The sequence below is a fragment of the Nonomuraea sp. CA-141351 genome (genome assembly GCF_050944675.1).
GTDB lineage: Bacteria > Actinomycetota > Actinomycetes > Streptosporangiales > Streptosporangiaceae > Nonomuraea.
The window spans coordinates 7511186-7567522 of record NZ_CP191982.1 but is presented as its reverse complement, the minus strand read 5'-3'; the positions used below and the strand labels follow the sequence as shown (position 1 = coordinate 7567522).

The following is a 56337-nucleotide window of genomic DNA, read 5'->3' as shown; positions in this document are numbered from 1 at the left end:
CACGACCCAGACCTCGCGCGAGGCCTGGATGGCGGGCAGCGTCAGCGAGATGCGGGTCGGCGGCGGCTTGGGCGCGCCGTGCACGGCCACCACCGAGCGGGTGTCGTACAGGGCGGGCATGCCCGGGAACAGCGACGCCACGTGGGCGTCCGGGCCCATGCCGAGCAGCATCACGTCGAAGCTCGGCACGGGGCCGTGGTCCTCCGGCCTGGCGGCCTTGCGCAGCTCGGCGGCGTAGGACTCGGCCGACTCCTCCGCCGTCATCCCCGAGTCGGGGCCCCGCATGACGTGGACCCGGTCCGGGTCCACGTCCACGTGGTCGAGCAGGGCCTCGCGGGCGCCGGTCTCGTTACGTTCTTTGTCGCCGGTGGGCAGGAAACGCTCGTCGCCCCACCAGATGTCCAGGTGGCGCCAGTCCACGGCGTCGCGGGCGGGCGTCGCGGCGACGGCCGCCAGCGTGGCGATGCCGACCGTGCCGCCCGTGAGCACGATCGACGCCGACCCCTTGGCCGACTGCACGTCGACCAGCCGCGTGATGATCCGCGCTGCCGCCGCCTTGGCCAGGACGTCGGCGTCGCGGTGGATCACTACGTTGGGAACGCTCACGGGCACTACTCTCTCAGCCACTGAGGTCACGGGTCATCCCTTGTACGTACGGGCGAACCGCTTGACCGCGGCCTCGTAGATCTCGTCGGTGTCGAGCCTGCGCAGCTCCTCGGCCAGTAGCTCCGAGGTCTGCCGCCTGGTCAGGGCCACGTTCCTGTCGGGCTGGCCGGGCCGCGACAGCGTGGCCAGGCGGGCGTCGTGCCTCGAGATGGTCAGCTCGCCGTCGTTCAGCTGCAGGCGCACGGCCGTCAGCCCGGGGCCGGAGGAGTCGGCGACCTTCATCGGGGCGCCGAGCCGCTCAGACAGCCAGGCGGCCAGCAGCGGCGCGCTCGGGTTGCCCGATGAGGCCTCCACGACGCCCTTGCGCACCTTGCCCACCGGCTGGTCGAACGCGGCCGCCAGCAGGCTGCGCCACGGCGTCAGCCTGGCCCAGGCCAGGTCGGTGTCGCCGCGGGCGTACCCCTTGGCCCTGGTCACCAGCGACTTGACGCCGCCGTGGTCGAAGCCCCTGGCATCGGTGATCCGGCGCTGGGCGAGGGCGCCGACCGCGTCCTGGGACGGGAAGTCGGGGGCCGCGCCCGGCCACCACACCACGACCGGCGTGTCGGGCAGCAGCAGCGGGCTGACCACGGAGTCGGCGTGCTGGGTCAGCTCGCCGTACAGCCGTAGCACCACGACCTCGCCGGGCGTGGACTCGCCGATGCGCAGCTCGGCGTCCAGCCTGTTGTGCTCCTCCGCCTCACGGTTGATCACGACGATGATGCGGGACGGGTGCTCGCGGGCCGCGTCGGTGGCGGCGCGGAGCGCGTCGTACTGGTGGCGCTCCTCGCAGACCACCACGAGCGTCAGCACCATGCCGATGGCCGGCGCGCCCATCTGGTGGCGCAGGTGCGTGAACTGCGCCGAGATCTTCCCGGCCGTCGTGTCCGCCAACATGAACGTGGTCATCAGAGCCTCCTCCACTTGCGGCCGTCGCGGGCCATCATCGCGTCGGCCGACGGCGGCCCCCACGAGCCCGACTCGTACGGCTCGGGCTGGCCCTGCGTCGTCCAGAACTCCTCGATCGGGTCGAGGATCGTCCACGACAGCTCGACCTCCCGCTGGTGCGGGAAGAGCGGCGGGTCGCCGATCATCACGTCGAGCAGCAGCCGCTCGTACGCCTCGGGAGACGACTCCAGGAACGACTCGCCGTAGGCGAAGTCCATGGAGACGTCCCTGACCTCCATGGCGGTCCCGGGGACCTTGCTGCCGAACCTGACGGTGATGCCCTCGTCCGGCTGCACCCTGATCACCAGCGCGTTCTGGCCCAGGATCTCGGTGTCGGTCTTGCTGAACGGCAGGTGCGGCGCCCGCTGGAACACCACCGCCACCTCGGTCACCCGGCGGCCCAGGCGCTTGCCGGTGCGCAGGTAGAACGGCACACCCGCCCACCGCCGGTTGGCGATCTCCAGCTTGATGGCCGCGTACGTCTCGGTCTTGGACTCGGGGGGGATGCCCTCCTCCTGCAGGTAGCCGGCCACCTTCTCGCCGCCCTGCCAGCCCGCGGAGTACTGGCCGCGCGCCGTGTTGAGCCCCAGGTTGCCCGGCAGCCGCACGGCCTTGAGCACCTTCTCCTTCTCCCGGCGCAGCGCCGAGGCGTCGAAGGAGGTCGGGTCCTCCATCGCGACCAGCGCGAGCAGCTGGAGCAGGTGGTTCTGGATCACGTCGCGGGCCGCGCCGATGCCGTCGTAGTATCCGGCCCGCCCGCCGATGCCGATGTCCTCGGCCATCGTGATCTGCACGTGGTCGACGAAGCTGCGGTTCCAGATGGGCTCGTAGAGGTTGTTGGCGAACCGCAGCGCCAAGATGTTCTGGACGGTCTCCTTGCCCAGGTAGTGGTCGATCCGGAAGATCGAGCTCTCCGGGAAGGCCGAGGTGGTGATCTCGTTCAGCTCGTGGGCCGACTTCAGGTCGTGGCCGAACGGCTTCTCGATGACCACCCGCCGCCACGACCCCTCGGGCGCGTCGGACAGCCCGGTCCGCTTGAGCTGCTCCACCACGACGGGGAAGAACTTCGGCGGCACCGACAGGTAGAAAGCGTAGTTTCCGCCCGTGCCCCGGGTCTCGTCGATCTCGGCAAGCGCCATGGCCAGCGCGTCGAACGCTCCGTCGTCCGAGAACTCGCCTGGCACGAAATGGATGCCCTCGCGGATCTGCTTCCAGACCTCCTCGCGGAAGGGCGTCCTGGCATGCGCCTTGACGGCGTCGTGCGTCAACTGGGCGAAATCCTGGTCCTTCCAATCCCGCCGGGCGAAGCCGACCAGCGAGAAGCCGGGCGGCAGCAGCCCCCGGTTCCCCAGGTCGTAAATCGCCGGCAGCAGCTTGCGCTTGGCCAGGTCACCCGTCACGCCGAACAACACCATCACGCACGGTCCCGCCACCCGGGGCAGCCGCTTGTCACGCGGATCGCGCAACGGGTTGGCGGCGACCACCTCCTCGGTGGTGGCGGTGCCCGCGGCTGAGGTAGCCACAGTGGCTGCCGTCGTGTTGTCGACAGCGACAGCCTCCTCCGCGGGTGCTGCCGGGTCAGTCATTTCAAGCCTCCTGTGCTGCTGCGAGCAAACGCGCGACACCCGCCGCGCGATCGGTCAAATGCAGGCGTACCGCGGGCCGCCCGCGGGTCTCGAGCGCCCCCAGGTCGCCGAGCGCCTGGGCGAGCTGGAGCCGCCCCAGCGTGTACGGCATGCCGGGGACCGTCACGTCCTCGGCCACCGCCCCGGTGATCTGCAGGAACACCCCGTTCTGGGGCCCGCCCTTGTGATATTGCCCGGTCGAGTGCAGGAACCGGGGCCCCCACCCGAACGTCACCGGCCGGTCGGTACGCAGTGCGAGCAGCGGCCGCAGCGTCGCCGGATCGGCCCACATCCACGCGTCGGTCATCTGCTCGAAGTCGGCCCCGTCGGGCACCGGGGCGTCGAACGCGGCCAGCCGGTCGAGATAAGCCATGATCGCCAGGTAGCCGCCGGCCGGAATCGCGCCCAGCAGTTCGGCGAACACCCCCGGCAGGTCCTTGGCCGTGGAGGACCCGTACACCTCGACGGGCCCGTCCACGAACGCCGGCGCGCCCGTCGGCAGGTCGGGCAGCGCCAGCAGGGCCGCCGTGTTCTCCTTCGACTCGGCCACGTTCGGCTGGTCGAAGGGGTCGATCTCCAGCAGCAGCCCCGCGACGGCGGTGGCGTACTCCCAGACCAGGAACTGCGCGCCCAGCGGCCCGTCCACGCGCACGTCCCCGAGGTCGGTCTCGATGGCGACGACCAGCTCGTCGCCGGCCTCGTTAGGGTCGGCGCCCACGACGGGCAGGATCCCCCTGCCCTGCTTGCCGGTGGACTCCGCGACGAGCTGCTCGATCCAGTCGGGCAGCCCGGTGGTGGCCGAGAGCTGGTCTTCGATCAGCAGCTTGTCGCGCCCGGCCAGCGCCGCGCCGCCGAGCGCGGCACCCAGGTCGAGCCCGGGGTTGCCGGTGTCGCGCGACAGCAGCGGCAGCACCTCCTCGGCGTCGTCGAGCAGCCGCTCCACGTCGGCCCCCGCCAGCGCGCTCGGCACCAGCCCGAACGCCGACAGCGCCGCGTAGCGCCCGCCCACGTCGGGCCGGGCGAGCACGAGCTCGAAGCCGCCGTCGGCGGCCCGCTTCTCCAGCGGCGAGCCAGGGTCGGTGACGACCACGATGCGGTCCGCGGGCGCGATGCCCGCGTCCGCGAACAGCCGCTCGTAGATCCGCAGGTGGCAGTCGGTCTCCACGGTCGAGCCGCTCTTGCCGGCCACGACCACGACCGTGGCCTCGAGCCGGTCGGCCAGCGCGCGGCGCACCTGCCCGGGGTCGGTCGTGTCCAGCACGGTGAGCGGCACGTCGGCGGTGGCGCAGATGACCTCGGCCGCCAGCGACGAGCCGCCCATCCCGGCCAGCACCACGTTCGTCAGACCTGCCGCGCGGGCCCGCTCGGCGAGCCCGCCCAGCCGGGGCAGCAGCTCGCGAGAGGAGCGGGGCAGCGTCAGCCAGCCGAGCCTGACAGCCGCCTCCGCCTCGGCGTCCTCACCCCACAGCGTGGGGTCGCCGCCGGCGAGCCGCGCGGGCACGCCGTCGGCGACGAGACGCCCCGCGACGGAGGAAGCGGCCGAGGCCACTCCCTCCTCGCGGTAGGTCACTTCCATCACGGAACCAGGTTCTTGGTGACGCTCTCGAGCAGCTCGTTCCAGGACGCCTCGAACTTCTCGACGCCCTCGTCCTCCAGCACCTTCACCACGTCGTCGTAGTCGATGCCGGCCTCCTTGAGCGCTGCCATGGTGTTCCAGGCCTGCTCGTAGAAGGGGCGGACGGTGTCGCCGGTGATGTTGGCGTGGTCGGCCGTCGCGTCGAGCGTCTTCTCCGGCATCGTGTTGACGGTGCCGGGGGCGACGAGCTGGTCGACGTACATGGTGTCGGAGTACTCGGGGTTCTTCACACCGGTCGAGGCCCACAGCGGCCGCTGCGGCCGGGCGCCCGCCGCGCGCAGGCGCTGCCAGCGCTCGGAGTTCATGACGTCCTCGTACGCCGCGTACGCCAGGCGGGCGTTGGCGATGCCCGCCTTGCCCTTCAGCTCCGGCTTGCCCACCTTGTCGAGCCGCTTGTCGATCTCGGTGTCGACCCGGCTGACGAAGAACGAGGCCACCGACTCGATCGAGCCCAGGTCGATCCCCTTGGCCTGGGCCGCTTCGAGGCCGGCGAGCCAGGCGTCCATGACCGCGCGGTAGCGCTCGAGGGAGAAGATCAGCGTGACGTTGACGCTGATGCCCTCCGACAGCGCCTGCGTGATCGCGGGCAGGCCCTCGACCGTCGCCGGGATCTTGATGAACAGGTTGGGCCGGTCGACCAGCCACCACAGCGCCCGAGCCTCGGCGACCGTCTTCTCGCTCTCGCGGGCCAGACGCGGGTCCACCTCCAGCGACACGCGGCCGTCCACGCCGCCGGTGGCGTCGTAGACCGGACGCAGCACGTCGGCGGCCCAGCGGATGTCGTAGGTGGTGATGGCGCGCACGGCCTCGCCCACGTCCACGCCGCGTACGGCGAGGTCGTGCAGCTGGGCGGCGTACGCGTCACCCTTGCTGAGCGCGTTGGCGAAGATCGTCGGGTTGGAGGTCACCCCGACGACGTTCTTCTCGCGGATCAGCTGCTCCAGGTTGCCGGTGCGCAGTCGCTCGCGGCTGATGTCGTCGAGCCAGATCGCAACGCCCTGGCCGGACAGCTTCTTGAGGTTCTCGCTCATCTTCCTTCAGTTTCCCGTCGTCTCGCCCTTTTCCTGCCCCAGCTTGGCCAGGCTCGCATGTGCCGCGGCCGCCACGCGCTCCGCCGTCAGCCCGAACAACTCATACAGAGTCTTGTACGGGGCCGAAGCACCGAAGTGTTCGAGGCCGACTACTTCGCCGCATTCGCCGACGAACTCGTGCCAGCCGAGCGCGATGCCCGCCTCGACCGCGATTCGAGCCCGGATCGACGACGGCAGGACCGTCTGCCTATATGCGATGTCCTGCCCCTTGAACCATTCGACACACGGCATCGACACGACCCGGGTCGGGATGCCCTTGCCCTCCAGCAGTTCGCGGCCCTCCAGCGCGATCTCCACCTCGCTGCCGGTGGCGATGAGGATGACCTTGGGCTGGCCGTCGGAGGCCTCGCGCAGCACGTAGCCGCCGCGGGCCACGCCCTCGGCGCTGGTGCCCTCGAAGACCGGCAGGTTCTGCCTGGTCAGCGCCAATGCGGCGGGCCGGTCGGTGTGCTTGAGCACGGTCTTCCACGCGTACGCCGTCTCGTTGGCGTCGGCCGGGCGGACCACGTCGAGGCCGGGGATCGCGCGCAGCGCCCACAGGTGCTCGATCGGCTGGTGGGTCGGGCCGTCCTCGCCGAGGCCGATGGAGTCGTGCGTCCACACGTAGGTGACCGGCAGCTTCATCAGCGCGGCCAGGCGCACCGAGGGGCGCATGTAGTCGGAGAAGACCAGGAACGTGCCGCCGTAGGGGCGGGTGCCGCCGTGCAGGGCGATGCCGTTGAGAATGGCGCCCATGGCGTGCTCGCGGATGCCGAAGTGCAGCGTGCGGCCGTAGCGGTTGCCCGGGAACTCCTTGGTCTGGAACTCCTCGGGGATGAAGGACGGCTCGCCCTTCATCGTGGTGTTGTTCGACTCCGCCAGGTCGGCCGAGCCGCCCCACAGCTCCGGCAGCACCGGCGCCAGCGCGCTCAGCACCTCGCCGGAGGCCTTGCGGGTCGAGATCGAGGAGCCGGTCTCGAACGACGGCAGCGCCCTCGCCCAGCCGTTGGGCAGCTCGCGCTCGGAGATGCGGTCGAGCTCGGCGGCCCGCTCGGGGTTGGCCAGCCGCCATTCGGCGTAGGACTTCTCCCACTCGGCGTGGTCGGTGCGGCCGCGCTGGGCGATGCCACGGGCGTGCTCGAGCAGGTCGGCCGGCACGTGGAAGGTCTTGGCCGGGTCCATGCCGAGGACCTCCTTGGTGGCGGCGACTTCCGCCTCACCCAGGGCCGAGCCGTGGATCTTGCCGGTGTTCTGCTTGTTGGGGGCCGGCCAGCCGATGATCGTGCGCAGCCGGATGAACGACGGCCGGTCGGTCTCGGCCTTGGCCGCCTCGAGCGCGTCGTAGAGGGCCTGGACGTCCTCGACGTACTCGCCGGTGGCGGTCCAGTCGACGCTCTGGGTGTGCCAGCCGTACGCCTCGTAGCGGGCGACGACGTCCTCCGACTTGGCGATGAGGGTGTCGTCCTCGATGGAGATGTGGTTGTCGTCCCAGAGGACGATGAGGTTGCCCAGCTTCTGGTGGCCGGCGAGCGAGCTGGCCTCGTGGCTGATGCCCTCCTCGATGTCGCCGTCGCTGACGAAGCACCAGATGTGGTGGTCGAACGGCGAGGCGCCGAGCTCGGCGTCCGGGTCGAACAGGCCGCGCTCGCGGCGGGCCGCCATCGCCATGCCGACGGCGTTGCCCAGGCCCTGGCCGAGCGGGCCGGTCGTGGTCTCGACGCCCGCCGTGTGGCCGTGCTCAGGGTGGCCGGGCGTCAGGCTGTCCCACTGGCGCAGCCGCCGCAGGTCGTCGAGCGTGAGGCCGTAGCCGGAAAGGTAGAGCTGGATGTAGAGCGTCAGGCTCGAGTGGCCGCACGACAGCACGAACCGGTCGCGCCCGATCCAGTTGGGATCGGTCGGGTCGTGACGCATCACGCGCTGGAACAGCAAGTATGCGGCGGGGGCCAGGCTCATGGCGGTGCCGGGGTGACCCGAGCCCGCCTTCTCCACTGCGTCCATCGCCAGTGCTCGAACGACGTCGACCGCCTGCTTGTCCAGGTCGGTCCATTCAAGGGCTGGCACGAGTTCGGTGCTCAAGTGCTCGATCTCCGGAATCTAGTTGTCATTGGTTGTGCCGGTTGGCTATCCCGCCCACACGGGACCCTAACCGAGTGGAGTTGGCGATCGATTCCCATTCCACCCGCGCGCGTCCATGTATGGCGCAAGCCCCCCATTGGCCGGACCGGCCGCCCCTGCGACTACAGTTTGTTTGTTCGCAGGGGCGTCACGGCGCCCACCCATGGATCCGCTCTATTCAGAGGTTACGCGTTGACTCCGCACAGGCTGGAAGCGCCTTGACGGTGCTGACCAACAGGCAGGCGACGGCCCGATCTCCGCAGGTGGAGGGGCCGCGCTCGATCGGCATGATCGTAAAGGCCTACATCGCGCTCACCAAGCCGCGGATCATCGAGCTGCTGCTGATCACGACACTGCCGGTGATGTTCCTGGCGGCGGGCGGCCTGCCCCCGCTGTGGAAGTCGATCTCGGTCATGGTGTTCGGCACCCTATCGGCGGGCAGCGCCAACGCGCTCAACTGCTACGTGGATCGCGACATCGACCAGAAGATGCGCCGCACCCGCCGCAGGCCGCTGGCCAGGCACCAGGTCTCGCCGCGCGGCGCGCTGATCTTCGGGATCGTGCTCGGCGTGCTGTCCACGGTCGGCCTGTGGGCGACCACCAACTGGCTGGCCGCGCTGCTGTCCACCGCGGCGATCATGTTCTACGTGCTGGTCTACTCGATGATCCTGAAGCGCCGCACGGCCCAGAACATCGTGTGGGGCGGCATCGCGGGCTGCATGCCGGTGATGATCGGCTGGGCGGGCATCACCGAGCGGCTCGACTGGGCGCCGCTGGTGCTGTTCGGGGTGGTGTTCTTCTGGACGCCGCCGCACACCTGGACGCTGGCCATGCGCTACAAGGAGGACTACGCGGCCGCCAAGGTCCCCATGCTGCCCGTGGTGGCCACCGAGCGCCGGGTGATCCTGGAGTCCATCGCCTACACGTGGGCGACCGTGCTGTGCTCGCTGGCGCTGTGGCCGGTGGCCGGCACCACGCTGTTCTACCCCGTCGTGGCCGCCGTGCTCGGCGCCATGTGCCTGTGGGAGGTCCACCGTCTGCTGGCCCGCCTCAACGCCGGCAAGAGCGGCGTCGACCTGCGCCCCATGCGCTTCTTCCACTGGTCCAACGCCTACCTGGCGCTGCTCTTCCTCGCCGTCGCGATCGACCCGCTGCTGGCCTGACTCGTGTCCGGATGGTGAGGCTGCCTTGGCCGCCACGGACCCCGGCACTCTGATCCGTTAAAGTCACCGTATGGCGACCCGTGATCCACGCTGGGTGTTGAAGGACCGCCCGTCATCCGCGTTGATCATCGGGCTGGTCCTCACCGGCATCTGCGCTCTGGTCTCGTTCTCCTTCGACGTGTTCAACGGCGCTCCGGTGCAGTTCTTCATCGCCCTCATGCTGGCGCTCGCGCCGGTGCCGCTGCTGCTCGCGGCGGTGCTCGCGCTCGACCGCATGGAGCCGGAGCCGCGCAGCAACCTGATCTTCGCCTTCGCCTGGGGCGCGGGCATCGCGGTGCTGGCCGCCGGCGTGATCAACTCGCTCAACCTGCACTACATCATCGACACCGCCAAGCTGTCGGAGGCCAGCGCCCGCAACATCGCGGCCACGTTCGGCGCGCCCGTGGTGGAGGAGACGATGAAGGGCCTGGTGCTGCTGGGGCTGCTGAGGTTCCGCAGGGCGGAGCTCGACGGGCCCACCGACGGCGTCATCTACGCCAGCATGGTCGGGCTCGGCTTCGCCATGAGCGAGAACGTCAGCTACTACATCGCCGCGCTGTCCAACTCCGGCGTCAAGGGGCTGGCGGTCACCGTGGTGCTGCGCGGCATCCTGTCGCCGCTCGCGCACCCGCTGTTCAGCTCCATGATCGGCGTCGCCGTCGCCTACGCCGCCCAGCGCAGCGGGCCGGAGCGGGTCTTCTACATCCTGGCCGGCTGGTCGGGCGCGATGATCCTGCACGGCCTGTGGAACGGCCTGGCCTCCTACGGCGGCTTCCCCGGGCTCGTGGTGGCCTACCTGGCGCTGCTGGTGGTGCTGATCGTGCTCATCGGCGTGGTGTTCAGGGACCGGCGGCGCATCGTGGCGCTGATCCAGCGCTACCTGCCGCCCTACGAGCCGACCAAGCTGGTCAGCCAGGCCGACATCTACATGCTGTCGACGTTCTCCAGGAGGCGGCAGGCCAGGCAGTGGGCCAAGGCCCACGGCGGCAAACGCGGGCTGCGCGCGATGCGCGACTACCAGCTCGCCGCCACCGAGCTGGGCCTGCTGCACGAGCGGGCGGCCCGCCACATGGTGGACGAGCAGACCTTCCACGAGGAGCAGCGGGCGCTGCTGGAGTGCATGAGCACCGCCCGCGCGGACTTCCCCGTGCCCTCGGCGCACGCCAGATCGGTCGCGAGAGGCACCCCGCCGCCCGGCTACGCCCCCGGCGCGCCCGGCTGAGCGAGGATCCGGTCCAGGGAGACCTCGCGCGGGCCCGGGTAGACCGGGTCGGAGTGCAGGACCATCGCGTCGGCGAACGCCTTGGCCGTGGCGAACAGCTCGCGGGCGGCGTAGACGTACGTGGTCGTGGCGAAGTGCCTGGTCGAGTCGTCGCCCACCCCGAACGCCTCCAGCCCGGCCGTACGGCACAGCGTCACGGCCCTGGGCAGGTGGAACTCCTGCGTCACCACGGTCACCTGCCTCGCCCCGAACACCTTGCGCGCCCGCACGCACGAGTCCCACGTGTCGAACCCGGCGTAGTCCAGGACCATCACCTGGTCGGGCACGCCCCTGCCGCGCAGGTAGTCGCGCATGGCCGTGGGCTCGTCGTACTCCTTGCGGCTGTTGTCGCCCGACAGCAGCAGCGCCCGCACCTTGCCCGCCCGGTAGAGCTCGGCGGCGATGTCGAGCCTGCGGGCCAGCATCGCGGTGGGCTGCTTTCCGTACAGGCCGGCGCCCAGCACCAGCGCGGCCTGCGCCGAGGGGACGTGCCCGAGCCAGCCGTCGCCCTCTGCCGTCTCCCGGTGCGCCGAGCTGCTGAGCCAGGCCCACGTCATGGGGGCCAGGGCGAGCACGCTGACCAGCACCAGACCCTGGTACGCGCGGCGCAGCCCCTTCCGAGAGGGGCGGACATTCAGCGGCAAATCGCACTCTCCAGAGGCGGGGGAGTGGCGGACCTATCACCCCATACCCTGGCACAACCGCTCAGACGGCGGCGGGCACTTCGGTGGGGGAGTGGTCGGGCAGCGGCGTCCGGGTGCGCAGCGAGGTGACCACCCTGAGCGCGGCGATCCAGACCAGCGTGGAGCCGAGCACGTGCAGCAGGACCAGCGCGGCGGGCACGGCCAGGAAGTACTGCGTGTAGCCGATCACGCCCTGGCCCAGCTCCACGGCGAGCAGCGCCAGCACCGCCCGCCGGGCGGGCCGCTGCGAGTGGCTGACGTGCAGGGCGAACAGCAGCGCGAACGTCAGCCCCACCACGATGTAGACGAAGTCGGCGTGCAGCCGCGCCACGGCCTCGATGTCGAAGTCGAAGCGGGAGGCCATCTCGTCGCCCGAGTGGGGGCCGGTGCCGCTCACCACGACCCCGGCGACCAGCAGCACGAACACGGCCGCGAGCAGCACGTAGCCGAGCCTGCGGATGTCGCGGTGGGTCACCCGCCGGGCCGGGCCGTCGCTCTCGCCGGCGCGCGCGTACAGCATCCAGCAGGCCGCGATCAGACCGGTGGAGATGAGGAAGTGCATGCCCACCGTGAACGGGTTGAGCATCGTGCTGACCACCAGCCCGCCCCACAGCGCCTGGGCCAGGACGCCCGCCGGCTGCAACCACGCCAGCCACACCAGCGAGCGCCTGCGCGGCGCCAGGCGCATGGCCGCGACCACGCATGCGAGCCCCACCGCCAGCACCAGGAACGTCAGCAGCCTGTTGCCGAACTCGACGAGCATGTTGAGCATCGAGACCTCAGGGTGCGCGACCGGGACGAAGCTGTCCGGCGTGCACCTGGGCCAGGTCGGGCAGCCGAGCCCCGAGCCGGTGACGCGCACGCCCGCGCCCGTCACCGCGATGCCGGCGTTGACCACCACGGAAGCCATCGCCCAGCCTCGCATCGACTCCCTGGTGGGCGCCCAGAAGGAGAACAGGCGGCGCACGAGAGGATGGGGATGGTCTGTGGGTAGCTTCACGTCATCGATGGTACGGGCCTGACCGGTCGGTCCCGCCACCGGTCGCCCCGGCACCGCTCCCCTCGAAACGCCCGCTCAAGTGACGGCGCCCCGCCACCTACGGGTGCGATGGGTGGGAGCCGCGCCCCCCAGCCGAAGCGCGCGTCGGGTGCTCTCCCCTTCAGCAAAAGGACCCTGGCCGACGTACGGAGCGCGGTGGGGTGTGGCGGGTCGGGGAAGAGGGACGGGTGGTCTTCTCAAGAGGGAAGGTATGTGACATATTACAGGGGGAGGTATGAATGTCCGACGTCATCGTGGTCGGCGCCGGAGTGGTGGGCGCCGCCTGCGCCTACTATGCCGCGCGCGCGGGCCTCGACGTGACCGTGGTCGATCGCGGCCCGGTCGCGGGCGGCACGACCGGTTCGGGTGAGGGCAACATCCTGGTGTCCGACAAGGAGCCGGGGCCCGAGCTGGAGCTGGCCGTGCTCTCGAACCGCCTGTGGCGCGAGCTGGCCGAGCTCGGCGGGTTCGAGTTCGAGGCCAAGGGCGGGCTGGTCGTCGCCGAGACCGGCGAGGTCCAGCGGCAGCTCACCGGGCTGGCAGCCAAGCAGGACGTGGAGCACACCCTGGTGCCCAGTGATTCGCTGCGCGACTACGAGCCGGACCTCGCCGACGGCATGGCCGGCGGGGTGTTCTACCCGCAGGACGCGCAGGTGCAGCCTATGCTGGCCGCCGCGCGGCTGCTCAGGCACGGCGTGGAGAGCTTCGGCAAGGGCACACTGCGCCTCCGCCTCGGGGCCGCGGTGACCGGATTCATCCGCGAAGGAGACCGGATCACGGGCGTGCGCACCTCCCAGGGTGACGTGCTCGGCGACGCGGTGATCAACGCCGCGGGCACCTGGGGCGGCGAGGTGGCCGCTCTGGCGGGCGTCGATCTCCCGATCCTGCCCAGACGCGGGTTCATCCTGGTCACGGAGCCGCTGCCGGAGATCCTGATCAGGCACAAGGTCTACACCGCCGCCTACGTCACGAACGTGGCCAGCGACTCGGCCGGCCTGGAGACGTCGGCCGTCGTGGAGGGCACGCCGTCGGGGACCGTGCTCATCGGGGCAAGCAGGGAGCGGGTCGGCTTCGACAGGACCATGTCGGTGCCGGTGCTGGCCCGGCTGGCCGCGCAGGCGGTGGCGCTGTTCCCCGCGATGCGCGATGTACGGGTCATCAGGTCGTACTGCGGGTTCCGGCCGTACTGCCCCGACCACCTGCCCGTCATCGGCGCCGATCCGCGGGCGCCCGGCCTGTACCACGCGTGCGGGCACGAGGGCGCGGGCATCGGGCTGGCCCCGGTGACCGGTCACCTGCTCGCGCAGGTGCTCACCGGCTCCCCGGCCGACCTGGACCTGCGGCCCTTCCGGCCGGATCGCTTCTCGGAGGAGTCCCTGTGACGTTCCACATCACGATCGACGGGCGTCCTGTTCCCGTGACGCCCGGCCAGACGATCGGGGCGGCGCTGCACGCGGCCGGGGTGCGGTCGTGGCGCAGCACGCGCTTCGGCGGGCGGCCCCGCGGGCTGTTCTGCGGGATCGGGATCTGCTTCGACTGCCTGATCTCGGTCAACGGCCGGGCGCCCGAGCGGGCCTGCCTGGTGGAGGCCGCGCCCGGTGACGAGGTGACCACGTCATGACGTACGACCTTGTGGTGATCGGGGGCGGGGTCGCCGGGGTGGCGGGCGCGCTCACGGCGGCGCAGGCCGGGCTGCGGGTGGCGCTCGTCGACTCCGCCACGCGGCTCGGCGGCCAGTACTTCCGCCACTCCGCCGACCCCAAGCCCGCGCCCGGGCTCGACCGGTTCCTGCGGCAGGCCCGCGCCCTGGACTCCCGCGCCGACGTGCTGCTGAGGCACCAGGTCTGGAGCCTCGTCCGTGAGCCGGACGGCGACCTGGTCGTGCACTGCACGACCCCCGAGCGGAAGGCGGTCCCCGTGAGGGCGCGGCGGGTGCTCATCGCCACGGGCGCTCACGACCGGCCGCTGCCGTTCCCCGGATGGGACCTGCCCGGCGTGCTCACCGCCGGCGGCGCGCAGGCACTGCTCAAGGGCAACGGCGTCGTGGCGGGCAGGCGGATCGCCGTCGCCGGCACCGGGCCCTTCCTGCTTCCCGTGGCCTCCGGTCTGGCCGGCGCCGGGGCGCGGGTGCTCGGGGTGTTCGAGGCCAACGGCGGCCTGGGGCTGGCCAGGCATCCGCTGCTGGCCCTGGGCAAGGCCGGAGAGGCCGCCGGGTACGCGGCGGACATGGCCCGGCACCGGGTGCCGTACCGGAGGCGCCAGGCGGTCGTGGCGGCGCACGGCGAGCGCGAGGTGGAGGCCGTCACCGTGGCCCGTCTCGACAAGGACTGGAACGTTCTCTCCACCCGCGTCGTCGAGTGCGACACGGTGGCCGTCGGTTACGGGTTCGTGCCGCAGATCGAGCTGGGCGTGCAGCTCGGCTGCGAGACCAGGCACGACGTGGACGGCAGCCCCGTGCTGGCCGTCGACGCCGGCCAGGGCACCAGCGTCCCGGGCGTATGGGCCGCGGGCGAGCCCACGGGCGTGGGCGGCTGGCGCCTGTCCGAAGCGGAGGGCCGCATCGCGGGCAGCGCGATCGCGGCCGACTCGGGCGCCTCGGATGCGGCCGCGCCGGGAGTGCTCCTGCGGCGGCGGGAGCGGTGGCGGGCGTTCGGCGAGGCGCTGCAGCGCGCGTACCCCGTCCGGCCCGGCTGGCAGGGCTGGCTGCGCGACGACACGCTGGTCTGCCGGTGCGAGGAGGTGCCGCTGGCCCGGGTACGCGAGGCGCAGGACCTCGGCGCCACCGACGCGCGCTCGATCAAGCTGCTGGCCAGGCCCGGCATGGGCTGGTGCCAGGGCCGCATCTGCGGCTACGCCGTCTCCTGCCTGGCGGGCGAGCCGCCGCAGGCGCCCCGCCGGCCCATCGCCCAGCCCGTCACCCTCGGCGCCCTCGCCGACCTTTCACACGATCCCACCGCTAACTGACCCCCTGACATGGAGGACTTCCCAATGGAGAACCGCAGCAAGGCCTGGCACGGCGTCATGGTCGCCACTGCGCTGCCCCTGCGCGACGACCTGTCCGTCGATTTCGACGCCTACGCCGAGCACTGCCGCTGGCTGGTGGAGAACGGCTGTGACGGCGTCGTGCCGAACGGATCGCTGGGCGAGTACCAGACGCTCACGCCTGAAGAGCGCGCCAAGGTGATCGAGACCGCCGTGCAGGCCGTCGGCGGGCGCAACGTGATGGCCGGGGTCGGCGCGTACGGCGCCGCCGAGTCGCGCCGCTGGGCCGAGCAGGCACGCGAGGCGGGCTGCGGCTCGGTGCTCCTGCTGCCGCCCAACTCCTACCGCGCCGACGAGCGGGCCGTCGTCGAGCACTACCGCGAGGTCGCCAAGGCGGGCATGCCGATCGTGGCCTACAACAACCCGTACGACACGAAGGTGGACCTGACCCCCGCGCTGCTGGCCAAGCTGCACGAGGAAGGGCTGATCGTGGCGGTCAAGGAGTTCAGCGGGGACGTGCGCCGGGCGTACGAGCTCGCCGAGCTGGCCCCCGAGCTGGACCTGCTGATCGGCTCGGACGACGTGCTGCTTGAGCTCGCCGTCGCCGGGGCCGTGGGCTGGATCGCCGGCTACCCCAACGCGCTGCCCGCCTCCAACTCCGCGCTCTACCGCGCGGCGGTCGCCGGAGACCTGGAGACCGCGCTGCCTCTTTACAGGACCCTGCACCCGCTGCTGCGCTGGGACTCGAAGACCGAGTTCGTCCAGGCCATCAAGCTGTCCATGGACGTCGCGGGCCGCCGCGGCGGGCCGTGCAGGCAGCCCAGGCAGCCGCTGACGGACGAACAGGCCGCTATCGTGCGAGCGGCGACCGAGAAGGCACTTGCAGAAGGGCTGCGATGAGGACAAAGCGCGTTTTCCACGCCGTCGACTCCCATACCGAGGGCATGCCCACCCGCGTCATCACCGGCGGGATCGGCGTGATCCCCGGCGCCAGCATGGCCGAGCGGCGCGTCTACTTCCGCGACAACCTCGACCACATCCGCACCCTGCTGATGACCGAGCCGCGCGGCCACTCCGCCATGAGCGGCGCGATCCTGCAGCCGCCCACCAGGCCGGACGCCGACTTCGGCGTGCTGTTCATCGAGGTGTCCGGGCTGCTGCCGATGTGCGGGCACGGCACCATCGGCGTGGCCACCGTGCTCGTCGAGACCGGCATGGTGGAGGTCGTCGAGCCGGTCACCACCGTGCGCCTTGAGGTGCCGGCCGGGCTCGTCGAGGTGGACGTGGCCGTCGAGGACGGTCAGGCGATGTCGGTGACGTTGCGCAACGTGCCGTCCTACTGCGACCGGCTCGACGCCACCGTGCGGGTGCCCGGCTTCGGGGAGGTCCCGTACGACCTGGCGTACGGCGGCAACTTCTACGCCGTCGTCAACCTCGACTCCTACGGCCTGCCCTTCGACCGCAAGGCCAAGAACGAGATCATCGCCGCCGGCCTGGCCACCATGGAGGCCATCAACGCGGCCGACGAGCCCGTGCACCGTGAGGACGACCGCATCCGCGGCTGCCACCACGTCTACTTCGCCGCACCCGGCTCCGACGCCCACCACTCGCGGCACGCCATGGCCATCCACCCGGGCTGGTTCGACCGCTCGCCGTGCGGCACCGGCACCAGCGCCCGCATGGCGCAGCTGCACGCGCGCGGCGAGCTGCCGCTCGGCCGGGACTTCGTGAACGAGTCGTTCATCGGGACCCGGTTCATCGGCCGGCTCCTGGAGGAGACCACCGTGGGCGGCGCGCCGGCCGTCATCCCGTCGATCACCGGCCGGGCCTGGATCACCGGCACCGCCCAGTACTTCCTCGACCCGCGCGACCCGTTCCCCGCCGGGTTCGAACTGTGAGCAGCGCATGATCACGACGGTGGACTACCACACGGGTGGGGAGCCGTTCAGGATCGTGACCGGCGGCGTGCCCGGCATCCCGGGAGCGGACGTGCTCTCCAGGCGGGCCGCCGCCATGGCGGAGCCCGAGGTCGACGACGTGCGGCGGCTGCTGTGCCACGAGCCGCGCGGGCACGCCGACATGTACGGCTGCTTCCTCGTGCCGCCGGACGACCCGGGCGCCCTGTTCGGGGCGCTGTTCTGGCACAAGGACGGGTTCTCCACCGCCTGCGGCCACGGCACCATCGCGCTGGGCGCCTACGCCGTGCACGAGGGGCTGGTCGCGGCGGATCCCGAAGGGGAGACGGACGTGGTCATCGACGTGCCGTCCGGGCGCGTCACGGCGCGGGTGCGCTGCTCGGCGGGGCGAGTGCGCGGCGTGACGTTCGTCAGCGTGCCGTCGTACGTGGTGGCGCGTGACGTGGCGGTCGGCGGGACGAAAGTCGATATTTCGTACGGTGGTGCGATTTATGCGTCCGTGCCCGCCGGGGCGCTGGGCCTGTCCGTGGAGCCCGGGCACCTGACGGCGCTCATCGGCCACGCCCGCCGGATCAAGGCCGACCTGGCCGGCCACCCGGCCACCCTGCATCCCTCCGACGACCGGCTGTCCGGCGTCTACGGCGTGATCTTCTACGACGAGCTGCCGGACGTGGACGGGATGGCGCACCAGCGGAACGTGACGGTGTTCGCCGACGGGGAGGTGGACCGCTCGCCGTGCGGGTCCGGCACGGCGGCCCGGCTGGCGCTGCTGCACGACTCGGGGCTGCGCGGGCCGCTGATCCACGACAGCATCGTCGGCAGCACCTTCCGCGCGCGGGCCGGCGAGGTCCTGGACGACGGGATCGTGCCGGAGATCGAGGGCATGGCGTACCGGACCGGGCGGCACACCTTCGAGCTCGATCCCGATGATCCGATGGGATTGGGGTTCACGCTGCGATGACCGGGTTGCCATATCTCGACGCCGCCACGCTGGAGCGGCTGGTGCCCATGGGCCGGGCCGTGCGGATCCTGGAGGACGCGCTCCGGGCAGGGCTCGATCCCGAGGCCACGCCGCAGCGGCCGATCGTGGACGTGCCGGCCGGGCAGCTGCTGCTCATGCCCGCCGCTGCCGGGCGGTACGCGGGGGTGAAGGCCGTCACCATCGCGCCGGGCAACGCCGATCGCGGGCTGCCCCGGATCCAGGGGACGTACCTGCTGTTCGACGGCGACACCCTGACCCCGCTCGCGGCCCTGGACGGGATCGCGCTCACCTCGCTCCGCACCCCCGCCGTCTCCGCCCTCGCCGTCCGCCACCTGGCCTCCGGGGATGCCCGGCGGCTGGTGGTGTTCGGGAGCGGGCCGCAGGCGTGGGGGCACGTGCTGGCGCTGCGCGAGGTGCGGCCCGTGGAGGACGTGACGGTGATCGGGCGCGACCCGGGCCGTGCGGAGGCGCTCGCCGCGCGCTGCCGCGCGCTCGGCCTGACCGCCCGCGCCCTGTCGGGCGAGCCGGAGACCCTGGCGGCGGCGGTGGGGGAGGCCGGCATCGTCGCGTGCTGCACGACGGCGAGGGAGCCGCTGTTCCCCGGTAAGCTCGCCCGCGACGACGTCACCGTCGTCGCGGTCGGGTCGCATGAGCCCGGCGCCCGCGAGCTCGACGGCGACCTCGTCGCCCGCGCCACCGTGGTCGTCGAGTCGAGGGCGGCCGCCCTCGAGGAGGCGGGGGATGTGCTCATCCCGATCAACGAGGGTACGATCGCCGCTGGTCATCTCGCCGGCAACCTCGCCGACCTCGTGGCGGGCAGGGTCGTCGCCGGCGCCGGGCCGCGTGTGTTCAAGAGCACCGGCATGGCGTGGGAGGACCTCGTGGTCGCGGCCGCCGCATATGAGGCGTGGACATAGGAAGGGATGGGCGGATGGCTGCCGAGGAGCGGCTCGACCTGCCGATGGTGGGAGAGCGGCAGAGCCTGCGGGAGCAGGTGGCGCAGGCGCTTCGTGCCGCGCTGATCACCGGTGAGATGCGGCCGGGCGTGGTCTATTCCGCGCCGGTGCTGGCCGCCCAGTTCGGCGTCTCGGCCACGCCGGTCCGCGAGGCCATGCTCGACCTCGCCAAGGAGGGCCTGGTCGAGGCGGTGCGCAACAAGGGCTTCAGGGTCACCGAGCTGTCCGACCGCGATCTCGACGAGCTCACCGAGATCCGCCAGCTCATCGAGGTGCCCACCGTGGCCAGGCTGGCCGGCGGCTCGCGGGCGGAGCAGTTCGAACGCCTCAGGCCCGTCGCCGAGGAGATCGTCTCGGCCGCCGAGCGCGGCGACCTGCTCGCGTACGTGGACGCCGACCTGCGCTTCCACGTCGAGCTGCTGACCCTGGCGGGCAACGGCCACCTGGTCGAGGTGGTGCGCGACCTGCGCAACAGGGCCAGGCTCTACGGCCTGTCCCAGCTCGCGGAGCGCGGCACGCTCGCCGAGTCGGCCAGGGAGCACCTCCAGCTGCTCGACGCGCTCAAGAACGGCGAGAGCGAGGCCGTTCGCCACCTCATGACCGAACACATCGGCCATGTGCGGGGCATTTGGGCCGAACACTGAAACTGCCCACTAAGTTCTGACATTTAGGGATCGCCCGCCCGACGATCGCGGTAATCTCAATGCGGGCCGGACGAGCGACGCCGAGCGCGTCCGCCGGCGGCTCCGTCGTCCTGGTCCCCAGCGGACCGGCCACCACCGATTCCGGTAGATGGCGTATGCCTGGTCAAGCGGACACCCGCACTCCGCTGACCTTCCATGGGCTCGGCACACCCCGCCCACCGAGAGCCGAGCCCCCCGCCGCGCGCCCGAGACCCCATCCCACGGGCGCGCGGCGGCTCGCCGGCCCTACTGGATCTTGCGCCGCCGGGTCGAGCCCAGGCTGGCGGCCACGATGCAGACGATCGCCGCCCACTGCTGCGCGTGCAGGACCTCGTTCAGCAGCAGCACCCCGATAAGCGCCGCCACCGCGGGCTCCAGGCTCATCAGGATGCCGAACACCTGCTTGGGCATCCGCCGCAGCGCCTGAAGCTCCAGCGAGTACGGGATCACCGACGACAGCAGCCCCACGCCGAGCCCGATCAGCAGCAACTCCGGCTGCAGCAGCTCCGCCCCGCCCGTCGTGACACCGACGGGAGCGATCACCACGGCCGACACGATCATCGCGAACGACAGCCCGCTCGTGCCGGGGAAGCGCCGCCCCGCCGCCGCCGACAGCAGGATGTACCCGGCCCAGCCGACCCCCGCCACCATCGCGAGCCCGATCCCGAGCCAGCTCACCGACGCCGACTGCCCCCAGGGGGCCAGCAGCGCCACGCCGGCGCCCGCCAGCGCGATCCAGAGCAGGTCGATCCGGCGCCGCGAGGCCGCCACGGCCACCCCCAGGGGCCCGAGGAACTCGATGGCCACCGCGATCCCCATCGGCAACCGCGACAGGGCCTCGTAGAAGGACAGGTTCATGAGGGCGAGCGTCACCCCGAACCCGATCCCCACCGCCCAGTCGCGCCAGGACAGGCCCTTCAGCCGGGGCCGTACGAACGACCCGATGATCAGTGCCCCGGCCGTGATCCTCAGGAACACCACCGCGCTCGGCGGTAGCGCCGAGAACAACTCCTTCGCGAACCCGGCGCCCAGCTGCACCGAGAAGATCGCCAGCAGTACGAGCCCGGAGGGCGGGATCGAGTCGGCGGCGGTGCGCAGCAGGTTCCCCGGTCTGGGCAGGCCGGAGCCGCGGTCGAGGGGATCGTCGAGGGCGAAGGCGGTCACGGGACTCCTCATCGGACGCAGGGGACGACCGTCAGAGCGTACTCAGGCCGCATGTCATTCCCGACATAAGGTGTCACTACTGTCTACTGGATCATTGGACGCATGAAATCCCCCGCCTCCCCCGTGAGCCTCGCCCGGCCGCCGCTGGCCCTGTCCGTGGCCTCGTTCGTCAGCAGCTTCGACCGCTTCGCCGTGAGCCCCATGCTCGTGCTCATCGCGGTGGACCTGCACGTTTCGCTCTCCGCCGCCGTCGCGGCCGCCAGCGGCTACTACCTGGCCTACGGGCTGACGCAGCCACTGTGGGGGCTGCTGTCGGACCGGTTCGGCCGGGTGCGGGTCATGCGCGGGGCGCTGTTCGGCGCGGCGCTGGCGGGGGCGGCCTCGGCGCTGATGCCGATGCTCGGGGCGCTGGTGGTGGCCAGGGTCGTGACGGGCGCCTGCTTCGGCGCGGTGATCCCCACCGGGCTGACGTACGTGGGCGACACCGTCCAGCCCTCGGTACGGCAACGCGCGCTGACCGACCTGATGGCCGCCGCGGCCCTCGGCACGGCCGTGGCCACCGGGCTGGGCGGGGTGCTCGCCGGCCTGGTGGACTGGCGGGTGGCCTTCACCGTGCCCGCCGCCTGCGCCCTGGCCTGCGCGCTCACGCTGCGCTCGCTGCCGGAGCCGCCGCGCGCCCGCCTGGACGGGGCCTCGCTCGGTGTGACCCGGTACCTGGGCGCGGTGCTCGGGCACGGCTGGGCGCTGCTGGTGTTCGGGCTCGCCTTCGTCGAAGGCGCGATCATGCTCGGCGCCATGCCCTTCCTGGCCACCGCGCTGGAGCACGCGGGGTACGCCGCGGCCGTGGCCGGGCTCGCCATCACCGCGTACGGGCTGGGCCTGTGGTCGTTCTCGAGGCTCGTCAAGCGGCTGGCGGGGCGCTGGCCCGCTCCCGTGCTGATGGCGGTGGGCGGCGCGCAGCTCAGTGCCGGGTTCCTGATCGTCTCCGTGCACGTCAGCATGGCCACCGTGGCCGTCACGGCGCTGCTGCTCGGGGGCGGCTGGTCGTTCCTGCACTCCTCGCTGCAGACGTGGGCCACCTCCGTGGTGCCCGAGGCGAGGGGCACCACGATCGCGTTCTTCGCCTGCGCGCTCTTCGTGGGCAGCGCGGTCTCGTCGTGGGTGGCCGGGCCGCTGGCCGAGCACGGGCGCTACGCCCTGCTGTTCGGCCTGGCGGCCGGCGCCGCGATCCCGCTGACCGCGGTGGCCGCCCTCACCAGGCGCCGCTACGGCCGTACGGAGGCCGCCCAGCCGCGGCCGGAGTGAGCTACTCCCAGCGGAACGTGCGCGAGACCAGGCCCAGGGACAGCACCGCCCACGCCGCGAGCACGGCCAGCGGGGCCAGCGGCAGGGCGGCGCCCTGCCCGAGCACCGCGCGCAGTCCGCCGGTCAGGGCCGAGATGGGCAGCACCTCAAGGACCTGCCGCATGCCGTGGGGGAACTTCGACAGCGGGAAGATCACCCCGCCGGCCCCCAGCAGGACCAGGTACACGAGGTTGGCCGCGGCCAGAGTGGCCTCCGCGCGGAGCGTGCCCGCCATGAGCAGCCCCAGCCCGCTGAAGGCCGCCGTCCCCAGCACGACGAGCAGCGCCGCGCTCAGGAACGACCCGTGCGGCCGCCACCCGAGCGCCAGCCCGACGGCCACGATCACCGCGGCCTGGATGACCTCCACGGCCACGACGGCGGCCGTCTTGGCGAGCATGAGCCCGGCCCTGGACAGCGGGGTCGCGCCCAGCCGCTTCAGCACGCCGTAGCGGCGCTCGAAGCCGGTCGCGATGGCCTGGCCGGTGAAGGCCGTGGACATGACCGCCAGCGCCAGCACTCCCGGCACCAGGAAGTCGACGCGCCTGCCGCCCCCGACGTCGATCAGCGGCGCCAGGGAGAAGCCGGCCAGCAGCAGCACCGGGATGATCATGGTGAGGAGCAGCTGCTCGCCGTTGCGCAGCATCGCCCGGATCTCCGCGCCCGCCTGGGCGAGGACCATGCGCGGGAACGGCGCCGCCCCCGGCGCGGGGGTGAAGTCCAGCACGAGCTCTCCTGCGGGGGAGCGACCCTGGCTCGTCATCGCAGCTCCCTGCCCGTCAGTTCGAGGAAGACGTCTTCCAGGGTGCGGCGCTCGATGCGCAGGTCGTCGGCCGTGACGCCCTCCGCCGCGCACCAGGCCGTCACCGTGGCCAGCAGTTCGGGCCCCACCTGGCCCTCGATGATGTAGTGGCCGGCGGGGGACTCCTTGGCCGCGCTGCCGGCGGGGAGCGCGTTGAGCAGCTCTTCCAGCGCCAGCCCCGGCCGGGCCCGGAAGCGGAGCTGCCGCTCGGCCCCCGTCAGCGAGGCCGGTGTGCCCTCGGCCACCACCCGGCCCCTGTCGATGATCACCACGTGGTCCGCCAGCCGCTCGGCCTCGTCCATGTGGTGCGTGGTCAGCACCACCGAAACGCCGGCCCCGCGCAGCTCGCCGACCAGCTCCCAGCAGGCGTGCCGGGCCTGCGGGTCGAGCCCGGCCGTCGGCTCGTCGAGGAAGACCAGCTCGGGCCGCCCGACGACGGCCGCGGCCAGCGACAGCCGCTGCTGCTGCCCGCCCGACAACCGCCGGTAGGGGGTGCGTACGTGATCCACCAGGCCCAGCCGTGACAGCAGGGCCCGGGCGTCGAGGGGATGGGCGTAGAAGCGCGAGACCAGCCGCAGCCACTCGCCGCAGCGCATCGCCGGCGGCACGCCGCCCGCCTGGAGCATGACCCCCACCCGCGGCCGCAGCTCCGGCAGCGTGGGCACCAGGCCGAGCACGCGGACCGTGCCGGCGTCGGCCCTGCGGAACCCCTCACAGATCTCCACCGTGGACGTCTTGCCCGCGCCGTTGGGCCCGAGCACGGCGGTGACCGCGCCGCGCGCGGCGCGGAGCGTGAGGCCGTCCACGGCCGTGGTGCCGCCGTAACGCTTGACCAGGTCGATGATCTCGACGGCTGGGGATTCCATGGCCACGAGTTTAGGGACTACGACATGCGGTCCGGGCCGCAGGTGAGCTCCAGGAGCGCGCCTCGGGAGGACATGGCGTGATTTGGACAGTTCTTGACCCGCCCGTTTCCTGGAAGGGTCCGTGACCTTCTCGATCATCCGGCTGAACGAACTCGGGACGAAATATCTGATGACCGGGAATTAGGAGGACCGGAACCTGGTTTGATCCCTCGGCCCTCGTGGGCCAGAGGCCTGCGAGGGAAGAGGGGATCACGCATGTCCGTGGCAGAAGTCACGTCCGCCATCGCCGTCGAGCAGAGGAGGGACCGTCGCGGACTGCTGCTGGTGATCCTGGGAGCCCTGTCGGCGATCGGCCCGCTCTCCATCGACATGTACCTCCCGGCGCTGCCCTCCATCACCTCCGAGATGCTCAGTGCGCCCGCGCAGGTCCAGCTCACCCTCACCGCCTGCCTCATCGGCGTGTCCGTCGGCCAGGTGATCGCCGGGCCGTTCAGCGACGTGCGCGGCAGGAGGGTGCCGCTGGTCGTGGGTGTGGCCGGGTTCATGGTGGCCTCGCTGTTGTGCGCGTTCGCACCCTCCGTACCCATGCTCATCGCGTTCCGCCTGCTGCAGGGCATGCTGGGCGGCGCGGCCCTGGTCATCGTCCGGGCGGTCGTCCGCGACCTGTACGACGGCGCCTCCATCGCCCGCATCTTCGCCACGCTCATGCTGGTCAGCGGCCTGGCGCCGATCCTCGCGCCCATCGCGGGAGCACAGCTGCTGGCCTTCACGTCGTGGCGCGGCGTGTTCGTGGCGCTCAGCATCGCCGGGGTGGTCCTGCTGCTGGCGGTGCTGTCGGGCGTGCGCGAGACGCTGCCCGCGGCCGAGCGCGAGACCGGCGGCCTCAAGCACACCGTCCGCACGTTCTGGAAGCTCCTGCGCGACCGCGCCTTCATGGGCAGCGCGCTCACCGCGGGGCTGGCGTTCGCGGCGATGTTCGGCTACATCTCCGGCTCGCCGTTCGTGCTCCAGGAGGTGTACGGCGCCACGCCCCAGCAGTACTCGCTCATCTTCGGGCTCAACGCCTTCGGCCTGATCTCCATGTCCCAGCTCGGCGGCCGCCTGTCGGGGCGGGTGCCACCGGCGCTCCTGGTCGGCGCCGGGCTCGGCATCGGCCTGGTCGGCGCCGGGCTGCTGCTGACCGCCGCGCTCACCGGGCTCGGCCTGTGGGGCATCGTGGGCGGGCTGTTCGTCATCATGCTCGGCCAGGGCCTCGTCCTGCCCGGCACCGGCGCGCTGGCCCTCTCGAGTCAGCCGGCGCAGGTCGCGGGCAGCGCCTCGGCCCTGCTCGGCGTGCTGCAGTTCGCGCTGGGCGCCGCCGCGGCCCCGCTGGTGGGGCTCGTGGGCGCCGGCAGCGCCGTACCCATGGCCTGCGTGATGCTCGGGCTCATTTTCTGCTCGAGCCTGGCCTTCACCTTCCTGAGAAAAGTTAGGTAAGGCTACCCTGCGTGAGAAATTCCATCCTCGAGCTGCTCAGATCCGTTTGTGAAGCGGGAAGGAATTACGGCACACTGATGTTGTGAAAAACGTGCCAGGGATCGAGCCAGGAAGCGAGCGCACCACGCGTGCCCGCGTGGCCAGGCTGATCCTCGAGCATGGTCCCGTCGCGGCCGCCGCGCTGGGCGAGCGGCTCGGGCTCACGCCCGCAGCCGTCCGCCGTCACCTCGATGCGCTGCTGGCTGACGGGATGATAGAGCCTCGCATGGTAAGGCCGCGCGGACAGCGCGGGCGCGGACGGCCGGCCAAGCTGTTCGCCATCACCGACGCGGGGCGCAGTGCCTTCGTGCACGCCTATGACGACCTGGCCGAGAGCGCTCTGCGCTACATCGGCGAGCGCATGGGAGAGCAAGCGGTGGCCGACTTCGCCCGCTCGCAGGTCTCCGGCCTGCTGAGGCGGCTGGAGCCGGTCATGCGGACGGTGCCGGCAGACCAGCGCGTTCAGGTGCTGGCGCAGGCGCTGTCGGCGGAGGGGTACGCGGCCTCGGCCAGCAAGGCCAAGTCCGGCGGCGACCAGCTCTGCCAGCACCACTGCCCGGTGGCACACGCGGCTGCGGAGTTCCCGCAGCTCTGCGAGGCCGAGACGGAGGCGTTCGCGCAGCTGCTCGGCACGCCGGTGCAGCGCCTGGCCACGATCGCCCACGGCGACGGGGTCTGCACGACACATGTGAGCCCACAGTCGCTGGGTGAATCCGCACATAGAGACAAGAGCAAGGAGACCGGAAGGTGACTGTCACCGACCGCCCGGAGCTGGAAGGCCTCGGGAATTACAAGTTCGGCTGGGCCGACCCGGATGCCGCGGGTGCGGCGGCCAAGCGCGGCCTGTCCGAGGAGGTCGTTCGCAACATCTCCGCTCTCAAGAACGAGCCGGAGTGGATGCTGGACCTTCGCCTGAAGGGCCTCCGCCTGTTCGACAGGAAGCCGCTGCCCACCTGGGGTTCCGACCTCAGCGCCATCGACTTCGACAACATCAAGTACTTCGTGCGCTCCACCGAGAAGCAGGCCGCTTCCTGGGAGGAACTGCCCGCCGACATCAAGAACACCTACGACAAGCTCGGCATCCCCGAGGCGGAGAAGCAGCGCCTCATCGCCGGTGTCGCCGCCCAGTACGAGTCCGAGGTCGTCTACCACAAGATCCGTGAGGACCTCGAGGAGAAGGGCGTCATCTTCGTCGACACCGACACGGGCCTGAAGGAGCACGAAGAGCTCTTCAAGGAGTACTTCGGCTCTGTCATCCCGGTGGGCGACAACAAGTTCGCCGCCCTCAACACCTCCGTCTGGTCCGGTGGCTCGTTCATCTACGTGCCGCCGAACGTCGAGGTCGAGATCCCGCTGCAGGCCTACTTCCGGATCAACACCGAGAACATGGGCCAGTTCGAGCGGACCCTGATCATCGTGGACGAGAACAGCTACGTCCACTACGTCGAGGGCTGCACCGCGCCGATCTACTCGTCCGACTCGCTGCACAGCGCGGTCGTCGAGATCATCGTGAAGAAGAACGCCCGCTGCCGTTACACGACCATCCAGAACTGGTCCAACAACGTCTACAACCTGGTCACCAAGCGCGCCGTGGCGTACGAGGGCGCGACCATGGAGTGGATCGACGGCAACATCGGCTCCAAGGTCACGATGAAGTACCCGGCCGTCTACCTGATGGGCGAGCACGCCAAGGGCGAGACGCTGAGCGTCGCGTTCGCGGGCGAGGGCCAGCACCAGGACGCCGGCTCCAAGATGGTGCACCTGGCGCCCAACACCAGCTCCAGCGTCATCTCCAAGTCGGTGGCGCGCGGCGGCGGCCGCACCTCCTACCGCGGTCTCGTGCAGATCGAGGAGGGCGCCCACGGCAGCGCCAGCACCGTCAAGTGCGACGCCCTGCTGGTCGACCAGATCAGCCGCTCCGACACCTACCCGTACGTCGACGTCCGCGAGGACGACGTCAAGATGGGCCACGAGGCCACGGTCTCCAAGGTCAGCGAGGACCAGCTGTTCTACCTCATGAGCCGCGGGCTCGACGAGGACGAGGCGATGGCGATGATCGTGCGCGGCTTCGTGGAGCCGATCGCGCGTGAGCTGCCCATGGAGTACGCGCTCGAGCTCAACCGGCTGATCGAGCTGCAGATGGAAGGAGCCGTCGGCTGATGGGCCTGAACGAGAAGCCCCTGTCGACCCTGCACGAGAAGGCGTCCTACGACCTGGGCGACTTCGAGGTCCCGACCGGGCGCGAGGAGGCGTGGCGCTTCACGCCGCTCTCGCGCCTGAAGGGCCTGCACAACGGCAAGGCCGAGGCCGCCGGCCATGTCCGGGTCGACGTCGAGGCGGCGCCCGAGGTCACCGTGGAGACGGTCGGCCGCGACGACGCGCGCGTCGGCAAGTCGTTCATGCCCACCGACCGGGTCAGCGCCCAGGCGTGGCACAGCTTCGAGAAGGCCACCGTGGTCACGGTGCCGCGCGAGGCCGTCACGTCCAAGCCGACCGTGCTGACGCTGACCGGCTCCGGCGACGGCGCCGCCTACGGCCACATCGTGGTCAAGGTGGAGCCGCTGGCCGAGGCCGTGCTCGTGCTCGACCACAAGGGCAGCGCGGTCTACGCCGACAACATCGAGTTCGTCGTCGGCGACGGCGCCTCGCTCAAGGTCGTCAGCCTGCAGGACTGGGACGACGACGCGGTCCACGTCTCGCACCACCACGCGCAGCTGTCCAAGGACGCGACGTTCCAGAGCTTCGTGGTGACGCTCGGCGGCGACCTCGTACGCCTGTCGCCCAACGTGACCTACACCGCCCCCGGCGGCGACGCCGACATGTCGGGCGTCTACTTCGTGGACGCCGGGCAGCACCTGGAACACCGCCTGCTGGTCGACCACTCGCAGCCCAACTGCAAGAGCAACGTCGACTACCGCGGCGCGCTGCAGGGCGAGGACGCGCACGCCGTCTGGATCGGCGACGTGATCATCCGGGTCGAGGCCGAGGGCACCGACACGTACGAGCTCAACCGCAACCTCATCCTGACCGACGGCGCCCGCGCCGACTCGGTGCCCAACCTGGAGATCCTCACCGGCGAGGTCGCCGGGGCGGGGCACGCCTCCGCCTCCGGCCGGCTCGACGACGAGCACATCTTCTACCTCCAGGCCCGCGGCATCCCCTACGACGAGGCCCGCCGCCTGGTCATCCGGGGCTTCCTCGGCCAGCTCGTCGAGAAGATCCAGATCGAGGAGATCCGCGAGCGCGTGCTCACCGCGCTGGAGGCGGAGCTCGCCCGATGAGTTCATTCGAGAAGGTGTGCAAGCTCGACGACATCCCCGACGGGGGGGTCATCGGGGTGGAGGTCGGCGAAACGCCGGTGGCGCTCGTGCGCAAGGGCAACGAGGTGTTCGCCCTGCACGACGTCTGCTCCCACGCCGAGGTGAAGCTCAGCGAGGGCGAGGTCTACGACGGCACACTGGAGTGCTGGCTGCACGGCTCGTGCTTCGACGTGCGCTCCGGCAAGTCCACAGGCCCGCCCGCGACCCAGCCCGTGAACGTCTACACAGTCAAGATCGACGGCGATGACGTCCTCGTCTCGCTCTCGAAGGAGTCATAAAAACAATGCCCACCCTAGAGATCCGCGACCTCCACGTCGCCGTCGAGGACAAGGAAATCCTGCGCGGCGTCAACCTGGCCGTCCACTCGGGCCAGACCCACGCCATCATGGGCCCGAACGGCTCGGGCAAGTCGACGCTCGCCTACGCGATCGCCGGTCACCCCAAATACACGATCACCGGCGGCCAGGTGCTGCTCGACGGCGTGGACCTGCTGGAGCTGTCGGTCGACGAGCGGGCCCGGGCGGGCCTGTTCCTGGCCATGCAGTACCCGGTCGAGGTCCCCGGCGTGTCGGTCTCGAACTTCCTGCGCTCGGCCGTCACCTCGGTCCGCGGCGAGGCGCCCAAGCTGCGCGAGTTCGCCAAGGACCTCAAGAACGGCATGGACGCGCTGTCCATCGACGGCGCGTTCGCCCAGCGCAACCTGAACGAGGGCTTCTCCGGCGGCGAGAAGAAGCGCCACGAGATCCTCCAGCTCGAGCTGCTCAAGCCGAAGATCGCGGTGCTCGACGAGACCGACTCCGGCCTCGACGTCGACGCGCTGCGCGTGGTGTCGGAGGGCATCAACCGCTTCCGCGCCTCCGGCGACACCGGCGTGCTGCTGATCACGCACTACACCCGCATCCTGCGGTACGTGAAGCCGGACTTCGTGCACGTCTTCGCGGGCGGCAGGATCGTCGAAGAGGGCGGCCCGGAGCTCGCCGAGAAGCTCGAGGCCGAGGGCTACGAGCAGTACACGAAGGCGAGTGCATGACTCAGATCAGCTTTGACGTGGAGAAGATCAGGAAGGACTTCCCGATCTTCTCCCGCGAGCTGCCCGACGGGCGCCCGCTCGTCTATCTCGACTCGGGCAACTCCTCACAGAAGCCCAACCTGGTCATCGACACCATGCGTGATCACCTGGCGCTGCACTACAGCAACGTCGGGCGGGCCATGCACGTGCTCGGCGCCGAATCGACCGACGCCTACGAGAGCGCCCGCGACAAGGTCGCCGCGTTCGTCGGGGCGCCGTCGCGCGACGAAGTGATCTTCACCAAGAACGCCTCCGAGGCGCTCAACCTCGTCGCGTACGCCTTCGGCAACCCCATCAACACCGATCCGCGCTTCACGCTCGGGGCCGGCGACGAGATCGTCATCTCCGAGATGGAGCACCACTCCAACATCGTGCCGTGGCAGCTGCTCGCGCAGCGCACCGGCGCGAGGCTGAAGTGGTTCGGCGTCACCGACGAAGGACGGCTCGACTACGACCCGTCCGTGATCACCGAGCGGACGAAGATCGTCTCGATCGCCCACCAGTCCAACGTGCTCGGCACCGTCAACCCGGTCGCCGAGGTGGCCAGGCGGGCGCACGAGGCCGGCGCGCTGATCATGCTGGACGCGTCGCAGTCCGTGCCGCACCACCCGGTGAACGTCACCGAGCTGGGCGCCGACTTCGTGGCCTTCACCGGCCACAAGATGGTCGGCCCCTCGGGCATCGGCGTGCTGTGGGGGCGGGCCGAGCTGCTCGAGGCCATGCCCCCGTTCCTGGGCGGCGGCGAGATGATCGAGGCGGTCTGGATGGACCACTCGACGTACGCGCCGGTGCCGCACAAGTTCGAGGCGGGCACGCCGCCGATCGTCGAGGCCATCGGGCTCGGCGCGGCCGTCGACTACCTCACCGAGGTCGGCATGGAGGCCATCGAGGCGCACGAGCGCACGCTGACGGCCTACGCCCTCGACGCCCTGCGCGAGGTGCGCACCCTGCGGCTCATCGGGCCCGACTCGCTGGAGGGGCGGGGCGGCACGGTGTCGTTCACGCTCGAAGGCATACACCCGCACGATGTCGGGCAGATCCTGGACGACCAGTTCGGCGTCGCCGTACGCGTCGGCCACCACTGCGCGCGCCCCCTGCACCTGCGCTTCGGAATACCGGCGACCACGCGGGCGTCGTTCTACCTGTACAACACCACGGGCGAGATCGACGCCCTGGTCCGCGGCCTCCATCACGTTCAGAAGGTGTTCGCATAGCCATGATCGGCGAGTCGATGTACCAGGAGCTGATCCTGGAGCACTACAAGCACCCGCAGGGGCGGGGGCTGCGCGAGCCGTACGACACAGAGGTTCACCACGTGAACCCGACGTGCGGCGATGAGATCACGCTCAGGGTGAAGGTGGACGACGGCGGCAAGGTCCTCGACGTCTCCTATGACGGGCAGGGATGCTCGATCAGCCAGGCCGCCGCCTCGGTGCTGCACGAGCTGACCACCGGCTCGACGGTCGAGGAGACGCTCTCCGTGGTCGACGAGTTCACCAGGCTCATGCAGGGCAGGGGACAGGTGGAGGCCGACGAGGACGTGCTCGGCGACGCCGTCGCGTTCGCGGGCGTGGCAAAGTTCCCGGCGCGTGTGAAGTGCGCGTTGCTCTCTTGGATGGCCTACAAGGATGCAGTTGTGAGGAGTGCCCGATGAGTAAGCCCGTGGAGACTCCGACCGGATTCGACGGCGAGACGAACGTCGAAGAGGTCATGGAAGCGCTCAAGGACGTCGTGGACCCCGAGCTCGGCATCAACGTCGTGGACCTGGGTCTCATCTACGGCCTCAACCTCGACCCCTCCGACGGCGGGCGGCCCGTGGCCACCATCGACATGACGCTGACCAGCGCGGCCTGCCCCCTGACCGACGTCATCGAGGACCAGGCCCACTCGGCGCTCGACGGCATGGTGTCCGACGTCAAGATCAACTGGGTCTGGCTGCCGCCGTGGGGCCCGGACAAGATCACCGACGAGGGGCGCGAACAGCTCCGTATGCTAGGCTTTAACGTCTGATCATTTTCGCTGTCACGGCTGGCGTAAGCGTCAGCCGCTTCAGCATGCCATCGAGGGTTTCGGAAGGTCCGGACCCACCCCGGGAATTTCCGATACCATCCCCGGCGTTGGTAACAGATGTACCTGACGCCTCATTGCGCGTCTCGCGCCGCCTGCGGCCGGCGCCGGTGCGTCCCCCTCACGTGTTGAGAATCGGCCCGCCCCGATGGCGGGCGCCCTGACCCCTGTACGGCGTGCGCCGTACGCCCTGGCTCGTCCTTTCGCAGAAGTGACGCGCCACTTCGACGGAAAGGCACGACTTTCGTGACCACGCTTGACGCTGTCATGCCCGCGTTCGACGAGACCACCCCCGGCTCGGCGGATTCCGCCGCCGTGGGCTCGGGCTCGCTCGGCGAGGCCGCTCCCGAGCGGGGCCCGTCCGAGTTCGAGCTGCTCGGCCTGCCCAAGCCGCTCATCAGCGGACTGGCCAAGCAGGGCATCGACAGCCCGTTCCCCATCCAGAGCGCGACGATCCCCGACGTGCTCGCGGGCCATGACGTGCTCGGCCGCGGCCAGACCGGCTCCGGCAAGACGCTCGCGTTCGGACTGCCCACCATGGCCCGCATCGCGGGCGTGAAGCCGGCCCCCGGCCGCCCCCGCGCGATGATCCTGGTGCCCACCCGCGAGCTCGCCCTCCAGGTGCACGACGCTCTGGAGCCGCTCGGCCGCGGCCTGGGGCTGCGCATGAAGGTCGTCGTCGGCGGCATGTCCATGGGCAAGCAGATCGAGGCGCTGCGGCGTGGCGTCGACATCGTCATCGCCACCCCCGGCCGCCTGGGCGACCTGATCCGGCAGGGTGAGTGCTCGCTCGGCGGCGTCGAGGTCAGCGTTCTGGACGAGGCCGACCACATGTGCGACCTCGGCTTCTTCCCCGTCGTCACCGACCTGCTCGCGCAGACCCCGGCCGACGGTCAGCGGCTGCTGTTCTCGGCCACGCTCGACGGTGACGTCGACAAGCTGGTGCAGCGCTTCCTCAAGGACCCGATCACGCACTCCGTGGCCCCCGCGACCTCGCCGGTCGACACCATGGAGCACCACGTGATGCAGGTCACGCGTGACGAGAAGTTCGACGTCATCGCCGAGATCGCCAACCGCGAGGGCCGTACGATCATCTTCGTCCGCACCCAGCACGGCGTCGACCGGCTCTGCAAGCAGCTGGCCAGGGTCGGCGTCAAGGCGGGCGGCCTGCACGGCGGCAAGCGCCAGAACCAGCGCACCCGCATCCTCGCCGAGTTCCGCGAGGGCTCCGTCAACGTGCTCGTCTGCACCGACGTCGCGGCGCGCGGCATCCACGTCGACAACATCAGCCTGGTGCTGCACGTGGACCCGCCGCAGGACCACAAGAGCTACCTGCACCGGGGCGGCCGCACGGCCCGCGCCGGTGAGAAGGGCACCGTGGTCACGCTGGTGCTGCCCAGCGAGCGCCGCTCCACCGACGCGCTCACCCGGCGCGCCGGGATCCACCCGTTCCGGCTGAAGGCGACGCCCGGCCACCCGCGGGTGGCCGAGGTGACCGGCGCCCGCACGCCGAGCGGCGAGGCCATCCCGGTCTGGGAGCCGGACGTCCGCAAGCCGCTCCGCCCGCGCCGCAACGAAGGCGGTCACGGCGAGCGCCGCAACGGCCGCCGCCAGCGCCGCGACTTCGACGGCGAGCGTCGTCCTCGGCGTCACGAGGACGGAGAGCGTGCGTACGGCCCCGGCGAGGACCGTCGCCCGCATCGCCACGAGGACGGCAACCGGCCGGTCAGTTCCGGCGACGACCGGCGCCCCCGGCGCCATGCCGACGGTGAGCGGCCGTTCGGGCGTTCGCAGGAGCCGCGGACCTTCGGGGACGACCGGCGCCCGCGCGGCGCGTACCGCTCCGACGACCGGCCCTTCCGCCAGGACGACCGTGGCCAGCGCGGTGGGTACCGCTCGGACGACCGCGGCGGGCGTTACAGCTCCGACCGTGGCCGTCCGGTCTCTGCCGACCGCGAGCGCGGCTCCCGCTCCGACGCCCCGCGTGACGGCTACCGCCCCGTCGGCGGCCGTTCGGACGAGCGCGGCAGCGGCAACGGTGGCTACCGCCGCAACTCGGGCCGTCGTTTCGAACGCTGACCCGGCGCCCGGCCCGGCACCGGGCCGTCGTGCTGATCGTTGAACTGCCCGCCGCATCCCGCAATGGGGATGCGGCGGGCAGTGTCGTTTGTCGTAGAGTCACGCTGGCGGCAAACATGAACCGGTAAACCCAGGGACGGCCGATGAAGCGACCCACGATCGACGACATCGCACGCAGGGCCGGCGTCTCGAAAGGGGCGGTGTCGTTCGCGCTGAACGGCCGTCCCGGCGTCTCCAGCGAGACGCGCCGCCGCATCCAGGCCATCGCCGCCGAGCTGGGCTGGCAGCCCAACAGCCTGGCGCGGGCCCTGTTCGACGGCAGGCCCGACGTGCTGGGCCTGGTCGTGGACCGCCCGGCGCGCACGCTGGGGCTGGAACCCTTCTTCATGCAGCTGATCTCCGGCATCGAGGCCACGCTGTCGGCGGCGTCCGTCGGGCTGCTGCTGCAGATGACCGAGGATCACCAGGCCGAGATCGCGATCTATCGGAAATGGTGGGCGCAGCACCGGGTGGCCGGGGTGTTCGTCGTGGACCTGCGGACCGAGGACGCCAGGATCGACGTGCTCGAAGAGCTGCGGCTGCCCGCCGTGGTCATCGGCGGTCCCGAGAGCACGGGGCGGCTGCCCGCCGTCTGGATCGACGACGGCGGCGCGCTCGCCGCCGTGGTCGAGCACCTGGCCGGGCTGGGGCATCGCAGGATCGCCAGGGTCGCGGGCCCGGCGGAGCTCATGCACACCGGCGTCAGGACCGCCGCCATGCGGGAGACGGCCGCCAGACTCGGCGTGGAGAGCATGACCGTGTACGCCGACTACAGCGGTGAGAGCGGCGAGCGCGCCACGCTCGACCTCCTGCGCAGACCCGAGCGGCCGACCGCCATCGTGTACGACAACGACGTGATGGCCGTCGCCGGCACCGCCGCCGCCCGCGAGGCGGGGATCGCGGTGCCGGGCGAGCTGTCCGTCGTGGCCTGGGACGACTCCGCACTGTGCCTGCTGGCCCGGCCGCACCTGACGGCGGTCAGCAGGGACATCGCCGCCTACGGCGCCCGCGCCGCCCGATCCCTGCTCGACCTGGTGCAGGGCCGCCAGGTGGCCGACACGCGACAGGGCGACCCGCGCCTGGTCTCCAGGGGCAGCACCGCCCCGCCCGCGTCTTCGACCGAGCAGAAACCCCATTGATCGGCATTGCAACTAAACGGGTTTAGTGATGCGATGTCAATCTCCGCCGCTCGAGCTCGGAGGGTTGATGACCCCGTTCCGCCCCCTGCATGAAGCCTGGACCGTCCGCTCGGCGAGCGGCGACGTCGAGGCCCCGGCCACCGTCCCGGGTTGTGTGCACACCGACCTGCTCGACGCGGGTCTGATCCCCGATCCCTACCTCGACGACAACGAGACCCGGCTGGCCTGGATCGGCCGCACCGAGTGGCGTTACGAGACGGAGTTCACCTGGGACGGCACCGAGCACGAGCGCACCGATCTGGTGTGCGAGGGGCTCGACACCGTGGCCGCCATCGAGCTCAACGGCGTCCGCGTGGGCGAGACCGCCAACATGCATCGCTCCTACCGGTTCGACGTCCGCCACGCGCTGCGCATCGGCGGCAACCGGCTGACGGTCACGTTCGGGTCGGCGATCGAGTACGCCGAGCGGCTGAAAGAGGAGCTCGGGGACCGGCCGGGCGCCTACACCCAGCCCTACCAGTTCATCAGGAAGATGGCCTGCAACTTCGGCTGGGACTGGGGGCCGACGCTGGTCACGGCGGGCATCTGGAAGCCGATCGGGCTGCACGAGTGGAGCGGGGCCAGGATCGCCGAAGTGCGGCCGCTGGTCACCCTCGGCGACGGGGTGGCCAAGGTGGACGTCCACGTCCAGGTGGAGAAGGCAGGAGCCGCCGAGGTGACCGCGGCGATCAAGGGCGCTTCGGGGCGCGCCGTGATCCCCGAGGGCCGGAGCGAGGCCCTGATTACGCTGGAGGTGCCCGACCCGGAGCTGTGGTGGCCGAGAGGGTACGGCGAGCAGGCGCTCCACGAGCTCGAGGTGACGGCCGGCGAGGACGTGTGGCGCCGGGAGATCGGGCTGCGCGAGGTGAGCCTGCGCACGGAGGGCGGCGCGTTCACGCTGTCCGTCAACGGCGTCGACGTGTTCGTCAGGGGAGTGAACTGGATCCCCGACGACTGCTTCCCCACCAGGGTGGGCCGCGACCGCTATGCCGCCAGGCTCGCCCAGGCGTGTGAGGCGAACGTCAACCTGGTCCGGGTGTGGGGCGGCGGCCTGTACGAGAGCGAGGACTTCTACGACCTGTGCGACCGGCTCGGGCTGCTGGTCTGGCAGGACTTCCCGTTCGCCTGCGCCGCCTACCCCGAGGAGGAGCCGATCAGCGCCGAGGTGGAGGCGGAGGCGCGCGAGCAGGTCGCCAGGCTGAGCGCGCATCCGAGCCTGGCCCTGTGGTGCGGCAACAACGAGAACATCGAGGGCTACTTCGACTGGGGCTGGCAGGACTCGCTCCAGGGGCGCAGCTGGGGAGGGCACTTCTACCTGGAGCTGCTGCCGCGCGTCGTGGCCGAGCTGGACCCCACCCGCCCGTACTGGCCGGGCAGCCCCTACTCGGGCTCCATGGACCTGCCGCCCAACGACCCGGGCCACGGCACCATGCACATCTGGGACGTGTGGAACCAGCGCGACTACGCCGTCTACCGCGACTACCGGCCCCGCATGGCCGCCGAGTTCGGCTTCCAGGGCCCTGCCGCCTACGCCACGATCCGCAGGGCGATCAGCGACGAGCCGCTGCTGCCCGACTCCCGCGGCCTGCTGCACCACCAGAAGGCCGTCGACGGCAACCTCAAGCTGGCCGCCGGGCTCAAGCCGTACTTCCCCGTCCCCGAGACCTTCGACGACTGGCACTACCTCACCCAGGTCAACCAGGCACGCGCCATCCAGCTCGGGGTGGAGCACTTCAGGTCGCTCTGGCCCCACTGCGCGGGCAGCGTGGTGTGGCAGCTCAACGACTGCTGGCCGGTCACCTCGTGGTCGGCCGTGGACGGGGACGACAGGAAGAAGCCGCTGTTCCACGCGCTGCGCAGGGCCTACGCCGACCGGCTGCTGACCGTGCAACCGCGCGACGGCGGCCTGGCGCTGGTCGCCGTCAACGACACCGGACAGCCGTGGCGGGCGTCGGCGCGGGCCGTACGGCACGACTTCGACGGCACCATGCTCGCGGAGCAGGCCCTCGCGCTGGACGTGCCGCCACGGGCGGCCGTCATCCTGCCGCTGTCCGGGCCCGTCGCCCAGCCCAGCGACCCGGCGAGTGAGCTGATCGCCGCCGGGATCGCTGAGCCGGGCGGTGGCGAGTCGGCGGTGGGGCGGGCCCTGTGGTTCTTCGCGCCCGACCGTGACCTGCGCCTGCCCGAGCCGCGTTACGACACCGCGGCCGAGGCCACCCCCGGTGGGCTCCGGCTGACGGTCACCGCGCGCACGCTGCTGCGCGACCTGGCCGTCTTCCCTGACCGCCTGGACCCGGCCGCCCAGGCGGACGACCAGCTCGTCACGCTGCTGCCTGGCGAGCGGGCCGAGTTCCTGATCAGCACGGCGGGCCTGGACGAAAGGGCCCTGGTCCGCGCGCCGGTGCTGCGCTGCGTCAACGATGTAGTGGTCCGATGAGACGTTATGAGATTGGAAGCCCCTGCGGCGGTCATCGAAATCCGGTCTCTCCAGGCGCCGCCCTCCTGATCTCGACAGCAGGATTGCGCCTGGCGCCGTGGCTGCGGCCACGGCCCTGAGCCGGTGGCCGCCGCGCTCGCATCCGAACAGTATCGGCTGCTGATCATCCTGCTCGGCGGCCACGCTTGCCGCGGGCAAAGGCGGCCTCGCCGAGGCAGGGTCGTGAGTGGCTGGCACTCCAGGTATCGCTCACATGTTCTATCCAACAGCGGCGAATTTCGGTAGCCTATTGATCACTCAGAGCGATGACCTGGTGAGGGGCAAGCCCAGTTACGTACCGGCTCGCTGCTGGTCCGGACGTGCTGATCCTGTGTGCTCCTAGTGGGGCGGGCAACTCCGCGAAAGGGTGACGGGGTGGGCGGGAGTTTGAGGGCAAGGAAGGGGCTGCGGCCGATCGCGGCGCCATTCACCGTGGCCGCCCCTGCGGGGGCGCGGATTCGGGATCGTCTGCGGCTGTCTGTCGGCGATATCGAGGTGCTTACCGCCGTAGGCGGTCATCTTGGCGTCCTTGCTCGTGCTGATCTGGCCGAGCGCATCCGCATCGGCGACGTCACAGCCGCGCATAACGGGCGCGCGGAACGGAAGAAGAGGCTCACCGCAGTGGCGTCGTCGCGGTGGGCCGGGGCGATGACCCGCACATCGGAGGATCAGTACCGGCTCTCGCTGCGGTCCCTGCGCGACCAGCGAGCAGGCCTGCGCCATGCCATCGCCGCGATCCGCAGACGGCTGGCTGTGGGGTGCGGGCAGCGTCAGGGGCGGGTACGTGGGTACGCCGATCAGGAGGAGCGGTGGCACAAGCAGCGCCGGCTGCAGGTGCTCACTGCTCGGCTGGCACGCGTAGAGTACCGCATCAAGCAAGGCCGCCCGGCGATCGTGGTCGGCGGCCGACGGCTGGTCAAGGCTCGGCATCACCTGGCCGACGCCGAGCTCACTGAGCAGCAGTGGCGTCGGCAGTGGGAGGCGCGGCGGCTGTTTCTGACCGCTGATGGAGAGACCGGAGCGCCGTTCGGCAACTACACCATCACCGTCGACCCCGGCGACAGCTCGGTGACGATCGTGCTGCCGGAGCCGCTGCGGCACCTGGCCAACGCCCCTCGGGGTCGCTACCGACTGGCCGGGAGCGTGCGCTTCCACCACCGCCGCGAGCAGTGGCTGGACCGTGTCCAAGCCCACCGGGCGGTCCGCTATGACATCGCCCAAGACCCAGCGCGGGATCGGTGGTATCTGGACGCTTCCTGGTCCGCCGACACCTCCGCTCTGCCATCCACGGAGCAGCTGGCCGCCTCAGGCGCCCGCTTGCTGGGAGTGGACCTCAACGCCGACCACCTCGCAGCCTGCGTCATCGATGCCTGCGGCAATCCGATCGGCGAGCCCGTCACCATCCCCACCGAGCTGGCCGGCCCCGCCGCCCAGCGCGATGGCCGCCTGCGGCAGGCGATCAGTGACCTGATCCGGATTGCTCGCCAGCACGGTTGTGCCGGGATCGCGATCGAAAACCTAGGCTTCGACGACGCCCGCAACATCGGCCGGGAGAGCATGGGGCGCGGCCGCCGGGGCAAGGCGTTCCGCCGCACCGTTGCCGGTATCCCCACCGCCCGCTTTCGCGAGCGGCTGCGCGGCATGGCGTGCCACCGCGGCCTGGTCGTGATCGCCGTCGACCCGGCCTACACCTCCAAGTGGGGCGGCCAGAACTGGCACCGCCCCCTGCAACAGCAGGCCAAGCAGAGCACTGCCACCCGGCATCATGCTGCTGCGGTGGCGATCGCACGACGCGCTTTCGGGCATGCGCTACGGCGTCGGCCAGGTGTGACCGTCCGCCACCAGAGGATGGCGGTGCGGAGAGCTACCGGCCAGGCCGTATCGCTTCCGAAAGTGCAAGGGGCCGCGCGCCCGCCCAGGACCGTAGGCACGTCCCACGAGGGCGGCAAGACCTGCCGGGGCCCCGGCGGCCAACTCGCGCAGCTCCCCGCACCCAAGACCGTTCGGGGTGCACCCGGACCTAGACCAGGTCCGGATCATGGCGATCCGGCTAACGCCGGCGATTTCGCCTAGGAACGGTCAGCCCTTGAGGCCGCTGAGCGCGATGCCTCTGGTGAAGTACTTCTGGAAGATCAGGAAGAAGACGATCGTCGGGGCCGACGCGAGCAGCCCGCCCGCCATGATCGCACCTTGGTGGTCGGGCCCGGTGAAGTAGGAGTTGAGCCTGGCCAGCGCGACGGGGATGTTCGCCATCTGGTCGCTCTGCACGATGATGAGCGGCCAGAGGAAGTTGTTCCACTCCGCGAGCACGATGAAGATCGACATCGCGGCGAGTGCCGGCCGCAGCAGCGGCAGCACGATCTTCCACCAGATCCGCCACTCCCCGGCGCCGTCCACCCTGGCCGCCTGGATCAGCTCGTTCGGTATCGACTGCAGGAACTGCACCAGGAAGAACAGCACGAACGCCTTGGCCAGCGCCGGGACGATGTAGGCCGCGTAGCTGTCCAGCCAGCCCAGGTTCCGCATGATCACATAGTTCGGGATCAGCGTGGTCTGCCAGGGCACCATCATCGAGGCGATGATCAGCAGGAAGATGGTCCGGCGCCCCTTGATGTCGTGCTTGGCGATCACGTACGCGGCCAGCGAGCAGATCAGCAGCGACCCGACGGTGATGGCGGTGGTGATGAGGATGCTGTTGAACATGAACCGCCAGAACCCGAAGTCCACCTGGTAACGCTGGAAGATGCCCTGCAGGTGGCCGGGATTGATCCCCTTGGGGGTCCACTCCGTGTCGTAGAAGTTGGCGAAGGTGGGGGACTGCGGCACGAACGACGGAGGCGTCCTGGCCAGCTCCCTCGGTGGCTTGAACACCGTGATGATCAGCCAGTAGAACGGCGCGATCATCGTCAGCGCCAGCAGGTAGAACGGCAGGCGCAGCAGATGCCCGTTGATCCGGGAGCGTCGGCTGCCGCCTGTCTCCGCCCTGTGCGGGGGCTGCTGGACCGGGGCGATCGTGTCCATCGGGGCGACGGCCATCACAGCTCCTTCATGGCGCGGCCTACGCGCAGGTTGACGAGGCTCAGCACGAAGATGATCAGGAAGAGCACCCACGCGATCGCGGAGGCGTAGCCCAGCCTGAAGTGGGTGAATCCCTGGTCGTAGAGGTAGGGGACGATCATCAGGCCCGAGTCGAGCACGCCGCCGACGGTGTTGGCGCCCGTCGAGAAGACGATGTAGACGGCCTCGAACACCTGGAACGCGCCGATCAGGCCGGTCACCACCACGTACGTGGTGACGGGGCGCAGCAACGGCAGCGTGATGTGGCGGAACTGCCGCCAGGTGGACGCGCCGTCGATCTTGGCGGCCTCGTAGTACTCCTCGGGGATCGAGCCGAGCCCGGCCACGTACAGCACCATGCCGTAGCCCATGCCGCCCCACACCGACATCAGCACCAGGATCGGGATCGCCAGGCCCGGTGTGGCAAGCCAGGCGACGGCGTTGCCGCCGAACCAGGCCACGATCGTGTTGGCCAGGCCCACGTCGCTGGGGTACAGAACCCACTTCCACATCAGCATGAGCGCGATGGAGGAGGTCACCGAGGGCAGGAAGAACACGGTGCGCATGATCCGGTGCAGCCAGCCGGTGCCGTTGAACGCCAGGGCGAGGCAGAGTGACAGCAGTGTGCCGAGCACGACCGACCCCACCACGTACAGGGCCGTGTTGCTCAGCGCGTGGCGGAACCTGGCGTCCGAGGCCAGCTGCACGAAGTTGTCCAGGCCGGTGAACACCGCGGGATTGATCCCGTCGAACTTGGTGAAGCTCAGGAAGAGCGAGTTGGCCAGCGGCCAGATCAGAAACCCCGCGAACAGCGCGAGGAAGGGCAGCAGCATCGCGTACGAGGTGCCGTAGCGGCGCAGCCTGCTGCGCAGGGGGATGGGGGAGGCCATGTCAGACTCCTGGATCCAGGCCGGGACCGGGCCGCGCCGGTCCCGGCGGGGCGGCTAACCGGCGTTGCGCTCCATGACCTTGGCGGCCTCCGCCAGCGCGGTCTTGACGTCCGACTTGCCCAGGATGACCGACTGGAGCTGCTTGGCGACGTCCGACGCGCTCTCGTCCCAGCCCGGGCAGCCCGGTGCGGCCTTGCCCGTCTTGATCGACGCTTCGAACACCTGAGCCTGCTCGGGCGTGAACACCGAGCCGTTCACGATCTTGTCGGGACGCGGCGAGATGTAGGAGATGTTCCGCTTCTTGGCCTCGTCCGCGATCGCGGCGATGGCCTCGTCGGTGTACATGAACTTGACGAAGTCCGTGCCCGTGTCGACGTACTTGCTGAAGGAGGTCACGCCGATCGCCCGGCCGCCGATGAACGCGGTCGGCCCGGCGGGGCCCGCGGGGATCGTGGTCATCGCCCACTTGCCCTTCAGCTTGGGCTTGTTGATGTCGATGCCCTTGGCGATCCAGTTGCCCGCCACCACCATCGCGGTGCCGGTGTCCAGCGCGTCGGAGCCCTCCACGGTGGCGGTGGGCGCGCCGTGCTTCTTGTAGAGGTCCGCCCAGTACGTCAGCGCCTGCTCGGCCTGCGGGGTGTTGAGCGAGGGCTTGCAGTCGGCGGTGTAGAACGAGCCGCCGGCCTGGTAGAGGTAGTTGAAGTAGCCGATCCAGTCCAGGTTGCCCCAGTCCTGGCTGTAGGGCTTCTTCACGCCGGCCGCCTTGAGCTTGTCGATGGCCGCGGTCAGCTCGTCCCAGGTCTTGGGCGGCTCGACCTTGGCCTTCTCCAGCAGGTCGGTGCGGTAGTAGAGGGCCATGGTCGACATGTCCAGCGGCACGCCGTACACCGAGCCGTCGGGGGAGACGGCCGACTCCCACTGGGCGGGCTGCGCCTGCGCCTTGAGCGAGTCGGCGCCGTACTTGCGCAGATCCACCATGGCGCCCCTGGTGCCGAACTGGATGGTCCAGGTCATGCCGCCGGAGATGATGTCCGGTCCGCTGCGGCTGGTAGCCGCCGCCAGCAGCTTGGCGTACGCATCGCTCCACGACAGGGTCTGCACCTTGATCGTCACGTTCGGGTGCTTCTGGTGGTAGAGGTCGGCCGCCTTCTGGAAGGTCGCGGTCTCGTCATCTCCGCCCGTGGACCAGAAGGACAGGGTCGCAGGGGCGTTCTGGTCTGCCTGTTTGGTCTCCGTCTGGCCGCTCGTGGCGCAGGCCGCGCTCAGGACCGCCAGCAGGACCGTGCTGCACGCTGCCATCGTTCGTCGCATGGGGGCTATCCGATCTATCGGTCGGATGGGCGCCGGGGCTCCCCTTCGGCGGGGGCGTGCGGATGTGCGAGGGCATCCCCACGACCGGTGCCCAATTTCTATGGTGTAGGGATCTCACCACTTAAACGGATAAGTTACAATAGCCAGCCTCGGAGGTTGCTGAAATGTTTCCCCTCATGGCAGCGCTGACCTGTGACTACATAGCCCGTGAAACGGTTCGGTCACGGCCTGCGGGGGCGGTGCTGCCCCGGGGCAGCAGGCGTGCCGGCGGCCCCTCCAGGCTCCCCGTCTCCCCGCTTCCGATCAGCCGGAGCAGGGTCTGGGCGGCGTGGGCGCCGCAGGCGGGGATGTCGCGCGTCACCGCCGTCAGCGACGGCCGCACCACCTGGGAGAGCGGCGAGTCGTCCCAGCCCACGATCGACAGCTCGGCGGGGACGTCGAGGCGCATCTCCTGGGCGACCGACAGCCCCGCCACCGCCATGATGTCGTTGTCGTAGACGATCGCGGTGGGCCTGGGCCGGGAGCTGAGCAGGCGCCTGGTCGCCCGGGCGCCCTGCTCGCCCGTGTAGTCGGTGTGGGCGACCGGATGCTCGGTCACGCCCGACTCGGCGCAGATATCCGCGAACGCCTCGTCCCTGATCCTGGTGTGGAGCAGCGCCGGCAGCCCGGCCACCCTGGCGATGTGCCGGTGGCCGAGCGCCGCGAGATATTCGATCACCTCGCGCATCACGGCCACCTCGTCCGACCACACCGCGGGGAGCGTGCCGGCGCCCGACGGGTGCCCGGTCACCACCGCCGGCATGCCGAGCCGCTCGACCACCGGCACCCGGGGATCGTCGGCGTGCAGGTCGACCAGGATCGCGCCGTCTATCCTGCCCTCGCCCCACCAACGCCGGTAGACCGCGATCTCGGCCTCGTGGTCGGGCACCACCTGCAGCATGAGCGCGCACGAGCTGGCCGCCAGCTCGCCCTCGATGCCGCTGATCAGCTCCATGAAGAACGGCTCCATGCCGAGGAAGCGCGCTGGGCGGCACAGGACGAGGCCGATGGCGTCGGCCCTGGCGCCGCTGAGCGAGCGCGCGGCCAGGTTGGGACGCCATCCGATCTCCTGGGCGATCGCCTGGATGCGCGCCCTGGTCTCCGCGGAGACGCCGGGCTGGCCGTTCAGGGCGTAGGAGACGGCACCTTTGGACACGCCGGCCCGCCTGGCGATGTCGGCGATCGTTGGCCTCTTCACCCCGTGCTCCTCTCCGCGCTACCTTTGACTGAACCGTATCAGCGATATTGCGCGCCACCCTGACGCTTTCGCCGCCCGCAGCGCAGCTTTCGGATCAGATCGCGGCTCTCACCGGCGACAACGCGCCAGTTTGCCATGAAGCGGTTCAGTAACCGAGTGAAAATCTGGCCGGACGCTCGGACCGCCACGGCGCGTCAGAGCCACCCCTGCGACTTGGCGCGCTGCACCGCCTCGATGCGGTTGCGGGCGTGCGTCTTCTGGATGGCCGACGACAGGTAGTTGCGCACGGTCCCCTCCGACAGGTGCAGCTTGTGCGCGATGTCGCCGATCGTCGAGCCGTCGGCCGCCGCCTCCAGCACGTCCCGCTCCCGCCCCGACAGCGGGTTGGGCCCCGCGCTGAGCGCCGCCGCAGCCAGTCCGGGGTCGATCACGCGCTCTCCCGCGTGCACCCGCCGGATGGCCGCCGCCAGCTCCCTGGCGGGGCTGTCCTTCACCATGAACGCCGACGCCCCCGCCTCCATGGCGGTACGCAGGTAGCCGGGCCGCCCGAACGTGGTCAGGATCATCACCCGGCACCCGGGCACCTCCTGGGTGATCTTCGCACAGGCCGCGAGCCCGTCCATGCCGGGCATCTCGATGTCCAGCAGCGCGATGTCGGGCTGGACCTCGGCCGCGACCGCGACCGCCTCCACCCCGTCGGCGGCCTCGCCTGCCACCTCGATGTCGGGCTCAAGGCCCAGCAGGGACGCCAGCGCGCCGCGTACCATGCCCTGATCCTCGGCCAGCATCACGCGGATCACGCGCACGCCTCCGTCCCGGCCGGGACCAGCACCCGCAGCCGGTGACCGCCGCCCGGCGTGGGGCCCGCCGCCACCGTGCCGCCCGCGCCCGCCACCCGCTCGTCGAGCCCGCGCAGCCCACTGCCCATCTCGTACGGCCCGTCGCCGCCCTTTCCGTTGTCCACGATCTCCAGAGTGGCCTGTTCGCCGTCGAACGTCACCTTGATCTCGCACCGCGTGGCCCGCGCATGGCGCACGACGTTGGTGGTGCCCTCGCGTACGGACCAGCCAAGCAGCCCGTCGAGCAGGCCGGGCAGCGGCGTGCCGGAGACCCGCACCTCGGCCTCCACGCCCGCCGCGCGTAACACGGCCCTGGCGCTGTCGATCTCCTCCGGTAAGCTGCGCTGCCGGTAGCCGGTGACGGCCTCGCGCACCTCCTCCAACGCCTTCCTGGCGACGGACTCGATGTCGGCGATCTCCTTGTGCGTCTTCGGTGAGTCCTCGGCCAGCCGCCCGGCCAGCTCGCTCTTGAGCACGATCAGCGACAGGCTGTGCCCGAGCAGGTCGTGCAGGTCGCGGGCGATGCGCAGCCGCTCCTCCGTGGCCGCCAGCCTGGCCACCTCGTCCTGGGCCACGCGCAGCTTGACGGAGAGCGCCCTGGTGTTGCGCACGCTGATGAACAGCACGCCGAGCGTCAGCACCTGCAGCCCCAGCACGATGATCGTGTCGGCGTCGTCATGGTTGGCCAGGCCCGAGCCGACGACGACCGCCAGGGTGGTGAGCATCGCCCACACCGCCCACACGGCCGGCAGCGTGAACCCGTACAGCACGACGGAGTAGACGGGCAGGCTCAGCCAGGAGCCGCCGAAGATGAGCGCGCCGGTCACGCCGAGAACGCTGGTCACCACGAGGAGCGGATAGGTCAGGCGGCTCCGTTCGAAGAAGCTCCTGTTGGCCAGCACCGTCGCGAGGAAGCATGAGACGAACGCGAGGAGCAGCACCCCGGCCGCGATCGCCCGGCCCCCTTTGAGGGTGCCCGACACGATGTCGGTCAGGGGGAAGACCAGGTAGACCAGGCCCACGGAGATGCCGATCAGCCGCCGCTTGCGCGACGGCTTGCCATCGGCGTCCCCGAAGGTGATCCTCTCGGCGAAGCTCATGCCCGTACGGTAGCCCGCCGGTAGAGGAAGACGGCAGCGCCCCCCAGCACGACTCCCCACCCGGCGACGACCAGGACGTCCGTCATGGGCAGGCCGTGGCCGGCGACGAGGCTCTGGCCCAGCCTGGCGTAGTGGAACGACGGGGTGACGTCCGCGATCGTGCGCATGGTGTCGCCGAACACCTCGGGCGGGAACCACAGCCCGCCGGCGATCGCCAGCGCGAACATGCAGATCATCGCGGCCGGCTGGGCGGCGTCGGCCGAGAACATCGACCCGATGGCCAGGCCAAGAGCGACGAACGGCAGCACGCCCAGCCACATCGTGAGCAGCAGCGGCGCCCACGTGCCGAGCGGCAGCGACACCCCCTGCTGCACCACCGCGACCACGCTCACCAGCACCAGCGAGGGCAGCACGAGGAGCATGGCGGCGCCGAGCTTGGTCGCGATGATCGCCCAGCTCGGCAGCGGGGTGATCTGGAGCTGGCGCAGCCAGCCGGACTGCCGCTCGGTGGCCCACGGCACCGCCGTGCTCATCATGGAGGAGGCCAGCGCCCCGTAGGCGGCCATCGAGACCATCAGGATGACGCTGTACTGCACGCCGCCCGGACCGGTCTGCTTGCCGTAGATGTTGGCGTTGATCACGTAGAGCACGACGGGGAAGGCGACCACGAAGACGATGTAGCGCCGGTTGCGCAGCATCCTCAGTGCCTCGGTCTTGGCGTAGTAGAGCATCAGGACTCCCTGGTGAGCGCGAGGAAGGCGGCTTCGAGGTCGGCGCTGGAGAGCTTCAGCTCACGCACGTCGAGTGTGGTGTCCCGGTAGAGCCCGGCGAGGGTGGCGTCGGTGTCGGTGGTGTGCAGGGTGGCCGTGCCGGCGACCACCTCCACGGCCGTGACCGCGGGCAGCCGGTCGAGCCCGGCCGCTGGCTGGTCGCCGAGGGCGAAGCTGACGGTGTGGCCGCCGGCCCCGGCCTTGATCTCGGCGGCGGTGCCGTCGGCGGCCAGCCGCCCCTTGGCGATGACGATCACCCGGTCGGAGTGCTCGTCTGCCTCCTCCAGGTAGTGGGTGGCGAACAGCACGGTCCTGCCGCCCGCCGCGTAGTCGTGCATGCCGGCCCAGAACCGCAGCCTGGACTCCACGTCCATGGCGGCGGTCGGCTCGTCGAGCAGCAGGATCCTGGGCGCCCCCGCGATGGCCAGGGCGAACCTGACGCGCTGCGACTGGCCGCCGGACAGCTTGTTCGCCCGCCGGCCCGCGAGGTCGGTCAGGTCGGCCAGCTTGAGGATCTCCTCCAGGCCGAGCGGGCGGGGGTAGAGCCGGCGTACGAGGTCGACGAGCTCCTTGACGGACAGCTCGGGAATGAGCGCGCCGTTCTGGAGCATGGCGCCCATCTCGCCGGACCTGACCGCCTCGTTGGGGGCGCGGCCGTGGACGGCGACCGTGCCGCTGGTCGGCTTGAGCAGGCCGAGCAGCAGGTTGATGGAGGTGGACTTGCCCGCGCCGTTGGGGCCGAGCAGGGCCACGGTGTTGCCGGGCTCGATGGCGAGCGAGAGGTCGTCGACGGCGAGCACGTCCCCGTAGTGCTTGCTGACGTGGTCGAACACGATGGCGTTCATGGAAAGAACGCTAGGGCCGGGGATCTGCCGCGGTTAGTGCGTTCCTTCCGGCGTTGGCCATGACATTTGTCAGGCCGACGCCGGAAGCCCTGCTCAGCGCCCTGGGCTCAGATGCGGCAGGCGTAGATGTCGGTGACCAGGATGGCTCGCGCGCCGATGTCCCACAGCTGGTCCATCACCCGCTGGTGGCCGTGGCGGCGGACCATGGCCCGCACGGCGACCCAGCCCTCGCGGTGCAGCGGCGAGACCGTGGGGCCCTCCATGCCGGGCGTGAGGGCGATGGCCTCCTCGATACGCTCGGCGCGGATGTCGTAGTCCATCATGACGAAGTCGCGGGCGTGCACGACTCCCTGGAAGCGGCGGACGAGCTGCTCGACGCCGGGCGTGTCGGGCGAGCTCTGCTGCTTGATCAGCACGGCCTCCGAGCGCATGATCGGCTCGCCGAACACCTCGAGACCGACGTTGCGCAGCGTGGTGCCGGTCTCCACGACGTCGGCCACCGCGTCGGCCACGCCGAGCCGGATGGCGGTCTCGACGGCGCCGTCCAGCTTGATCACGCGGGCGTCGACGCCCTGGTCGGAGAGGTATTTGTCGAGCAGGCCCGCGTAGGAGGTGGCGATGCGCCGGCCGTTGAGGTCTTCGGCCGAGGTCATCGTGCCGGCCGCGGCGGCCAGGCGGAAGGTGGAGCCGCCGAAGCCGAGCGGCATGATCTCCTCGACCGGCGCGCCGGAGTCGACCAGCATGTCCCTGCCGGTGATGCCGACGTCGAGCGTGCCTTCGCCGACGTAGACGGCGATGTCGCGGGGGCGCAGGAAGAACAGCTCACAGCCGTTGGCCTCGTCGACGACGACGAGCTCCTTGCTGTCCCTGCGTGAGCGGTAGCCGGCCTCTTTGAGCATGTTCTGGGCGGCCTCGCTGAGCGCGCCCTTGTTGGGTACTGCCAGACGCAGCATGTTCAGGTCCTCGACTTGTCTCGTGGTTGCTTCTCCAGGGACTTGGTGGCGGGCGCCGCGCGCCCTAGAGATGCTTGTAGACCTGGTCGAGGCCGATGCCCTTGGCGATCATGAGCACCTGCACGTGGTAGAGGAGCTGCGAGATCTCCTCGGCAGCCCTGTCGTCCGACTCGTGCTCGGCGGCCATCCAGCTTTCGGCGGCCTCCTCGACGACCTTCTTGCCGATGGCATGGACGCCGGCGTCGAGCGCGGCCACGGTGCCCGAGCCCGCGGGCCGGGTCCTGGCCTTCTCTGACAGCTCGGCGAACAGCTCTTCGAAGGTCTTCATGGTCTCTCTCGTAGGTTGGCTGACGTGCTTGTCAAGCGTCTCTGAGCAGCTTAGCGGTCCTTTGCGAGGAACCGCGTCTGAGTTCGTACCCACCGTGCCCGGTCATCGCCCTCTGATCGAGGTCACCTGCCTGATCAGGTCGGAGACGCGGACGATGCCCAGGCAGCGGTTCATCTCGTCGGTGACCACCAGGTCGTCGTAGACGCGGGCCGAGTCCCTGCCCGCGGCCTGCATGGCGGCTATCGCCGGGGTGGTCCGGGGCACCGTGCGGGGCGGGTCGGCCAGCCGCTGCGCCGGTTTCTGGCCGTGGAGGGCGTGCCCGTAGCGGGCCGCGAACGACAGCAGGAAGCGGCTCCTGTCCAGGCTGCCCTTGGGCCGCTGGAACTCGTCCACCAGGATCACGCTGGTGATCGTGGGTTCGTGGCCGAACGCCTTGACCGCGTCCTCGGCCTTCGCCTCCTCGGGCAGCGTCACCGCCGGGATGAGCAGCTCCTGGACGCGCGGCCCGAGCATGGCGCCGGCGGGCTCGTCGGTGACGGGCAGCGGCACCCGTACCTTGCCGTCGGGTCCGGGGGCGAGCAGGGGGCCGTGGGCGAGGCGGACACCGATGCCGCGGGCCACCGCGAGCTGCGGCTCGCGTTCGACGCCCGGGGCCAGCACGTGGGCGCCGATGCCGCGGGCCAGCGTGACCACCGCCCGCGCCACCGCGGATGCGCGGTGGTCGCCCGGGATGCGCGCGACCAGCTCCGGGTCGAGGGCCAGCAGGTACGGGTTCGAGTCCGTGGCCAGGTCGAGGGCCGCGCCGACCGTCCCGACGTCGGCGAAGCCGAGAAGGTAGCCGATCGTGCGCAGGCCGTCGAGCCCGACCCTCAGGAGCGGGCGGTCCTCCTCCTGGCACGATCCAGTGAGCAGCAGGATGGCCTCCCGCGGATGCCTGCCCGCCCTTCTGAGGGCTTCGTGCAGCGGCGCCAGCGCGCCGGCGCCCGCCAGGACGAACTTGATGGGCAGCTCCAGCACCATGGGCAGAGGGGCCGCTCTGAGCGTGCCCGTGGAGTCGACGACCGCCGGGTGGGCGATGACCGCCCCGGTGTCGAGATCCACCAAGGGGCTTGTGAGCAGGGAGGACACGTACAGATGCTGCTGCAACGGCGGGGGGTGCAGAAGCCCTGGGAGCCAGAATTTACCGACATTTCGTTTTGACTCCGGATGTGCTAGGGGGCAACACTTCTCGGTTAGCCTTCGGGCATGAGTGCGCGTCCGGCCAGGGGCGGCGGCCGGTGGGTGACGGTGCCGCCGGAGCGCCTGCATCCGTGGATCGACGGTTTCGCGGGGCGTCACGGGCCCTTCTCGGCTTCCGGCGATGACCGCGTCGTGCGGCTGCTGGCCGCCGACGGGGCGCTGGCCGAGCTGCACGTGCCGTTCCCGCCCATGACGCCGCCCGGGCCGCCGCACGTCACCCGGTTCGTCGCCCACGCGCAGGCGGAGCGGCAGGTGGGGGTGTTCCTGGTGCGGCTCGGGGGCTACGCCGCCGGGGTCTTCTCCGGGGCGTCGCTGGTGGCGTCCAAGGTGGGGTCGCGGCTGGTGCAAGGGCGTACGGCGGCGGGCGGGTGGTCGCAGCAGCGCTTCGCCCGGCGCCGGCAGAACCAGGCGGCCCAGGCGTACGACGACGCGGTGGAGACGGCGGTGCGGGTGCTGTCGCCGTACTTGGAGGAGCTGGACGCGGTGGTGCTGGGCGGGGACCGCCGGGCCGTGGACGCCCTGCGCGCCGACCGGCGGCTCGCGCCCCTGCTCGCCCTGGAGGCGGAGCCGTTCCTGGTGGTGCCCGATCCGAAGCTGGCCGTGCTCCGCGACACGCCGGCCACCTTCCGCGCGGTCCGTGTCCGCGTGGTGGATCCCCCCGACGCCAGCCTTCCGGGATGACCTCAAGGTCCTTGACCACGGCCGTCCAGTGGCGGCGCAGCCGGCGGTCGAGGGCGCGCCTTGGGGGTGACAGTCACTTGGGTCTGGCGGGAGGCGGCAACAAGGGTTCCGTTGCGACCTCGGGCAGCTGTACGTATCGGCTGTCCGGCCTTCCGACCACCACGCGATACTCTTCGTGTCTGTACGAACACGTAGGGGGCCCATCATGGTCATGGCATCACGCAGGCGTCCCTGCAGGCTCACGCCGGAGACCGACACTGCGCCGCTACCCGCCACAGCCCGCGAGCTGTTCGACGCGCTGCCGCCCCTTCCCGGCCTCCGCGCCGAAGTCATCGATGGGAGATTGATCGTGAGCCCCGTCGGCACCCCCGAACACGCAAGAATCACGATGCTGATCTACCGCACGTTGCTTCCTCTGCTCGTTCAACGTGGCTGGGACGGCTTTGCGGGCAATGTGGACGTCTGCATCGATGGACCGTGGACTCCGGTCGAGCCCGATTTCGTGCTCGCCCCGCCTGACTGCCGTCGCTGGGGCGACCGGGAGTTGCTGTCTTCGGGTCTGCTGATGGTGGCCGAGGTGATCTCGCCGAGCAGTGTCGAAGACGATCGGGTGAAGAAGCCTCCCATGTACGCCGCAGGCGGCGTTCCAGTCATGCTTCTGGTGGACCCGATCGCCATACCGCCCACCGTCACTGTGCTCAGCGACGCCAAAGAAGGCGAATACCAGACCGTCACTCGCGTCGCCATGGGATCCACGGTGCACATCCCCGACCCGATCGGCTTCGACCTCGACACCGCTGTCTTCTCCGAGCTCTAAGCCGCGTCGGAGTCAACGACCTCGCACCCTATAGAGGATGAACGTACCGATCTGGGGCTTCGCCACCTGGGCGGTGCGCCCCCTGGCATTCGCACTGGCCGAAGCTTCTGGAAGAGGCGATCGTGGACCGGGCCTGGTTCACGCGGACGCGGGGCGGTGGAGCAGTTCGACCCCACCGCTTCACCCTCGTGACCGTTTTGCGGTTGAGACGATTCAAAAGAATCTTGAATGCCGCTATGATGCCAGAGTTCACGGTGGGCCGCACCCGGCGGTCCACCAGCGATTTCTGCACCCAAGAGCAGCACGGCCTCGTGAGGATCGATGGCGACTAGGAACATCAAGGAGGTCGCGCAGCTGGCGCGGGTCTCTGTGGGCACGGTGAGCAATGTGCTCAACCGCCCGGAGATCGTGTCCCCTGCCACACGCGAACGCGTCTTCGAAGCGATCAAGAAACTGGGCTTCGTCCGCAATGAGGTGGCCCGCCACCTGCGGATGGGCCGCAGCCGCACGGTCGGACTCGTCGTGCTCGACGTCTCCAACCCGTTCTTCGTGGACGTGGCCCAGGGCGCCGAGTCGGTGGCCGACGACCACGACTCGATGGTGGTGCTCTGCAACAGCGCCGGCGACCCTGGCCGCGAGCGCCGCCACCTCGACCAGCTCGAACAGCAGCGGGTCATGGGCATACTGATCACCCCCGTCGAGATGGAGAGCCCCTACCTGGAGGAGCTGGCCGGCCGCGGTACGCCCGTCGTGCTGGTCGACAGCCCGGCGACCGGGCTTCAGTGCTCCGTGGCGGTCGACGACCGGCTCGGCGGGCAGATCGCCGGCGCCCACCTGATCGAGCGGGGGCACCGGCGGATCATATTCGTCGGCGGTCCGACGTCCATAAGACAGGTGGTGGACCGGCACGCGGGCGTCAGCAGCGCCGTCGCGGCCGCCGACGGCGCCGTCGAGCTGCTCACCTCCACGTCCCCGACGTTGACCGTCGCCGAGGGGCGGGCCGCCGGCGAGCGCGTGGCCGCCCTGCCTCCCGAGGAGCGGCCCACCGCGGCGTTCTGCGCGAACGACATGATGGCGCTGGGGTTCTTACAGGCGATGGCCACACATGGGCTGCGCGTGCCCGAAGACCTGGCCATCATCGGGTACGACGACATCGACTTCGCCGCGGCGGCCGCGGTGCCGTTGTCCTCCATCCGGCAGCCGCGCGAACTGCTCGGGCGTACGGCCATCGACCTGCTGCTCGAGGAGGTCGCGGACCCCGAGCAGCACCGTCACCGGCAGGTCATCTTCCAGCCCGACCTGGTGATCCGCGAGTCGAGCGCGTTGCGCCGCGACGCCTGACCCAGCGAAGGCTCCCTATGAACCGTTTCATAGGGGCTTCCGCCTGCCTTTCGCATGGCCGCCGAGAAACCCCTTGAAGGAGGGCTCATGACCGAGCTCTATCGCAATGCCCTGGCCACCCCCGCTGACCTGGCAGGCTTCCGTATGGAGGGGGACGGCGCCATGTCGTTCCCCCAGGGACGCATGCGCCTGGAGAGCCTCAGGCCGCCCTCAGACGGCCAGGCGGCCAACCTGGTCCTCTGGTGTCCTGAGGAGTTCCCCGCCGACGTGCGGATCGAATGGGACTTCTGGCCCATAAGAGAGCCGGGCCTGGCCATCATGTTCTTCCATGCCCGGGGCAGGAACGGCGAGGACCTGTTCGACCCCGGACTGGCGGCGCGCACCGGGCCCTATGACCAATATCACCACGGCGACATCGACGCGTACCACGTCTCCTACTTCCGCCGTATGTGGGCCTCGGAACGCGCCCTGCACACCTGCAACCTGCGCAAGAGCCACGGCTTCCACCTGGTCGCGCAGGGTCCTGACCCGCTCCCGGCGGTGCTCGACGCAGAGGGCCCGTACGCGATGCGCCTCGAGGTCAAGGCCGGGACGGTCACGTTCTCGGTCAACGATTTGGTCTCGTTCCGGTGGGACGACGACGGCTCGATCGGCGGTCCCGCCCTGGCAGGAGGCAAGATCGGGTTTCGGCAGATGGCGCCGCTCATCGGAGAGTACGGAAATCTCCGGGTCTCTCGTCATTGACTTTGAGTCGATTCAACACTAATTTCGCACCAACCCGCCGTTCACTCGCTTGTAACTGGGCAGGAACCACGGTGCAACAACCCGCCCCCGTATCCGTGCACATGCCACGAGAGGTGGTGCCGGATGAATCATCCCGCCATGTCGATCAGGATCCAAGCTGCCTGCTCAGAGCTTATCTGGGCGGTCCGTCTCAACCTGATGTGGCTCGTCTTCACGCTCGCTGGAGGCGTGGTTCTCGGGCTGGGGCCCGCTACTGTGGCCGCTTACACGCTGGCCCGGCGGCGGGCTCGATATGAAACGTTTCAGGCCTGGACCGAATTCTGGACCGTCTACCGACGGGAGTTCGTCCGCGCTTCGTTGCTGGTCCTGCCGGCGGCGGCGCTGGCCACCGTCCTGGTCGGCAACTACCTGTACCTCTCCGCACTCGGCCCCAGCGTGGGAGCCCTGCGGATCGCGACCTTCGTGGCGCTCATCGCACTGGCCGGTGTGGGGGCGTACGTGGGGCCGCTCTACGTGCACTACAACCTGCCGTTGCGGGCCTACTGGCCCAAGGCGGCGCAGCTAGCGCTCATGCGTCCGGCCTCGTCCGTGCTGTTGCTGCTAGCGCTCTCAGCCATCGCCTACGCGACCTCGGCGGCGCCCATCCTCGCCCCGTTGATCAGCTTCGGCGCCTGGATCTACCTCAACACGTGGCTCTGCCAGCGCTTCTTCGCGGAGAACGAGGCGCGACTGCATTCGAAAGGGAACTCATGAGCGCATCCCGTCGCCGGCGGCTCATTGCCGGGGTGTTAACGCTAACGGCCGCACTCACCGCTTCGGCCTGCTCAGGCGGCGGTGACGCGGCCCAGACCGACTCCAGCACGATCACCGTGATGGCCAAGCTGTTCGGCACCGCGCCCGATCCGAAGGGTGAGATGCAGCAGGCGGTCGAGAAGTTCATCGGTAAGAAGCTCAAGGTCAACTGGGTTCCCAACGCCGAGTACACCGACAAGCTCAACGTCACCTTCGCCTCGGGCAACCTCCCGCAGGTCATGGTCGTGGACCCGCACCTCCCGGGCTTCGTCAAGTCAGCGGAGGCCGGCGCTTTCTGGGATCTGACCGACAAACTGGACAAGTACCCGAACCTCAAGGCGGCGGACCCGCGCAGCGCGCTGAACTCCTCCATCAACGGCAAGATCTACGGCCTCTACCGCATGCGGCCCGCGCTGCGGTCGGCGATGATCATCCGCAAGGACTGGCTGGACAAGCTCGGCCTGAAGCTGCCGGAGACGGTCGACGACCTGTACAACATCGCCAAGGCGTTCGCCGAGAGGGACCCCGACGGCAACGGCAAGAAGGACACCTACGGACTGATCATCCCCAAGTGGCCGGGCAACTACGCCAGCGCCAGCCCGTACGACGTGCTGGAGACCTGGTTCGGCGCCCCGAACGGCTGGGGTGAGCGCAACGGCAAGCTCGTCCCCGGGTTCGACACCCCCGAGTTCCTCGAGGCGAACAAGTTCCTCAAGAAGATGGTCAGCGAGGGCCTGGTCAACCCGGACTTCGCCACCCTCGACTCGGCCAAGTGGAACGAGCCGTTCCACCAGGGCAAGGGCGGCATGATCATCGACGTGAACATCCGCTCCAGGCAGGTCCTCGACCTGTTCAAGGAGGACGACCCGAAGAACTACGGCGACAAGGTCGCCATGGTCGGCAACCTCAAGCGTTCCGACGGCAAGAAGTTCTCCTACCCGTTCACCGGCTACGCCGACGTCCTGGCGATCTCCAAGCAGAGCGTGCGGACCGAGCAGGACCTCGACAACGTGCTCAAGGTCCTGGACAAGCTGGCCACCAAGGAGGGACAGGTCCTGCTGCAGAACGGCATCGAGGGCCGGAACTTCAAGGTCGTGGACAACACCGCCTCGCTGATCAATGAGGACGACCCCAAGGTCCAGATCGTCCAGAAGGACGTGGACAACGCGTTCACCCAGCTCAGCACCAAGGGCACGAATGACATCGGCGGCATCGCCTACGCGCGCACGCCGTCCGGGCAGCCGTACAAGGACACCCTCAAGCTCCAGCAGGAGCTGATGAACGAGGACCTCAAGACGGCCGTCTTCAACCCGGCGCTGCCGGTGGTCTCGCCCACCGCCGTCGCCAGGGGTGCGCAGATCGACACGATCATCCCGGACGCCCGGATCAAGTTCCTGTCGGGTGAGTTCACCGAGGAGCAGCTGAAGGGCGAGATCAAGCGCTGGTACGACAGTGGCGGCACGCAGGTGGCCGCGGAGGTCAACGACCTGGTCTCGAAGCTCCCCGCTAGCTGAACCCGCCCTGAGGGACCCGGGACGCGCCCCCGGGTCCCTCATATGAAAGGAGGCCGCTGTGGCCACCGACCTGGCGCCGCCTCCGACGAGGGCGGCGAGCAAATCCGGGCGTCGACGCCAGAAGGTGGGGCTGCGCGCCGCGTTCGGGCGTTACCGCTGGCTCTACCTGATGCTCCTGCCGGGCGTCGTCTACTTCGCGCTCTTCAAGTACCTGCCGATG

Annotated in this window: 53 protein-coding genes (2 of these 53 only partly in view); 31 read left to right on the top strand and 22 right to left on the bottom strand. The window is 70.3% G+C overall.

Translation table 11 applies throughout. The features are described 5' to 3' along the window. The 6 genes from pgl to tkt form a co-directional block, all read right to left on the bottom strand. Window positions 1–606: the 5' portion of a 6-phosphogluconolactonase gene (gene pgl, locus ACQPWU_RS35710; RefSeq protein ID WP_433429702.1), read on the bottom strand. It extends 168 nt beyond the left edge of the window; only the first 606 of its 774 coding nucleotides appear in the window; its start codon is at window positions 604–606; the stop codon falls past the left edge of the window. Between the two features lie 33 nt (window positions 607–639). Beyond that, window positions 640–1554 (bottom strand): glucose-6-phosphate dehydrogenase assembly protein OpcA, encoded by a 915-nt coding sequence (locus ACQPWU_RS35705; RefSeq protein ID WP_433429701.1) that lies wholly within the window; start codon window positions 1552–1554, stop codon window positions 640–642. Further along, a complete protein-coding gene (gene zwf, locus ACQPWU_RS35700; RefSeq protein ID WP_433445371.1) occupies window positions 1554–3008 on the bottom strand; it encodes a glucose-6-phosphate dehydrogenase in 1455 nt (484 codons plus the stop codon). Before zwf ends, ACQPWU_RS35705 begins: the two co-directional genes overlap by 1 nt. A 172-nt stretch (window positions 3009–3180) precedes the next feature. After that, entirely contained in the window at window positions 3181–4794 is a 1614-nt protein-coding gene (locus ACQPWU_RS35695; RefSeq protein WP_433445369.1) for a glucose-6-phosphate isomerase, read from the bottom strand. After that, window positions 4794–5885: a transaldolase gene (gene tal / locus ACQPWU_RS35690; RefSeq protein WP_433429699.1), complete on the bottom strand. Its 1092-nt coding sequence runs from the start codon at window positions 5883–5885 to the stop codon at window positions 4794–4796. The genes ACQPWU_RS35695 and tal overlap by 1 nt, the downstream gene beginning before the upstream one ends. Before the next feature lie 6 nt (window positions 5886–5891). After that, a complete protein-coding gene (gene tkt, locus ACQPWU_RS35685; protein ID WP_433445368.1) occupies window positions 5892–7922 on the bottom strand; it encodes a transketolase in 2031 nt (676 codons plus the stop codon). Between the two features lie 335 nt (window positions 7923–8257). Between tkt and ACQPWU_RS35680 the strand changes: the two genes are divergently transcribed. Further along, window positions 8258–9202 carry a heme o synthase gene (locus ACQPWU_RS35680; RefSeq protein ID WP_433429698.1) on the top strand — a complete coding sequence of 315 codons (945 nt, stop codon included), beginning with the start codon at window positions 8258–8260 and terminating at the stop codon, window positions 9200–9202. Between the two features lie 70 nt (window positions 9203–9272). After that, complete coding sequence (locus tag ACQPWU_RS35675) at window positions 9273–10463, top strand: PrsW family intramembrane metalloprotease (RefSeq protein ID WP_433429696.1); 1191 nt, start codon at window positions 9273–9275, stop codon at window positions 10461–10463. Here the strand turns inward: ACQPWU_RS35675 and ACQPWU_RS35670 are convergent. Together ACQPWU_RS35670 and ACQPWU_RS35665 are read right to left on the bottom strand one after the other, a co-directional pair. Then, entirely contained in the window at window positions 10439–11146 is a 708-nt protein-coding gene (locus tag ACQPWU_RS35670) for a SanA/YdcF family protein (RefSeq protein WP_433429695.1), read from the bottom strand. The two genes, ACQPWU_RS35675 and ACQPWU_RS35670, sit on opposite strands and share 25 nt — an antisense overlap. Window positions 11147–11207: 61 nt before the next feature. Next, a complete protein-coding gene (locus ACQPWU_RS35665) occupies window positions 11208–12185 on the bottom strand; it encodes a COX15/CtaA family protein (RefSeq protein WP_433429693.1) in 978 nt (325 codons plus the stop codon). 278 nt (window positions 12186–12463) lie between these two features. On the opposite strand from ACQPWU_RS35665, the gene ACQPWU_RS35660 reads away from it, so the two are divergent. Genes ACQPWU_RS35660 through ACQPWU_RS35625 form a run of 8 tightly spaced genes read left to right on the top strand, consistent with a single transcriptional unit; the run spans window position 12464 to window position 19704 of the window. Further along, window positions 12464–13606, top strand: coding sequence for an NAD(P)/FAD-dependent oxidoreductase (locus ACQPWU_RS35660; protein ID WP_433429691.1), 1143 nt, complete (start codon window positions 12464–12466; stop codon window positions 13604–13606). Then, entirely contained in the window at window positions 13603–13845 is a 243-nt protein-coding gene (locus tag ACQPWU_RS35655) for a (2Fe-2S)-binding protein (RefSeq protein ID WP_433429689.1), read from the top strand. Before ACQPWU_RS35660 ends, ACQPWU_RS35655 begins: the two co-directional genes overlap by 4 nt. After that, on the top strand, window positions 13842–15188 hold the full coding sequence (locus ACQPWU_RS35650; RefSeq protein WP_433429687.1) for an FAD-dependent oxidoreductase: 1347 nt from the start codon (window positions 13842–13844) through the stop codon (window positions 15186–15188). The genes ACQPWU_RS35655 and ACQPWU_RS35650 overlap by 4 nt, the downstream gene beginning before the upstream one ends. 24 nt (window positions 15189–15212) lie before the next feature. Next, window positions 15213–16106 (top strand): dihydrodipicolinate synthase family protein, encoded by an 894-nt coding sequence (locus ACQPWU_RS35645; RefSeq protein WP_433429686.1) that lies wholly within the window; start codon window positions 15213–15215, stop codon window positions 16104–16106. Continuing rightward, window positions 16103–17104 (top strand): proline racemase family protein, encoded by a 1002-nt coding sequence (locus tag ACQPWU_RS35640; protein WP_360713576.1) that lies wholly within the window; start codon window positions 16103–16105, stop codon window positions 17102–17104. The genes ACQPWU_RS35645 and ACQPWU_RS35640 overlap by 4 nt, the downstream gene beginning before the upstream one ends. A gap of 7 nt (window positions 17105–17111) precedes the next feature. Continuing rightward, window positions 17112–18083 (top strand): proline racemase family protein, encoded by a 972-nt coding sequence (locus tag ACQPWU_RS35635; RefSeq protein WP_433429684.1) that lies wholly within the window; start codon window positions 17112–17114, stop codon window positions 18081–18083. Further along, window positions 18080–19021: an ornithine cyclodeaminase family protein gene (locus tag ACQPWU_RS35630; protein WP_433429682.1), complete on the top strand. Its 942-nt coding sequence runs from the start codon at window positions 18080–18082 to the stop codon at window positions 19019–19021. The genes ACQPWU_RS35635 and ACQPWU_RS35630 overlap by 4 nt, the downstream gene beginning before the upstream one ends. 14 nt (window positions 19022–19035) lie before the next feature. Further along, window positions 19036–19704, top strand: coding sequence for a GntR family transcriptional regulator (locus ACQPWU_RS35625; RefSeq protein ID WP_433429681.1), 669 nt, complete (start codon window positions 19036–19038; stop codon window positions 19702–19704). A 285-nt stretch (window positions 19705–19989) separates the two neighbouring features. Here ACQPWU_RS35625 and ACQPWU_RS35620 read toward each other — a convergent pair whose 3' ends face one another. After that, window positions 19990–20907 (bottom strand): EamA family transporter, encoded by a 918-nt coding sequence (locus ACQPWU_RS35620; RefSeq protein WP_433429679.1) that lies wholly within the window; start codon window positions 20905–20907, stop codon window positions 19990–19992. Window positions 20908–21009: 102 nt separating this feature from the next. Between ACQPWU_RS35620 and ACQPWU_RS35615 the strand changes: the two genes are divergently transcribed. Then, on the top strand, window positions 21010–22212 hold the full coding sequence (locus ACQPWU_RS35615; RefSeq protein ID WP_433429677.1) for an MFS transporter: 1203 nt from the start codon (window positions 21010–21012) through the stop codon (window positions 22210–22212). Window position 22213: 1 nt separating this feature from the next. Here the strand turns inward: ACQPWU_RS35615 and ACQPWU_RS35610 are convergent, their stop codons facing one another. Together ACQPWU_RS35610 and ACQPWU_RS35605 are read right to left on the bottom strand one after the other, a co-directional pair. Further along, entirely contained in the window at window positions 22214–23011 is a 798-nt protein-coding gene (locus ACQPWU_RS35610; RefSeq protein WP_433429676.1) for an ABC transporter permease, read from the bottom strand. Further along, window positions 23008–23916, bottom strand: coding sequence for an ABC transporter ATP-binding protein (locus ACQPWU_RS35605; RefSeq protein WP_433429674.1), 909 nt, complete (start codon window positions 23914–23916; stop codon window positions 23008–23010). The genes ACQPWU_RS35610 and ACQPWU_RS35605 overlap by 4 nt, the downstream gene beginning before the upstream one ends. Before the next feature lie 255 nt (window positions 23917–24171). On the opposite strand from ACQPWU_RS35605, the gene ACQPWU_RS35600 reads away from it, so the two are divergent. From ACQPWU_RS35600 to ACQPWU_RS35540, 13 genes are all read left to right on the top strand, one after another. Then, window positions 24172–25392 (top strand): multidrug effflux MFS transporter, encoded by a 1221-nt coding sequence (locus ACQPWU_RS35600; RefSeq protein WP_433429673.1) that lies wholly within the window; start codon window positions 24172–24174, stop codon window positions 25390–25392. A gap of 91 nt (window positions 25393–25483) precedes the next feature. Continuing rightward, window positions 25484–26182: a helix-turn-helix transcriptional regulator gene (locus ACQPWU_RS35595; RefSeq protein WP_433445367.1), complete on the top strand. Its 699-nt coding sequence runs from the start codon at window positions 25484–25486 to the stop codon at window positions 26180–26182. Beyond that, window positions 26179–27591 carry a Fe-S cluster assembly protein SufB gene (gene sufB / locus ACQPWU_RS35590; protein ID WP_433429671.1) on the top strand — a complete coding sequence of 471 codons (1413 nt, stop codon included), beginning with the start codon at window positions 26179–26181 and terminating at the stop codon, window positions 27589–27591. Before ACQPWU_RS35595 ends, sufB begins: the two co-directional genes overlap by 4 nt. Further along, the gene (sufD, locus tag ACQPWU_RS35585; protein WP_433429670.1) at window positions 27591–28712 is read left to right on the top strand and encodes a Fe-S cluster assembly protein SufD; all 1122 of its coding nucleotides are present in this window, start codon (window positions 27591–27593) and stop codon (window positions 28710–28712) included. Before sufB ends, sufD begins: the two co-directional genes overlap by 1 nt. Then, window positions 28709–29029, top strand: a complete 321-nt coding sequence (locus ACQPWU_RS35580) for a non-heme iron oxygenase ferredoxin subunit (RefSeq protein ID WP_360706666.1) — start codon at window positions 28709–28711, stop codon at window positions 29027–29029. Before sufD ends, ACQPWU_RS35580 begins: the two co-directional genes overlap by 4 nt. 5 nt (window positions 29030–29034) lie before the next feature. Further along, complete coding sequence (gene sufC, locus ACQPWU_RS35575) at window positions 29035–29781, top strand: Fe-S cluster assembly ATPase SufC (protein WP_433429669.1); 747 nt, start codon at window positions 29035–29037, stop codon at window positions 29779–29781. Beyond that, window positions 29778–31034, top strand: coding sequence for a cysteine desulfurase (locus ACQPWU_RS35570; RefSeq protein WP_433429668.1), 1257 nt, complete (start codon window positions 29778–29780; stop codon window positions 31032–31034). Before sufC ends, ACQPWU_RS35570 begins: the two co-directional genes overlap by 4 nt. Before the next feature lie 2 nt (window positions 31035–31036). Next, window positions 31037–31474, top strand: a complete 438-nt coding sequence (sufU, locus tag ACQPWU_RS35565; RefSeq protein WP_433429666.1) for a Fe-S cluster assembly sulfur transfer protein SufU — start codon at window positions 31037–31039, stop codon at window positions 31472–31474. Next, window positions 31471–31830 carry a metal-sulfur cluster assembly factor gene (locus ACQPWU_RS35560; RefSeq protein WP_360706677.1) on the top strand — a complete coding sequence of 120 codons (360 nt, stop codon included), beginning with the start codon at window positions 31471–31473 and terminating at the stop codon, window positions 31828–31830. The genes sufU and ACQPWU_RS35560 overlap by 4 nt, the downstream gene beginning before the upstream one ends. Before the next feature lie 324 nt (window positions 31831–32154). Beyond that, window positions 32155–33966, top strand: a complete 1812-nt coding sequence (locus tag ACQPWU_RS35555) for a DEAD/DEAH box helicase (protein ID WP_433445366.1) — start codon at window positions 32155–32157, stop codon at window positions 33964–33966. A gap of 143 nt (window positions 33967–34109) precedes the next feature. Next, window positions 34110–35144 (top strand): LacI family DNA-binding transcriptional regulator, encoded by a 1035-nt coding sequence (locus ACQPWU_RS35550; protein WP_433429664.1) that lies wholly within the window; start codon window positions 34110–34112, stop codon window positions 35142–35144. A 67-nt stretch (window positions 35145–35211) separates the two neighbouring features. Then, on the top strand, window positions 35212–37620 hold the full coding sequence (locus ACQPWU_RS35545) for a glycoside hydrolase family 2 protein (RefSeq protein WP_433429662.1): 2409 nt from the start codon (window positions 35212–35214) through the stop codon (window positions 37618–37620). 414 nt (window positions 37621–38034) lie between these two features. After that, the gene (locus tag ACQPWU_RS35540) at window positions 38035–39732 is read left to right on the top strand and encodes an IS200/IS605 family accessory protein TnpB-related protein (protein ID WP_433429660.1); all 1698 of its coding nucleotides are present in this window, start codon (window positions 38035–38037) and stop codon (window positions 39730–39732) included. Window positions 39733–39738: 6 nt separating this feature from the next. Here the strand turns inward: ACQPWU_RS35540 and ACQPWU_RS35535 are convergent, their stop codons facing one another. From ACQPWU_RS35535 to ACQPWU_RS35485, 11 genes are all read right to left on the bottom strand, one after another. Further along, entirely contained in the window at window positions 39739–40695 is a 957-nt protein-coding gene (locus tag ACQPWU_RS35535; protein WP_433429658.1) for a carbohydrate ABC transporter permease, read from the bottom strand. Beyond that, window positions 40695–41606, bottom strand: coding sequence for a carbohydrate ABC transporter permease (locus tag ACQPWU_RS35530; RefSeq protein WP_433429656.1), 912 nt, complete (start codon window positions 41604–41606; stop codon window positions 40695–40697). The genes ACQPWU_RS35535 and ACQPWU_RS35530 overlap by 1 nt, the downstream gene beginning before the upstream one ends. Window positions 41607–41660: 54 nt before the next feature. Continuing rightward, window positions 41661–42917 (bottom strand): extracellular solute-binding protein, encoded by a 1257-nt coding sequence (locus ACQPWU_RS35525; RefSeq protein ID WP_433429654.1) that lies wholly within the window; start codon window positions 42915–42917, stop codon window positions 41661–41663. 196 nt (window positions 42918–43113) lie between these two features. Beyond that, entirely contained in the window at window positions 43114–44154 is a 1041-nt protein-coding gene (locus ACQPWU_RS35520; protein ID WP_433429652.1) for a LacI family DNA-binding transcriptional regulator, read from the bottom strand. 194 nt (window positions 44155–44348) lie between these two features. After that, a complete protein-coding gene (locus tag ACQPWU_RS35515) occupies window positions 44349–44954 on the bottom strand; it encodes a response regulator (RefSeq protein ID WP_433429650.1) in 606 nt (201 codons plus the stop codon). Then, complete coding sequence (locus ACQPWU_RS35510) at window positions 44951–46093, bottom strand: sensor histidine kinase (protein WP_433429649.1); 1143 nt, start codon at window positions 46091–46093, stop codon at window positions 44951–44953. Before ACQPWU_RS35510 ends, ACQPWU_RS35515 begins: the two co-directional genes overlap by 4 nt. Continuing rightward, entirely contained in the window at window positions 46090–46824 is a 735-nt protein-coding gene (locus ACQPWU_RS35505) for an ABC transporter permease (protein ID WP_433429647.1), read from the bottom strand. The genes ACQPWU_RS35510 and ACQPWU_RS35505 overlap by 4 nt, the downstream gene beginning before the upstream one ends. Next, entirely contained in the window at window positions 46824–47708 is an 885-nt protein-coding gene (locus ACQPWU_RS35500) for an ABC transporter ATP-binding protein (RefSeq protein WP_433429646.1), read from the bottom strand. Before ACQPWU_RS35500 ends, ACQPWU_RS35505 begins: the two co-directional genes overlap by 1 nt. Window positions 47709–47815: 107 nt before the next feature. Further along, on the bottom strand, window positions 47816–48661 hold the full coding sequence (hisG, locus tag ACQPWU_RS35495; RefSeq protein WP_360693398.1) for an ATP phosphoribosyltransferase: 846 nt from the start codon (window positions 48659–48661) through the stop codon (window positions 47816–47818). Between the two features lie 64 nt (window positions 48662–48725). Continuing rightward, a complete protein-coding gene (locus ACQPWU_RS35490; RefSeq protein WP_020547470.1) occupies window positions 48726–48989 on the bottom strand; it encodes a phosphoribosyl-ATP diphosphatase in 264 nt (87 codons plus the stop codon). 102 nt (window positions 48990–49091) lie between these two features. Beyond that, the gene (locus ACQPWU_RS35485; RefSeq protein WP_433429644.1) at window positions 49092–50117 is read right to left on the bottom strand and encodes an EAL domain-containing protein; all 1026 of its coding nucleotides are present in this window, start codon (window positions 50115–50117) and stop codon (window positions 49092–49094) included. A 117-nt stretch (window positions 50118–50234) separates the two neighbouring features. Between ACQPWU_RS35485 and ACQPWU_RS35480 the strand changes: the two genes are divergently transcribed. From ACQPWU_RS35480 to ACQPWU_RS35450, 7 genes are all read left to right on the top strand, one after another. Then, complete coding sequence (locus tag ACQPWU_RS35480; RefSeq protein WP_433429642.1) at window positions 50235–50909, top strand: acVLRF1 family peptidyl-tRNA hydrolase; 675 nt, start codon at window positions 50235–50237, stop codon at window positions 50907–50909. Between the two features lie 211 nt (window positions 50910–51120). Next, entirely contained in the window at window positions 51121–51726 is a 606-nt protein-coding gene (locus ACQPWU_RS35475) for a Uma2 family endonuclease (RefSeq protein WP_433429641.1), read from the top strand. Window positions 51727–52047: 321 nt separating this feature from the next. Further along, entirely contained in the window at window positions 52048–53067 is a 1020-nt protein-coding gene (locus tag ACQPWU_RS35470; protein ID WP_433429639.1) for a LacI family DNA-binding transcriptional regulator, read from the top strand. A gap of 87 nt (window positions 53068–53154) precedes the next feature. Beyond that, window positions 53155–53811 carry a DUF1961 family protein gene (locus ACQPWU_RS35465; protein WP_433429638.1) on the top strand — a complete coding sequence of 219 codons (657 nt, stop codon included), beginning with the start codon at window positions 53155–53157 and terminating at the stop codon, window positions 53809–53811. Window positions 53812–53934: 123 nt separating this feature from the next. Continuing rightward, complete coding sequence (locus tag ACQPWU_RS35460) at window positions 53935–54564, top strand: YesL family protein (protein WP_433429637.1); 630 nt, start codon at window positions 53935–53937, stop codon at window positions 54562–54564. Window positions 54565–54596: 32 nt separating this feature from the next. Beyond that, entirely contained in the window at window positions 54597–56117 is a 1521-nt protein-coding gene (locus ACQPWU_RS35455) for an extracellular solute-binding protein (RefSeq protein WP_433429636.1), read from the top strand. 58 nt (window positions 56118–56175) lie between these two features. Further along, window positions 56176–56337: the 5' end (the start) of an ABC transporter permease gene (locus ACQPWU_RS35450; RefSeq protein ID WP_433429635.1), read on the top strand. It continues 813 nt past the right edge of the window; only the first 162 of its 975 coding nucleotides appear in the window; its start codon is at window positions 56176–56178; its stop codon lies beyond the right edge, outside the window.

Bases quoted from the DNA above. Each gene is read 5' to 3' on its own strand.
- ACQPWU_RS35705 (WP_433429701.1), bottom strand. From the start codon at position 1,554: ATGACCACGTTCATGTTGGCGGACACGACGGCCGGGAAGATCTCGGCG.
- ACQPWU_RS35550 (WP_433429664.1), top strand. From the start codon at position 34,110: ATGAAGCGACCCACGATCGACGACATCGCACGCAGGGCCGGCGTCTCG.
- ACQPWU_RS35500 (WP_433429646.1), bottom strand. From the start codon at position 47,708: ATGAACGCCATCGTGTTCGACCACGTCAGCAAGCACTACGGGGACGTG.
- ACQPWU_RS35530 (WP_433429656.1), bottom strand. From the start codon at position 41,606: ATGGCCTCCCCCATCCCCCTGCGCAGCAGGCTGCGCCGCTACGGCACC.
- ACQPWU_RS35545 (WP_433429662.1), top strand. From the start codon at position 35,212: ATGACCCCGTTCCGCCCCCTGCATGAAGCCTGGACCGTCCGCTCGGCG.
- sufD (WP_433429670.1), top strand. From the start codon at position 27,591: ATGGGCCTGAACGAGAAGCCCCTGTCGACCCTGCACGAGAAGGCGTCC.
- zwf (WP_433445371.1), bottom strand. From the start codon at position 3,008: ATGGTGTTGTTCGGCGTGACGGGTGACCTGGCCAAGCGCAAGCTGCTG.
- ACQPWU_RS35640 (WP_360713576.1), top strand. From the start codon at position 16,103: ATGAGGACAAAGCGCGTTTTCCACGCCGTCGACTCCCATACCGAGGGC.
- ACQPWU_RS35630 (WP_433429682.1), top strand. From the start codon at position 18,080: ATGACCGGGTTGCCATATCTCGACGCCGCCACGCTGGAGCGGCTGGTG.
- ACQPWU_RS35560 (WP_360706677.1), top strand. From the start codon at position 31,471: ATGAGTAAGCCCGTGGAGACTCCGACCGGATTCGACGGCGAGACGAAC.
- ACQPWU_RS35460 (WP_433429637.1), top strand. From the start codon at position 53,935: ATGAATCATCCCGCCATGTCGATCAGGATCCAAGCTGCCTGCTCAGAG.
- ACQPWU_RS35505 (WP_433429647.1), bottom strand. From the start codon at position 46,824: ATGCTCTACTACGCCAAGACCGAGGCACTGAGGATGCTGCGCAACCGG.
- ACQPWU_RS35645 (WP_433429686.1), top strand. From the start codon at position 15,213: ATGGAGAACCGCAGCAAGGCCTGGCACGGCGTCATGGTCGCCACTGCG.
- ACQPWU_RS35610 (WP_433429676.1), bottom strand. From the start codon at position 23,011: ATGACGAGCCAGGGTCGCTCCCCCGCAGGAGAGCTCGTGCTGGACTTC.
- ACQPWU_RS35660 (WP_433429691.1), top strand. From the start codon at position 12,464: ATGTCCGACGTCATCGTGGTCGGCGCCGGAGTGGTGGGCGCCGCCTGC.
- ACQPWU_RS35605 (WP_433429674.1), bottom strand. From the start codon at position 23,916: ATGGAATCCCCAGCCGTCGAGATCATCGACCTGGTCAAGCGTTACGGC.
- ACQPWU_RS35555 (WP_433445366.1), top strand. From the start codon at position 32,155: ATGCCCGCGTTCGACGAGACCACCCCCGGCTCGGCGGATTCCGCCGCC.
- tal (WP_433429699.1), bottom strand. From the start codon at position 5,885: ATGAGCGAGAACCTCAAGAAGCTGTCCGGCCAGGGCGTTGCGATCTGG.
- tkt (WP_433445368.1), bottom strand. From the start codon at position 7,922: ATGGACGCAGTGGAGAAGGCGGGCTCGGGTCACCCCGGCACCGCCATG.
- sufU (WP_433429666.1), top strand. From the start codon at position 31,037: ATGATCGGCGAGTCGATGTACCAGGAGCTGATCCTGGAGCACTACAAG.
- ACQPWU_RS35580 (WP_360706666.1), top strand. From the start codon at position 28,709: ATGAGTTCATTCGAGAAGGTGTGCAAGCTCGACGACATCCCCGACGGG.
- ACQPWU_RS35635 (WP_433429684.1), top strand. From the start codon at position 17,112: ATGATCACGACGGTGGACTACCACACGGGTGGGGAGCCGTTCAGGATC.
- ACQPWU_RS35475 (WP_433429641.1), top strand. From the start codon at position 51,121: ATGGCATCACGCAGGCGTCCCTGCAGGCTCACGCCGGAGACCGACACT.
- ACQPWU_RS35480 (WP_433429642.1), top strand. From the start codon at position 50,235: ATGAGTGCGCGTCCGGCCAGGGGCGGCGGCCGGTGGGTGACGGTGCCG.
- ACQPWU_RS35535 (WP_433429658.1), bottom strand. From the start codon at position 40,695: ATGGCCGTCGCCCCGATGGACACGATCGCCCCGGTCCAGCAGCCCCCG.
- sufC (WP_433429669.1), top strand. From the start codon at position 29,035: ATGCCCACCCTAGAGATCCGCGACCTCCACGTCGCCGTCGAGGACAAG.
- ACQPWU_RS35650 (WP_433429687.1), top strand. From the start codon at position 13,842: ATGACGTACGACCTTGTGGTGATCGGGGGCGGGGTCGCCGGGGTGGCG.
- ACQPWU_RS35470 (WP_433429639.1), top strand. From the start codon at position 52,048: ATGGCGACTAGGAACATCAAGGAGGTCGCGCAGCTGGCGCGGGTCTCT.
- ACQPWU_RS35490 (WP_020547470.1), bottom strand. From the start codon at position 48,989: ATGAAGACCTTCGAAGAGCTGTTCGCCGAGCTGTCAGAGAAGGCCAGG.
- ACQPWU_RS35615 (WP_433429677.1), top strand. From the start codon at position 21,010: ATGAAATCCCCCGCCTCCCCCGTGAGCCTCGCCCGGCCGCCGCTGGCC.
- ACQPWU_RS35625 (WP_433429681.1), top strand. From the start codon at position 19,036: ATGGCTGCCGAGGAGCGGCTCGACCTGCCGATGGTGGGAGAGCGGCAG.
- ACQPWU_RS35600 (WP_433429673.1), top strand. From the start codon at position 24,172: ATGTCCGTGGCAGAAGTCACGTCCGCCATCGCCGTCGAGCAGAGGAGG.
- ACQPWU_RS35570 (WP_433429668.1), top strand. From the start codon at position 29,778: ATGACTCAGATCAGCTTTGACGTGGAGAAGATCAGGAAGGACTTCCCG.
- hisG (WP_360693398.1), bottom strand. From the start codon at position 48,661: ATGCTGCGTCTGGCAGTACCCAACAAGGGCGCGCTCAGCGAGGCCGCC.
- ACQPWU_RS35695 (WP_433445369.1), bottom strand. From the start codon at position 4,794: ATGGAAGTGACCTACCGCGAGGAGGGAGTGGCCTCGGCCGCTTCCTCC.
- ACQPWU_RS35675 (WP_433429696.1), top strand. From the start codon at position 9,273: ATGGCGACCCGTGATCCACGCTGGGTGTTGAAGGACCGCCCGTCATCC.
- ACQPWU_RS35525 (WP_433429654.1), bottom strand. From the start codon at position 42,917: ATGCGACGAACGATGGCAGCGTGCAGCACGGTCCTGCTGGCGGTCCTG.
- ACQPWU_RS35465 (WP_433429638.1), top strand. From the start codon at position 53,155: ATGACCGAGCTCTATCGCAATGCCCTGGCCACCCCCGCTGACCTGGCA.
- ACQPWU_RS35510 (WP_433429649.1), bottom strand. From the start codon at position 46,093: ATGAGCTTCGCCGAGAGGATCACCTTCGGGGACGCCGATGGCAAGCCG.